49 protein-coding genes, 1 pseudogene and 2 riboswitches (1 of these 52 running past the window's edge) are annotated in these 57,671 nt (G+C 48.9%); of the genes and pseudogenes, 33 read left to right on the top strand and 17 right to left on the bottom strand.

The features are described 5' to 3' along the window. From pstA to CS562_RS26155, 8 genes are all read left to right on the top strand, one after another. Nucleotides 1-712, top strand: the 3' portion of a protein-coding gene (gene pstA, locus CS562_RS26190; RefSeq protein WP_063566305.1) for a phosphate ABC transporter permease PstA. The gene continues 176 nt to the left of window position 1, outside the view; the window shows 712 of its 888 coding nt (coding positions 177-888); the start codon falls outside the window, past its left edge; it ends in the stop codon at nt 710-712. A gap of 12 nt (nt 713-724) precedes the next feature. Then, a complete protein-coding gene (gene pstB, locus CS562_RS26185) occupies nt 725-1,480 on the top strand; it encodes a phosphate ABC transporter ATP-binding protein PstB (RefSeq protein WP_063566217.1) in 756 nt (251 codons plus the stop codon). A gap of 188 nt (nt 1,481-1,668) precedes the next feature. Next, the gene (locus tag CS562_RS26180) at nt 1,669-2,805 is read left to right on the top strand and encodes a phosphotransferase enzyme family protein (RefSeq protein WP_099858633.1); all 1,137 of its coding nucleotides are present in this window, start codon (nt 1,669-1,671) and stop codon (nt 2,803-2,805) included. Nucleotides 2,806-2,833: 28 nt separating this feature from the next. Beyond that, nucleotides 2,834-4,111, top strand: a complete 1,278-nt coding sequence (locus CS562_RS26175) for an MFS transporter (protein ID WP_099858632.1) — start codon at nt 2,834-2,836, stop codon at nt 4,109-4,111. Between the two features lie 337 nt (nt 4,112-4,448). Next, nucleotides 4,449-4,572: riboswitch (glycine riboswitch) on the top strand. 4 nt (nt 4,573-4,576) lie between these two features. Continuing rightward, nucleotides 4,577-4,718, top strand: a riboswitch (glycine riboswitch). Nucleotides 4,719-4,829: 111 nt separating this feature from the next. Further along, nucleotides 4,830-5,519, top strand: coding sequence for an L-serine ammonia-lyase, iron-sulfur-dependent subunit beta (gene sdaAB / locus CS562_RS26170; RefSeq protein ID WP_076290630.1), 690 nt, complete (start codon nt 4,830-4,832; stop codon nt 5,517-5,519). After that, nucleotides 5,509-6,453 (top strand): L-serine ammonia-lyase, iron-sulfur-dependent, subunit alpha, encoded by a 945-nt coding sequence (gene sdaAA / locus CS562_RS26165; RefSeq protein ID WP_076290629.1) that lies wholly within the window; start codon nt 5,509-5,511, stop codon nt 6,451-6,453. Before sdaAB ends, sdaAA begins: the two co-directional genes overlap by 11 nt. Before the next feature lie 251 nt (nt 6,454-6,704). Continuing rightward, complete coding sequence (locus CS562_RS26160; protein ID WP_175382107.1) at nt 6,705-7,922, top strand: YhgE/Pip domain-containing protein; 1,218 nt, start codon at nt 6,705-6,707, stop codon at nt 7,920-7,922. A gap of 118 nt (nt 7,923-8,040) precedes the next feature. Next, nucleotides 8,041-8,553, top strand: coding sequence for a PadR family transcriptional regulator (locus CS562_RS26155; protein WP_099858630.1), 513 nt, complete (start codon nt 8,041-8,043; stop codon nt 8,551-8,553). Between the two features lie 148 nt (nt 8,554-8,701). Here the strand turns inward: CS562_RS26155 and CS562_RS26150 are convergent, their stop codons facing one another. Next, the gene (locus CS562_RS26150; protein WP_099858629.1) at nt 8,702-10,456 is read right to left on the bottom strand and encodes an alpha-glycosidase; all 1,755 of its coding nucleotides are present in this window, start codon (nt 10,454-10,456) and stop codon (nt 8,702-8,704) included. Between the two features lie 217 nt (nt 10,457-10,673). Between CS562_RS26150 and CS562_RS26145 the strand changes: the two genes are divergently transcribed. The 6 genes from CS562_RS26145 (at nt 10,674) to CS562_RS26120 (ending at nt 18,324) form a co-directional block, all read left to right on the top strand. Further along, a complete protein-coding gene (locus CS562_RS26145; protein WP_099858628.1) occupies nt 10,674-11,357 on the top strand; it encodes a response regulator transcription factor in 684 nt (227 codons plus the stop codon). Next, a complete protein-coding gene (locus tag CS562_RS26140; protein ID WP_180287223.1) occupies nt 11,354-12,898 on the top strand; it encodes a HAMP domain-containing sensor histidine kinase in 1,545 nt (514 codons plus the stop codon). The genes CS562_RS26145 and CS562_RS26140 overlap by 4 nt, the downstream gene beginning before the upstream one ends. Before the next feature lie 83 nt (nt 12,899-12,981). Continuing rightward, nucleotides 12,982-13,896: an ABC transporter ATP-binding protein gene (locus tag CS562_RS26135; protein WP_099858627.1), complete on the top strand. Its 915-nt coding sequence runs from the start codon at nt 12,982-12,984 to the stop codon at nt 13,894-13,896. Then, nucleotides 13,893-14,609: an ABC transporter permease gene (locus CS562_RS26130; protein ID WP_076290621.1), complete on the top strand. Its 717-nt coding sequence runs from the start codon at nt 13,893-13,895 to the stop codon at nt 14,607-14,609. The genes CS562_RS26135 and CS562_RS26130 overlap by 4 nt, the downstream gene beginning before the upstream one ends. Nucleotide 14,610: 1 nt before the next feature. Continuing rightward, the gene (locus CS562_RS26125; RefSeq protein ID WP_099858626.1) at nt 14,611-15,345 is read left to right on the top strand and encodes an ABC transporter permease; all 735 of its coding nucleotides are present in this window, start codon (nt 14,611-14,613) and stop codon (nt 15,343-15,345) included. Between the two features lie 270 nt (nt 15,346-15,615). Continuing rightward, nucleotides 15,616-18,324 (top strand): PAS domain-containing hybrid sensor histidine kinase/response regulator, encoded by a 2,709-nt coding sequence (locus tag CS562_RS26120; RefSeq protein ID WP_076290619.1) that lies wholly within the window; start codon nt 15,616-15,618, stop codon nt 18,322-18,324. A 124-nt stretch (nt 18,325-18,448) separates the two neighbouring features. On the opposite strand, the gene CS562_RS26115 is transcribed toward CS562_RS26120, so the two are convergent. Then, nucleotides 18,449-19,402 (bottom strand): L-lactate dehydrogenase, encoded by a 954-nt coding sequence (locus CS562_RS26115; protein WP_064642616.1) that lies wholly within the window; start codon nt 19,400-19,402, stop codon nt 18,449-18,451. 500 nt (nt 19,403-19,902) lie between these two features. Between CS562_RS26115 and CS562_RS26110 the strand changes: the two genes are divergently transcribed. The 4 genes from CS562_RS26110 to CS562_RS26090 all read left to right on the top strand — a co-directional run bounded on the left by CS562_RS26110 (nt 19,903) and on the right by CS562_RS26090 (nt 23,950). Next, the gene (locus CS562_RS26110; protein ID WP_099858625.1) at nt 19,903-20,556 is read left to right on the top strand and encodes a MerR family transcriptional regulator; all 654 of its coding nucleotides are present in this window, start codon (nt 19,903-19,905) and stop codon (nt 20,554-20,556) included. A 113-nt stretch (nt 20,557-20,669) separates the two neighbouring features. After that, the gene (locus CS562_RS26105; RefSeq protein ID WP_099858624.1) at nt 20,670-21,509 is read left to right on the top strand and encodes a serine/threonine protein kinase; all 840 of its coding nucleotides are present in this window, start codon (nt 20,670-20,672) and stop codon (nt 21,507-21,509) included. Between the two features lie 506 nt (nt 21,510-22,015). Then, nucleotides 22,016-22,762, top strand: a complete 747-nt coding sequence (map, locus tag CS562_RS26095; protein WP_099858622.1) for a type I methionyl aminopeptidase — start codon at nt 22,016-22,018, stop codon at nt 22,760-22,762. A 174-nt stretch (nt 22,763-22,936) separates the two neighbouring features. Continuing rightward, nucleotides 22,937-23,950, top strand: coding sequence for an NADP-dependent oxidoreductase (locus tag CS562_RS26090; protein ID WP_099858621.1), 1,014 nt, complete (start codon nt 22,937-22,939; stop codon nt 23,948-23,950). A 102-nt stretch (nt 23,951-24,052) separates the two neighbouring features. Here the strand turns inward: CS562_RS26090 and CS562_RS26085 are convergent, their stop codons facing one another. Beyond that, on the bottom strand, nt 24,053-24,538 hold the full coding sequence (locus CS562_RS26085; protein WP_175382111.1) for a CcdC family protein: 486 nt from the start codon (nt 24,536-24,538) through the stop codon (nt 24,053-24,055). A gap of 461 nt (nt 24,539-24,999) precedes the next feature. On the opposite strand from CS562_RS26085, the gene CS562_RS26075 reads away from it, so the two are divergent. Then, the gene (locus CS562_RS26075) at nt 25,000-26,130 is read left to right on the top strand and encodes a hypothetical protein (RefSeq protein ID WP_099858619.1); all 1,131 of its coding nucleotides are present in this window, start codon (nt 25,000-25,002) and stop codon (nt 26,128-26,130) included. A 97-nt stretch (nt 26,131-26,227) separates the two neighbouring features. Here CS562_RS26075 and CS562_RS26070 read toward each other — a convergent pair whose 3' ends face one another. The 3 genes and pseudogenes from CS562_RS26070 to CS562_RS26065 form a co-directional block, all read right to left on the bottom strand. After that, nucleotides 26,228-26,617, bottom strand: a complete 390-nt coding sequence (locus tag CS562_RS26070; RefSeq protein WP_246318088.1) for a TetR-like C-terminal domain-containing protein — start codon at nt 26,615-26,617, stop codon at nt 26,228-26,230. A gap of 51 nt (nt 26,618-26,668) precedes the next feature. Further along, nucleotides 26,669-26,797, bottom strand: a pseudogene (locus CS562_RS33745) (TetR family transcriptional regulator); the annotation flags it as partial. Continuing rightward, nucleotides 26,794-27,519: an MBL fold metallo-hydrolase gene (locus CS562_RS26065; RefSeq protein ID WP_180287227.1), complete on the bottom strand. Its 726-nt coding sequence runs from the start codon at nt 27,517-27,519 to the stop codon at nt 26,794-26,796. The pseudogene CS562_RS33745 and the gene CS562_RS26065, both read right to left, overlap by 4 nt. 435 nt (nt 27,520-27,954) lie before the next feature. Between CS562_RS26065 and CS562_RS26060 the strand changes: the two genes are divergently transcribed. Together CS562_RS26060 and CS562_RS26055 are read left to right on the top strand one after the other, a co-directional pair. After that, nucleotides 27,955-28,419, top strand: a complete 465-nt coding sequence (locus CS562_RS26060) for an Rrf2 family transcriptional regulator (protein WP_076290611.1) — start codon at nt 27,955-27,957, stop codon at nt 28,417-28,419. Between the two features lie 248 nt (nt 28,420-28,667). After that, a complete protein-coding gene (locus CS562_RS26055; protein WP_076290610.1) occupies nt 28,668-29,294 on the top strand; it encodes a nitroreductase family protein in 627 nt (208 codons plus the stop codon). 115 nt (nt 29,295-29,409) lie between these two features. Here the strand turns inward: CS562_RS26055 and CS562_RS26050 are convergent, their stop codons facing one another. After that, nucleotides 29,410-30,093 carry an S-layer homology domain-containing protein gene (locus CS562_RS26050; protein ID WP_076290609.1) on the bottom strand — a complete coding sequence of 228 codons (684 nt, stop codon included), beginning with the start codon at nt 30,091-30,093 and terminating at the stop codon, nt 29,410-29,412. A 324-nt stretch (nt 30,094-30,417) separates the two neighbouring features. Here CS562_RS26050 and CS562_RS26045 point away from each other — a divergent pair, with 324 nt between their 5' ends. From CS562_RS26045 to CS562_RS26020, 6 genes are all read left to right on the top strand, one after another. Further along, entirely contained in the window at nt 30,418-31,473 is a 1,056-nt protein-coding gene (locus tag CS562_RS26045) for a lactonase family protein (RefSeq protein ID WP_099858616.1), read from the top strand. Nucleotides 31,474-31,721: 248 nt separating this feature from the next. Next, a complete protein-coding gene (locus CS562_RS26040) occupies nt 31,722-33,596 on the top strand; it encodes a rhamnogalacturonan lyase (protein WP_099858615.1) in 1,875 nt (624 codons plus the stop codon). A gap of 480 nt (nt 33,597-34,076) precedes the next feature. Next, nucleotides 34,077-35,156, top strand: a complete 1,080-nt coding sequence (locus CS562_RS26035) for a sulfate ABC transporter substrate-binding protein (RefSeq protein WP_099858614.1) — start codon at nt 34,077-34,079, stop codon at nt 35,154-35,156. A gap of 82 nt (nt 35,157-35,238) precedes the next feature. After that, a complete protein-coding gene (gene cysT, locus CS562_RS26030; protein ID WP_063566191.1) occupies nt 35,239-36,075 on the top strand; it encodes a sulfate ABC transporter permease subunit CysT in 837 nt (278 codons plus the stop codon). A 40-nt stretch (nt 36,076-36,115) separates the two neighbouring features. Then, a complete protein-coding gene (gene cysW, locus CS562_RS26025) occupies nt 36,116-36,991 on the top strand; it encodes a sulfate ABC transporter permease subunit CysW (RefSeq protein WP_063566190.1) in 876 nt (291 codons plus the stop codon). A gap of 226 nt (nt 36,992-37,217) precedes the next feature. After that, nucleotides 37,218-37,457: a YezD family protein gene (locus CS562_RS26020; protein WP_062322628.1), complete on the top strand. Its 240-nt coding sequence runs from the start codon at nt 37,218-37,220 to the stop codon at nt 37,455-37,457. Between the two features lie 144 nt (nt 37,458-37,601). On the opposite strand, the gene CS562_RS26015 is transcribed toward CS562_RS26020, so the two are convergent. Continuing rightward, nucleotides 37,602-38,522, bottom strand: a complete 921-nt coding sequence (locus CS562_RS26015) for a hypothetical protein (protein WP_099858613.1) — start codon at nt 38,520-38,522, stop codon at nt 37,602-37,604. Nucleotides 38,523-38,738: 216 nt separating this feature from the next. On the opposite strand from CS562_RS26015, the gene CS562_RS26010 reads away from it, so the two are divergent. The 3 genes from CS562_RS26010 (at nt 38,739) to CS562_RS26000 (ending at nt 41,783) form a co-directional block, all read left to right on the top strand. Further along, nucleotides 38,739-39,152: a GNAT family N-acetyltransferase gene (locus tag CS562_RS26010; RefSeq protein WP_099858612.1), complete on the top strand. Its 414-nt coding sequence runs from the start codon at nt 38,739-38,741 to the stop codon at nt 39,150-39,152. 265 nt (nt 39,153-39,417) lie between these two features. Continuing rightward, a complete protein-coding gene (locus CS562_RS26005; RefSeq protein WP_076290604.1) occupies nt 39,418-40,050 on the top strand; it encodes an NAD(P)-dependent oxidoreductase in 633 nt (210 codons plus the stop codon). 65 nt (nt 40,051-40,115) lie between these two features. After that, a complete protein-coding gene (locus CS562_RS26000) occupies nt 40,116-41,783 on the top strand; it encodes an NAD(P)H-hydrate dehydratase (RefSeq protein WP_099858611.1) in 1,668 nt (555 codons plus the stop codon). Nucleotides 41,784-42,026: 243 nt separating this feature from the next. Here the strand turns inward: CS562_RS26000 and CS562_RS33105 are convergent, their stop codons facing one another. The 5 genes from CS562_RS33105 to CS562_RS25980 all read right to left on the bottom strand — a co-directional run bounded on the left by CS562_RS33105 (nt 42,027) and on the right by CS562_RS25980 (nt 48,115). Continuing rightward, nucleotides 42,027-42,164 (bottom strand): hypothetical protein, encoded by a 138-nt coding sequence (locus CS562_RS33105; RefSeq protein WP_180287222.1) that lies wholly within the window; start codon nt 42,162-42,164, stop codon nt 42,027-42,029. A gap of 123 nt (nt 42,165-42,287) precedes the next feature. After that, nucleotides 42,288-43,940, bottom strand: coding sequence for a methyl-accepting chemotaxis protein (locus tag CS562_RS25995; RefSeq protein WP_099858610.1), 1,653 nt, complete (start codon nt 43,938-43,940; stop codon nt 42,288-42,290). A 27-nt stretch (nt 43,941-43,967) separates the two neighbouring features. Beyond that, nucleotides 43,968-44,975 carry a BMP family lipoprotein gene (locus CS562_RS25990; protein ID WP_257219609.1) on the bottom strand — a complete coding sequence of 336 codons (1,008 nt, stop codon included), beginning with the start codon at nt 44,973-44,975 and terminating at the stop codon, nt 43,968-43,970. A gap of 425 nt (nt 44,976-45,400) precedes the next feature. After that, nucleotides 45,401-47,011 (bottom strand): gamma-glutamyltransferase family protein, encoded by a 1,611-nt coding sequence (locus CS562_RS25985; RefSeq protein WP_099858609.1) that lies wholly within the window; start codon nt 47,009-47,011, stop codon nt 45,401-45,403. A gap of 204 nt (nt 47,012-47,215) precedes the next feature. Next, entirely contained in the window at nt 47,216-48,115 is a 900-nt protein-coding gene (locus tag CS562_RS25980; protein WP_099858608.1) for a glucose 1-dehydrogenase, read from the bottom strand. A 168-nt stretch (nt 48,116-48,283) separates the two neighbouring features. Here CS562_RS25980 and fosB point away from each other — a divergent pair, with 168 nt between their 5' ends. Both fosB and CS562_RS25970 read left to right on the top strand, forming a co-directional pair. Next, on the top strand, nt 48,284-48,703 hold the full coding sequence (gene fosB, locus CS562_RS25975; protein WP_099858607.1) for a metallothiol transferase FosB: 420 nt from the start codon (nt 48,284-48,286) through the stop codon (nt 48,701-48,703). A gap of 129 nt (nt 48,704-48,832) precedes the next feature. Next, nucleotides 48,833-50,644, top strand: coding sequence for a S9 family peptidase (locus CS562_RS25970; RefSeq protein ID WP_099858606.1), 1,812 nt, complete (start codon nt 48,833-48,835; stop codon nt 50,642-50,644). A gap of 92 nt (nt 50,645-50,736) precedes the next feature. Here CS562_RS25970 and CS562_RS25965 read toward each other — a convergent pair whose 3' ends face one another. From CS562_RS25965 to CS562_RS25950, 4 genes are all read right to left on the bottom strand, one after another. After that, the gene (locus CS562_RS25965) at nt 50,737-51,774 is read right to left on the bottom strand and encodes a phosphotransferase family protein (protein ID WP_099858605.1); all 1,038 of its coding nucleotides are present in this window, start codon (nt 51,772-51,774) and stop codon (nt 50,737-50,739) included. 17 nt (nt 51,775-51,791) lie between these two features. After that, complete coding sequence (locus CS562_RS25960) at nt 51,792-52,766, bottom strand: SMI1/KNR4 family protein (protein ID WP_099858604.1); 975 nt, start codon at nt 52,764-52,766, stop codon at nt 51,792-51,794. Nucleotides 52,767-52,973: 207 nt separating this feature from the next. Next, on the bottom strand, nt 52,974-54,005 hold the full coding sequence (locus tag CS562_RS25955; RefSeq protein WP_024632189.1) for a ribonucleotide-diphosphate reductase subunit beta: 1,032 nt from the start codon (nt 54,003-54,005) through the stop codon (nt 52,974-52,976). A 389-nt stretch (nt 54,006-54,394) separates the two neighbouring features. Next, the gene (locus CS562_RS25950) at nt 54,395-56,728 is read right to left on the bottom strand and encodes a ribonucleoside-diphosphate reductase subunit alpha (RefSeq protein WP_099858603.1); all 2,334 of its coding nucleotides are present in this window, start codon (nt 56,726-56,728) and stop codon (nt 54,395-54,397) included. A 761-nt stretch (nt 56,729-57,489) separates the two neighbouring features. Between CS562_RS25950 and CS562_RS25945 the strand changes: the two genes are divergently transcribed. Beyond that, a partial coding sequence (locus CS562_RS25945; protein ID WP_125477331.1) for an MTH1187 family thiamine-binding protein occupies nt 57,490-57,671 on the top strand: 182 nt, incomplete at its 3' end.

Raw genomic sequence — 57,671 nt, 5'->3', positions numbered from 1 at the left:
ACCGCAATTATTCAACTCAATATTCCTGCTTGTTCTGACCTTGATTATTACAATTCCGCTCGGATGGGGCGGCGGTATTTATATGGCTGAGTACGCCAAGCCGGGCCGGATCACAAGTTTTATTCGACTCGTTGTCGAAGTGTTATCCTCGTTCCCATCTATCGTTATTGGTTTGTTCGGACTCTTGTTAATTGTTAATACATTTGGTCTTGGATTCTCCTTATTATCGGGTGCCATGGCCTTGGCTATATTCAATCTTCCACTTATGGTGCGGACAACAGAGCAAGCGTTCCGGGCCGTTCCGAAAGAGCAGAAGGAAGCGGGTCTTGCACTCGGATTGTCAAAATGGAAAATTATTACCTCCATTCTGCTGCCTGTGGCATTGCCAAGCTTGATCACGGGTACGATCCTGGCATCGGGCCGGATCTTCGGTGAAGCAGCAGCCCTGATGTTCACAGCGGGTATGAGTAGTCCACCGCTGGACTTCACGGACTGGAATCCAACGAGTCCTAGGTCGCCGATCAATCCATTGCGTCCGGCAGAGACACTGGCTGTGCACATCTGGAAAGTAAACAGTGAAGGCATTGGCCCGGATTCCAAAGAAGTAGCAGCTGGCGCTTCAGCCGTGCTTGTACTTCTTGTACTGGCGTTCAATCTAAGTGCACGCTGGATCGGTCGGGTGGTTTACCGCCGCATGACAGCTTCGAAATAAGGAGGAACCAACATGGCCATACCTTTTGGTACGGAACAGTTAAGCATATATTATGGGCATTTTCAGGCAGTTAAGCAGATCAGCCTGACTTTTCCCGAAGCCAGTGTAACGGCACTCATTGGACCATCCGGCTGTGGTAAATCCACGTTCCTACGATCGCTCAACCGAATGAACGACGAGATTGCCGGTTCTCGCACGGAGGGACATATCTGGATGGATGGCAATGATCTGAATGAGCCGGGCACAGATGTAATCAAGCTTCGCCAGAAGATCGGCATGGTTTGGCAGAAGCCGAATCCTTTCCACAAGTCTATCTACAACAATATCGCGTTTGGCCCCCGCTACCGCGGTATCAAGAACAAGAAGGCACTAGATGAAATTGTGGAAAAAAGCTTGCGCCGCGCTGCGCTCTGGGACGAAGTGAAGGACAGACTGAATGAATCTGCCCTGGCCCTTTCGGGTGGACAACAGCAACGGCTCTGTATCGCCCGCGCGTTGTCGGTTGATCCGCAGATTTTGCTGCTCGATGAGCCGGCATCTGCGCTTGACCCGGTATCTACGGGTAAGGTGGAGGAGTTGATCTCGGAGCTCAAGAAGGAGTTGCGGATCGTGATTGTTACCCATAATATGCAGCAGGCGGCACGCATCTCGGATTATACGGCTTATTTTTATCTGGGAAGCATGATTGAGCACGGAGATACGGAACATATTTTCACCAACCCGGACAATCGTCTGACACAAGAATATATTATGGGACGTTTCGGTTAATTGTTACATTGGATGGAGTATGAGATCGAGATAGATTTATAGAGATAGAAGGAAGCATAACACTCGGGCGAGGTCGTTCGGGGGTTATGCTTTTTTACATCATTCTACATATGGAATAGTTTGCCAAAATAAAAACAATCATGCTACGATATTTGTAAACACTGCCTTTAATTTGATAAGAGAAGGAGATGTGGATCATAACTACCCATAAGATTTCCCATGACACCATGGCAACTGAAATTATCTCGCATTATTCCATAGAAAAGCCTGCAATTTCCTTTATCCGACATAATGAAAATCTAACGTATCAGGTGGTTGATGAATCAACCGGACAGAAGTATCTATTGCGAATACATAAAGCCGCTTTTGCAAGCATGACGGGAATCCAGCATACACGACCTGCACTTGAAGCGGAGATGAATCTACTTCATGAATTACGGGCTACCAGCCCATTGCGAGTGCAGATACCTGTACGCAATACATTGGATGATTGGGTCACTGTCTGTTTGGACGAAACAGGAGAAGAGATCTGTTGTACCGTTCTGGAATGGATTGAGGGCAGGGATATCAAGCAGGGAGAACATCTGACGACAGCGCAGATTCATGATTTGGGTGTACAGTTGCAGATATTGCACCAATATGGACGACGACCAACGGGAGCTCCTGAGCCACAGGTGGGTTCACTGAAGTCTGAAAGCGGGCAGCAGATGAATGACCGTGAACAGCATGCTGATAAGGCGATCATCTCAGAGATGTATACCGATAGCGATAACCCTACCTTGAAGCAAACGGAAGTACGACCAGCCTATGGTTCGATCAAAGAGAATCTGGTCATGCTGGAGCAATTGGAGGAAGGCGTTAGACGTGGCATCTTTACTCCTGAGGATTTCGATCTGATTCGTGAGACGTTTGAGAACATTAACAGACAACTCGAAACGTATCCGCACAATGCCGAGACATGGGGAGTAATTCACGGAGATATTACCCGCGGCAATCTGTTAGTTACGGATCAGGGCATTTCCATGATTGATTTTTGTTTATACGGTTATGGCTACTATCTCTTTGATGCCGGAGGTGCGGCTACGATTTTCAATCGGGAGGAACGGGGTGTCTTCCTATCGGGTTATACGGAGCAGACAGGACCACTAACGAAGCGTGATATTCGATTAATAGAAGGATTCATGCTGATTTTTACGTTTGGCTATTTTGCATTCCAGATGGAGAATGAGTCCAGGTACGAATGGATGAAAGAGCGAATGCCTCTTATATGCAGCAAATTTTGCAAACCATATGTACAGAACGAGAGTATTTTCTATGAGTTATAATTGTGATTTCTAGTGGGTGGGTAGCGCTATGAAGAACATTCGTGCAAAGAGAGTTGCATCGAAAGGGCAGTGTGGTGGCTGGAAGCATGCCGGATTGCTACTTAGCGGAGTGGGCATATCCAATCTGGGTGATTTCATATATATTGTGGCGATTAACCTGATGGTATTGAATATGACACAGTCTCCAGCGGCAGTCGCAGGGTTGTGGATTATCTCGCCGATTGCTTCGGTGTGCACTAAGTTTTGGTCAGGCAGCCTGATTGATCGTTATGATCAGCGGCAGTTGATGATTGGTGCCGATATGCTACGGGCGATGCTGGTGGCGATGCTGCCACTGATGTCCAGTCTATGGATGATGTACGCAGTGATGTTTCTGATCAGCATGTCCTCATCTATATTTGTCCCTTCCTCTCAGGTATACATTACCCGGCTGGTACCTGCTGAACGGCGCAAGCGCTTTAATTCCCTACAAGCTTTGATCAGCTCAGGGGCATTTATTACCGGCCCGGCAGTTGCAGGAGTGATGCTGATATATTTATCTCCGGCAGCAGCCATTTATGCCAATGCGGTTTCCTTTGCTGCTTCTGCGTTGATTCTAATGTTTCTTCCCAAACTGGGCTTTGGAGAACAGAATATAGGGACGGGAAGCAGACTGACACCTCGGATGATTGCCCAGGATTGGAGAGCTGTACTGAGCTTCAGCCGAAAGTCGGGCTACGTTGTCGGTATATATGCCCTGTTCCAGATTATTCTGGTGGTCGGCATGTCGCTGGATGCTCAGGAAGTGGTGTTTATCCGTCAGGTGATGAACCTGCCTGAATCACAGTACGGAGCATTAATGAGTATCACCGGAATCGGTTATTTGGCAGGTTCCATGCTGGTTTGGATGTTCGCCAAACATTTGCCGGTCCGTCACATGATGGGTGGCGGTGTACTTCTGGTTGCGCTTGGTTATTTCCTGTTCGCCCGTTCATTCTCGTTTGAACTGGCGGCTGTTGCCTTTATTCTGCTCGGTCTGTGCTCCGCACTGGCGAATACCGGCCTGGTTACCTTTTATCAAAATAATATCCCTGTCGATCTGATGGGGCGAATGAGTAGTGTACTTGGACTTGTGTTAAGTGTGTTGCAGGTGGCTTCCATTTTGATTGCAGGGGTAATAGCAGAGCAGTTGTCGCTTCGTATGGTATATACAGTTGTATCTGGGGTCATGCTGTTAGCTGCGTTGGGATTGTGGGTGACGAGCATGTTTCCTTCCCGAAGCAGGTATTACGATGAACCGGCGAAGCCCAAGGCGATGGTGGGGTGACAGGCAGAAATACGGCAATTCTAGTACAGAATAAAGGTTGCCTGAATACCCGAACCGTTCAGTGGAACATAACATAAATAGTATTAAACACAGATATTGGCTAATAGAAAATGAACAATGTATGCGCTTTCGAGATGAAACGCATTAACACATTCATGTGATGAAAGTTTACAGTTTGTTCGTTTATCTTGTGTATAAAATGGAAAAAAGCAATTATTCGCAAAGAAATCGTTAAGTTTGTTGACACTGATCTTCCGGTCGATTAATCTTAATGAGAAAGTATTAAAAACTTCAATTATCGTTCTGGTACAAGATCAGAATGGTTCCATACAGCGAATGATAGCGAGCGGGAGAGACCTGAGCATGTCGAGTAAAATGGCAGCTGTCGGGCACCGAAGGAGCAAGCTGCTACGCACCCGGCGCAGCGGTTAATCTCTCAGGTAAATGTACCATCGTTGGACGCAACTCTGGAGAGTGCGCGAACTGCGCCACCCAAGGGGTATATGGTCAAGCAGCACGGTGTGCAGGGTGACATCACCTGTGAATACAGGAATGCATCGATTCGCCGCGCTGCTTATCATGAAACTCTCAGGTATCGAGGACAGAGAGAGGGCCTAGGGCCTCTCTCTGTCCTTTTCTCATGTCATCATTCAGTAATAAAGGAACATTATGGGTGTACGTCTGGATGAAAATGACGATTATAAATGGAGGGTTTGCGATGCGTTTTAAAGACGTTTTTTCAATTATTGGTCCGTCCATGACAGGTCCATCAAGTTCACATACGGCTGGAGCGGCAAGATTGGGGCGAATTGCCCGTCAGTGGCTGGGATGCACGCCTGAACGCGCTCGATTAACTCTATACGGCTCGTTTGCTGATACGTATCAGGGGCATGGTACGGATCTTGCGTTGATCGGTGGCCTGCTTGATTATGTGACTGATGATCCACGTATACCGGATGCAGAACAATATGCAGAGGAAGCGGGTATGGAGGTAGAGTTTTTCACAAGCGGCCTGCCTGCTCCTCATCCGAATACGGTCAAGATTGAACTCTGGCATGGAGACCGTCAATGCTCACTAATCGGTGCTTCCATTGGCGGAGGTAGTGTATCGGTGCATGCATTGAATGATTTTCGTGTACAGATCAGCGGAGAGTTCCCCACACTTGTACTGCGCCATTCGGACAAAGCAGGGGTGCTCGCTTCGGTAACCTCCACCATCAGTTCGTCCGGGGTGAACATCGGGTACATGCAAGTGGATCGGAAAGCCCGGGATGGTGAAGCACTGACAGCGATGGAGATGGATGGTGTGCCGAATCCTGAGATGTTGAACCGTCTGCGGTCGCTGGATCATATGCTGGACATTCGCGTGATTGATTTGAAGAGAGGGGTCGAGCCGGATGCGGTTTAAACATCTACATGAACTGAATACCATCTGTACAGCAGAGTCCAAGACCATTGCCGAGCTGATGATCGAAGAGCAGGTTCAGGAGACGAATATCCCGGAAGTGGATGTTGTGCGGCAGATGTCGGATTACTATCAGGTGATGAAGGAAGCTGTACACAAAGGGCTAACAGAAGATACAACATCACGCAGCGGCTTGACTGGCGGAGACGGCAAAAAAATGGCTGAGTACATTCGTAAAGGCGAGACTTGTTCTGGAGATGCCTCTGCACTGGCCATGGCGTATGCCCTTTGTGTATCGGAAGTGAATGCCTCGATGGGCCGGATTGTAGCCACACCGACAGCTGGCTCCTGCGGCATCATTCCGGGTGTATTTATCAGCTCCCAGGAGCGTTTTGGCTGGAGTGACGAGCATCTGGTGAACGGTCTGTTCTGTGCGGGAGCGATCGGTTATGTCATTGCCAACAACTCATTTATCTCAGGTGCCGAGGGTGGCTGTCAGGCTGAAGTGGGTTCTGCCATCGGTATGGCCGCTGGAGCCATGGTGGAGCTGCGTGGAGGGACGCCGGAGCAAGTGGTTCATGCAGTTGGCCTCGCGTTAAAAAATACACTAGGGCTCATCTGCGATCCTGTCGCAGGCCTCGTGGAAATCCCTTGCATCGTCCGTAACGGACTGGGTGCCGTAACTGCGCTGGCTGCCGCCGACATGGCGCTGGCTGGGGTACGAAGTGCCATTCCTTCTGACGAAGTCATTGATGTCATGCTGGAAGTGGGCAGTGCGATGCCGAGCAGGCACCGTGAAACGGCCCAAGGTGGGCTTGCCCAAACACCGACAGGACGGAAAATGATGGAGAAGCTTGCTAAACCGAAGGCGAAGCGTGCGGAGCCTGAGACTGAAGCTGAGTCTCCTGCTGAAAATGAACCAGAAGCCAAGGCATAACGCCTTTGGCCTGAAATCAATTTTAACTTGGTGTGCCTTTAAAAATAAAAAAAGGTGATGAGCTCCCATCTTGATACGAAAAGCCGATACGAATTCTTCCTGGTGAAGAAGCGTATCGGCTTTTTTGCTTTTGCCCACAAAGAAAATAGGTATTGACGTTTATATATCGATTAGATATATTATTAACTGTCATATATCAATACGATATATAGGACGGAGAAAAAGTTATAGAACTTAAGGAGATGGATAACATGAAAAGTGTTTTTAAAACGAGTCTTCTGTTTTTGAAAAATGGAGCTACAGTAGTCGGGTTAATTACAGCCGTATTGTTCCAGGTTTTTTTTAATACCATTTGGCTTAGTGGATATGATCAGGTAAATGCACGGATGAATCAGCTTGCAGTAACTATCGTAAATGAAGATGGCGCTGCGGCGGAGCCAGTGGCAAAGTCTCTTGCAACGGGTCTTCATTTCGAGATTAAACCTTCGTCAACTATGGAAGAAGCCAGACAGATGTTAACGGATCGGGATGTATACATGATTATCGAGATTCCATCCGGTTTCATGCAGCAGGCGGGAGACTTGTCGGGTCCAGTAGCGGTGAAGTATGTGATGAATGAATCCAACGTGGCTACCGTAAAAAGTGTGATGCAAACCGTATCCGCACAAGTCACAGCGACGTTGAACCGTGAAGTACAGCAAAACAGCATTCGGGGAGTGCTGAATCAATCAGGTATGGCTGCCGATCAGGCGAATACGATGGCAGTGGGGTTATCTTCCCGGGTGGAGGCAGAAGTGGAACGGCTGAATCCAGTTAACAATTTTGCTTTTTCCATGGTACCAATGTTGATTGTGACAGCTACGTTTACAGGTGCAATGCTGCTTGGCATGAATCTGCAAAAGGTTTCTGGTGAACTCAGTAGCAGGGTAGGAAAATGGGAACGCTTTTGGGCGCGCAATATCATCAATGTTGGTGCTGCATTTATCGTATCGCTCGTTGGAGCAGGGATGATGCATGTTATGGGTGTATCTTCAGCAGATGGCTGGTGGATATTATGGCTATTTCAGTTGTTGATTACTTTATCTTTTCTATTCGTGGCGCAATTGAGCTTGCTGCTGCTTGGAAATGCTGGAGCATGGTTAAACAGTGCCTTGTTGCCTCTGCTGATGTTGTCATCAGGGGCAACCATTCCGCGCGATGTCATGCCTGACTTCTATCAACAGATCGGTCATTATCTGCCGGCAACCTACGCGGTGGAGGGCATGATGAACCTGGTGCTTGGCGGAGATGGGATTAGTCATGATGTTCTGCTTCTCGTAGTGATTGGAGCGGCGACGTTGGTTCTGGGAGCGGTGTGCACGTGGATCAAACGCTCAGGTCCTGCACAATCCGGCATACCTTTGGAGTCCAAGTCTGCTGCGACACCTGTCCCTCTGACTGGAAACCTGCCTTCACCTGATCGTGGATAACATGGATAAAGATAAGCATCCTTTTGCCGGATTAGCCAATCCGTGAACGTCTGATGATGTTGAACGTATAAGGGAGGATGTGATACGTTAAGAGCAATTGGAAAGGAGCGGTACACCGATGAACACGCAGCATGTCATCCTCGGAATACTGCACAATCAGCCATGTTCCGGATATGAGATCAAGCAGTACTTTGAACAATATTTTTCATTTTTCTTCGATGCCAGCTTTGGCACCATTTATCCCACACTTGCGAAGATGGAAAAGTCGGGGTTATTGACCAAAGAATCCGTTAGACAGGAAGGGAAACCTGACAAAAATGTGTATACCTTAACCCCGGAAGGGTCTGCGGAGTTCAATACCTATTTGATGAGTCCCTTGGAAGCAGAGGTGTTCCGTTCTGATTTTCTGATGCGTCTGTATTTCGGAGAGCTGGCGGATGAAGATACTGTCGCAGGGTGGGTCCGGTCGGAGCTGAATCGTAAAGAATTGCTGTATGCCGAGCTGCAGCGCCAGATGAGGCAATTTGGTGAACAGATCTCACCTGCACAGCGTTTGTGTATGCAAGTGGGGCTTGTGCAATATGAGGCTACCATCCGATTGCTCAAGGAACAGCTGGCCGCCCCTCAGTAGCTTTCTATAGTATCCGTGTCATTAAATCAATTGACGATCCATCCATAACACAGAAAAGCGCTCTACAGATCAGTAACAGGTCTGTGAGCGCTTATTCGGCGTTGCTTGCAATGCGTTGGAATTGTAAGGAAACAATAAAATTAAGAAGCTACGTGATATCTGTACTTAGTACAACATATCCATATGCGGGCAGCTCAACGGCGAGGATTCCCTCTTCCTTGGCTGTACGATAATTCTCGCCAAATAACTCCGTCCATTCCCCGGCACCCGCTTCGAGCTCGACGATAGCTGTTTCTTCCGAACGATTGAAGAGGATCAGAATACGCTCCTCCTCATCCTGTCGTTCCATCACAAGCTGGCTTCCGCCTTCACGGGCCTGCAGGAATCGAATGCTGCCTTCTGCACGCAGGGCAGGATGGGCATGGCGAAGTGCAATTAGCTTTTGATAAAAGGTGAACAGCTCGCGATCCTGCTTCGTCTCATCCCACTCCATACATTTCCGACAACCGGGATCATGCTCTCCGTCCAGCCCAATCTCGTCTCCGTAATAGATGCACGGAGTACCCATATAAGTGAATTGGAACAGCGCAGCCAGTTTCATCTTCCGCTGGTCGCCCTCACATAAGGTGAGTAGCCGTGGTGTATCGTGGCTGTCCAGCAGATTGAACGCCACTTCGCTGGCTTGCAGCGGATAGCGGGACAGTTGTCGACCGATCGAGTTCGCAAACTGTTCGGCGTGCATGGCATCTTTTATAAAGAAACGATTTACGGCTTCCGTAAATGGATAGTTCATCGAGGCATCGAACTGATCACCTTGCAGCCAGGAGGAGGACTCATTCCATACCTCACCCAAGATATAGGCATCCGGATTCGCAGCCTTCACTACACGGCGGAAGTCGCGCCAGAACGCATTATCCACTTCATCCGCGACATCCAGCCGCCAGCCGTCGGTACCCACTTCCTTGATCCAGTATTCGGCCACCTCTAGCAAATACGCCTTCACCTCCGGATTTTCCGTGTTCAGCTTCGGCATATGAGCTTCGAATCCAAAAGTTTCATACGTAGGAATGCCATCCTTCACGTCCAGCGGGAATTCATGCACATGGAACCAGTCCTTATATTTGGACTTCTCCCCGTTCTTCTGCACATCGACAAACGGCGCAAAGGTCTTACCAGAATGATTGAACACCGCATCCAATAGCACCCGGATTCCGCGTGCATGGCACAGCTCAACAAGCCGTTTAACCGTATCTGCATCACCAAAATGACGATCTACTCGCAGATAATCTTCGGTATCGTATTTGTGATTGGTAGTTGCCTCGAAGATCGGTGTGAAATAAATGGCATTAATGCCTAACTCTTCAAGGTAATCCAGATGGTCGATGACGCCCTGCAGATCACCTCCGAAGAAGTTAAACGGGGTTGGCTCACCACCCCAGGGTTCCACATGTTCTGGATTGAGGTCAGGGTTGCCATTTGCGAATCGTTCAGGGAAGATCTGATAGAAGATCGCATCCTTCACCCATGCAGGCGGTGTAAATACAGCTCCGGGGTGGATATATGGAAACTGGAACATGTGACCAGGATCGTCGGGTTCATGCGTTTGGAAATCCGTCTCGGTCATCCAGATCTGTTCTGTACCGCTTTTCAGCAGGAAGGAATACTTCAGCCGATGATACGGAGGTTTTACTTGCCCCTCATAATAATCGAACATGGAATCGGATGTATATTTGGTTAAAGGAACCAGCTCTTTGGTGCGATCCCAGGCGTATTTGTCGCCAGTCAGGGCATATACCTCGGTGAGATCATTCTTTTTGGCACGCAAACGCAGACGAATGGTATCCTTATCGTAGGCGTAGGCCCAGTTCCGTTTCGGTTGATGAAAGATGGCTTCCAGCAGCATAATGAATTTCCTCCCGTCGTATACACATGTATTATGTGAGCAAGTCGCAGCATTCGATGCAGAATTATGCGAAGCGGATGATTAAGGTATAATTTAAAATAAAAGGATATCAATGGCCGTGTGATTATCATTCGTACATTTTATATAAACAAGATACTTCATTATGTTTCAAATATATAATTAACCCAAAGGGTGCAGAAAGGAAACGAATGCGCGCATGAAAACGAAACTGTTATACATTGAAGACGATACGGAAATTGCTACATGGGTTAGGGCCGACTTGGAGGAGCGCGGATATGAAGTGGTATGGCTCGGAAGTGGTGAAGGTGCGGCTGAGGCTGCCGGGGGTTGTTCGTTGGTTATTCTGGATGTCATGCTGCCGGGGCTGGATGGATTTACGGTAGGACAGCGACTCAAAAAGGAACATCCCGAAGTACCCATTGTCATGCTTTCGGCCAGAACGTCCATTGACGATAAGCTGCATGGGCTTGATTTTGCCGATGATTATGTAACCAAGCCATTCCATCCCGATGAACTCGCCGCACGGATTGAAGTCCAGCTTCGAAAGGCAGGAACTGCAATCTCGGCCGATACTGTGGTAAAACTGGACCACTTGTCCATCTACGAGAAGGATCACCGGATCGTGAATGAGGAGACGGGGGAAGAAATTATTTTATCAGGCAAACAGTTTCATATCTTCGCCTACCTGCTCAGGCATATGGGCATGATTCGAACCAAGGAACAGATCTACGAAGCCGTTTGGAACGAGCCTTATCTGGATGGGGACAAGACATTAATGGTACATATTCGGCATCTGCGCGAGAAGCTGGAGCGTGATCCGGCGAACCCAACTATCATTCAAACCGTTCGCGGTGTTGGGTATCGTGTGAAGAAGCCATGAGCAAAAAAGCGACGATGCGCGATCCATCCGATAGGAATAGGGTAGTGAAACGTAGCCTTACAGGCAAACGGAAAATGCGTTTTGGACGGACCCTGATGTCCCGGTATATCCTCTTGATCTTGGCAGCGGTTTTGTTTGTACCGGTCGTTCTCCCCATTACATCCATCATCTATGTGGTGGTGGTGAACAATACAAATAAAGAAAATACGGCACCTTATGGCGATAGCACGAAAATTAGCAACCTGTGGACCCGGGAATCCGAGAAGCTGGATGGGGCGACATCTGAAAAAATCAAACAACGTATGGAACAGCTGCACCGTAAATATCCCAAATCTTCGATGTACCGTGTGGACCAAAACGGTGAAACGGCATTTATTCTCGCTGGAGAGGATGTTGATGTGTCTGAAACCACCGTGGATGGAACAACAATGACAACATTGAAGTGGACGTTGAATCATCAGAGAACAGAGACCCAGATTCCAGCGATATGGAATTCAAACACTACCCTGGAATTTATGAAGGAAGCGTCCTATCGTGATCCGCTAACGGTGGTTTCTTTTGTAGGGGGAGATAGCGAAAACAAGGGACAAGGCTTTATGGTGATTGAGGTTCCGAGGTATCTTTTGCAAAAACCGCAGAACAACTGGCCTATGGAACTTTTGTATTTGGGTGGATTAATGATGATCATTTTCCTCTTATTTATTATCATGTCGATCCTGTTCTTTGCGCGAATTCGCAAGCGGCTCATCCGTCTCCAGACGGCGATGATCACGCCGGGCAAGGAAGGCATTCCACTTCCTGTGGAGATTCGCAGATCGGACGAGATTGGACATCTGGAGGAATCGTTCAACGAAATGGTGCATCAGTTGACAGATAGTCGTCATCGGGAGCGGGAGGAAGAGCAGCTTCGCAAACGCCTTGTCGCAGGCTTATCGCATGATTTGCGTACGCCGTTGACTGTCATTCGTGGACATATGCATTCCCTTCACAAAGAACCCCTAAGCACGGCTGCGGATACTTCATTGCGTCGTATGGAAGCCAAGATGGATGACTTGAGCGGACTGATCGATAACATGTTGTCGTACAACCTGCTCACCAGCGGAAAATATACATTGAAGCTGGAACAGAAGGACGTCCTGCGAATTGTCAGAGAAACGGCAGCGGCCTGGTATCCTGTGTGGGAGAAAGAGCAGTTTGAGATTGATATTGATCTGCCGGATGAACCATTGATTTGGCAGGTGGATGAACAGGGATTGCGTCGTGTTCTCGATAACCTGTTCCAGAATGTCATCCGTCATGCAGCGAGTGGGAAATATATTGGCATATCGACAGAACAGATTCATGGGGAGATATCTCTTGTTATTCAGGATAGGGGACCAGGATTGCAGGCAGATTCGGATACCAAGGGAACAGGTCTGGGGTTATCTATCGTGGATCTACTGATTCGTGAGATGGGTCTGCGGAAGAGGATGGACAGTTCCGAGAACGGACTGCGGGTGTGCCTCTATAGTGGTGTGGGTATTGGAAAACCAAGGCCCTAACCTTTTTTTAAACTAAACTTAAACTTCAGCCGACTTCAGCTTTAACCTTGGAAGGTTACGATGATATCCGAGGTGATTAAACAGTGACAGACAACATTATTCAAACCGCTAACTTATGGAAAACATACCGGGACCGTGCGGCGGTCCGTGAACTTGATCTGCATATTAAAAAGGGAGATATTTATGGCTTCCTTGGTCCCAACGGCGCTGGCAAAACAACAACTATTCGTATGCTTCTTGGCTTAATCAAGCCAACCAAAGGTGTCATCCGTGTATTCGACAAGGATATCCGCAAGGATCGCATGGACATTCTGCGACGTGTAGGTTCGTTGGTTGAATATCCATCATACTATGGACATCTGAACGCGGTGGAGAATCTGGAAACCTTGCGCCGGATATTAAATGTACCCAAATCGAGGATTGCCGAAGTGCTTTCCATCGTGGATCTGACCCGGGATGCCAAACGTTCCGTAAAAGGTTACTCGCTTGGGATGAAACAGCGTCTGGGGATTGCAAGTGCCTTGTTGGGTCAGCCGGAGCTGCTGATTTTGGACGAGCCGACGAACGGTCTTGATCCAGCAGGCATCCAGGAGATCCGGGAATTAATCAAACGCATGCCGCTGGAACACGGTATCACCGTACTGGTGTCGAGCCATTTGCTGAGTGAAGTGGAACAGATGGCAAGCCGGGTTGGCATTATTCGTGAGGGGAAAATGGTCCTTCAGGATACGATCGCCAATCTGCATAGCCAGACGGGCAGCTCCATTCGACTGACGGTTTCCGAGCCGGAAGAGGCGATGAAGCTGGCAAGAGAGCAGGGACAGTTCGGTCAACGTGAAGGAGCCGCGCTCACGTTCCCGTATATGGATAATAGCGCGATTGCATTGCTGGTTCGCCGATTGGTTGAGCAGGATCACGCGGTCTATCGTGTGGAAGAGCACCGTCAATCTCTAGAAGACTTGTTCATGCGAGTCATCGGTGAGGGGGCAACGGTATGACGGGCCGTGCGTTATCGTCCGATTGGCTCAAAATTCGTGGCAAAGGTATCTGGTTTCTCGTTTTCCTGGCACCCATTGGACTAACAGCGATGCAAGCTTTGAATTTCGGGCTTCGTTTGGACTATCTGAAAGAACAGTATGGGGGTCATCTGTGGGAGAGTTTGCTGGATAATGTGGTTGTTTTTGTACCGCTTGCCTTGATGCTGGGGGCGACGATTCTCAGCTCAATGATCGCAAATGTGGAGCATGAACAGGGTTCGTGGAAGCAGCTGCTGGCGATGCCAATCACAAGACCTGCGGTCTACCTGGCCAAGTTCCTGCTCGCTTGTATGCTGCTCATCATCTCCTGTTTGTTATTAACAGCGGGAATTATTGGTCTGGGACTGGTACTTGGATTCGACGCTGGTGAGATCCCTTGGATACATGCAATCAAGTTGGGTTTATTGCCGCTGGCTGGCGCACTTCCGGTGTTATCGCTGGAGCTATGGCTGACAATGGTAAACAAAAATCAGGCTCTTCCCGTCACGCTTGGAATTGTACTCGCAGTAATGGGGATGTTCGCACTCAGTATCTCACCGTACTTTCCGCTTGCTTGGGCACAGATGGCTTGGGCCAGCCCAACACCATTCGTGTATGTCGGTTTGGGCGTAGGTTCGGGTCTCTTGATCATGCTGCTGGGGATGGTGCACTTTAGCCGGAAGGATGTGGCCTAAGATGAGTTTTGCAACTACTTATTTTCGAATCCTATCCTCTGAGCGATTAAAAATGGGCAAATCACCTGTCTGGCTTCTGATTCTGCTTAGTCCATTGATCGCACTGCTTATCGGGCTGCTATCCACACCATCAGGTCAATGGAATGTGCTTATGGGCTCAATGGTCTTTCTGCACGGTTTGTTATTGCTGCCCATCCTGACCGGCGTATTTACGTCATTCGTCTGTCGGTTCGAGCATGCGGGTGGAGGATGGAAACAAATGCTGGTGCTGCCGCTCACCCGTACGGGCGTATATGCAGGTAAACTGACCATCGTGATCTTGCTTCTGGCAGGCACGCAATTATTGTTGCTCGGGTCCATCCTGTTGGCGGGTATGATCCAGGGCATGACGGATCCCATCCCATGGGGATTGCTTACAGGTAAGCTGCTGCTGGGGCTATTCGCTTGTGTGCCGCTCGCTGCACTACAAATGTTCGTTTCCTTGGTATGGAGCAGCTTTGCCGCACCGCTGGCATTGAATTTTGCGTTGACCGTACCGAACATTCTGATCGTGAACTCGGCTACATTTGGCCCGTATTATCCTTGGGCCCAACCGATGATTCTAATGACACCGTTTGAAGGTGGAGGTTTCGGAGCTTACAATGTTCCGCTTGGGACTATGCTGGCAGTGGTCGGGGGCAGTGCAGTTCTTTTCATTTTAATCGGAGTGTTATACTTTAGAAAAAAAGAAATTTAATTTTCTCACAAATTGGTTGTGAATAAATTCCTTTTAAGCAAACATAGACCTCAGTTATTGACGGGCTATGTCGCTTAAAGGGGATTTTTTGTCGTTTATACATGGTTTTGGTGAAGAGATTGTAAGCAAATTCGAACTGGAATCTGGTAAAATAAAAAAAGCTGTTTCTAGGAAGGCTTACATGGTTATTCGAGGGTAGGCCCATTTCGCCGGAAATTATATTTTTTGGTTGTTAGATGAAGATATAGGCTGAGAAAAGAGGGGTAAGCCTTGGATATTAATAAAACGGAAACCCTGAAGCGCATTATTTCTGAAGGAAGTTCTTACCAATCATTGTTTTTTAATCACCCAGATGCCATATATGTGATGGACATCCATGGAAATTATATTGATGCCAATCCCTCGATTGAGAGGATTTCAGGGTATACATTTGAAGAACTCCGCAACTTGAATCGAGATAGGATTTGCCCTCCCGAGAGTGAGGAGTCACGTAAAGAATACATTCGTGAAGTACTGGCTGGACATTCAGTCAGTAAGTCGATCACGTTTTATCATAGAGACGGTTCTCTGAAACAGGCCGAGATTACGTATGTACCCATAACGGAACAAGAAGTTATCGTGGGGATATACGGTATTGCCAGAGACGTAACCGAAATCGTAGAAGTCGAACGTAAATTGCACGAAACGCAAGAGAAATATCAGATGTTGGCTGATCATGCCCAGGATCTAATCACCACAAGTTCGATGGACGGCAAGCTGCTTTATGTTTCTCCTTCCGTCTATTCATTGCTGGGCTATCGTCCGGAAGAGGTAACGGGAAAGTTCCTGAAGGATTACTGTTATCCTGAGGATTACCCTGAACTTCTAGAGATGTCGTCGAGTGGGAATGGCTGCAAGATGCGAGTGCTTCATAAGAAGGGGCACTACATCTGGATGGAAACGTTGGCAAAGCCGGTGGCCGGAGAAGAGGGCAAGAATACTCAGATCGTCAGCGTCAGCCGGGATATTACCCAGCATAAAAATGCAGAAAGACGTCTTAGAGAGAGTCGACAACGTTACAAATCTCTCTTCGAACATAATCCGGCAGCGGTGTACTCGCTGAATCTCGAAGGCAAATATACGGCAGTGAACCGCAATCTGGTCAAAATGCTGGATGTACCTCGAAGCAAATTGATCGGGCAGTCCTTTCTTTCGCATTTGGATAAATGTGAAGTGCACGGTGGGCAAGCATATTTCGAACTGGTGAAGCAGGGGAAACCCCAACATTATGAAACGCGGATCGTGAATTCCAGTGGCCGGAAGGTTGATGTGTCTATCATTAATGTTCCCATCATTGTGGACCAGGAACTCGTGGGTGTGTATGGGATCTTGTCTGATATTACGGAGCGTAAGGATTATACAGAGCAGATCCAGGAGCTTAGCAAACAGCATGCCCTGATTCTTAACTCGGTTACAGAGGGCATCTATGGACTGGACGCAGATGGCATCACCAGGTTTATGAATCCGGCTGCTGCTTCCATGTTCGGCTACGAAGCGGAAGAGTTTGTCGGCAAAAACTCGCATCCTATCATTCATCATTCACGTGCAGACGGCAGCTATTTTCCAAAAAGTGAATGCCCTATTCATATGACGGTGATGGATGGGCAGCGCCGTACAGTGAAGGAGGATGTGTTCTGGCGCAAAGATGGAACCAGCTTTCTGGTGGAATATCAGGTTACACCGATTATCGATGAAGGTCAGATTCGTGGTGCCGTTATCGTGTTCAATGATGTGACTGGTGATCGCGAAATTGTGCGCGCAAAGGAAACTGCTGAACTTGCGGCGCAGGCTAAGTCAGAATTCCTGTCCATGGTCAGTCATGAAATTCGCACACCAATGAATGGCATCGTAGGCATGACTGAATTACTCATTGGAACGGATTTATCAGAGGAACAGCGAGAATACGCCGAGATTATCCGTGAGAGCGGCGATGCACTCTTGAATATCCTGAATGACATCCTTGATTTCAGTAAATTGGAGTCCGGGAAAATGGCTCTGGCCTACGAACCGTTCTCGCTGCGCATCATGTTGGAACAGGTTGCAGAACTTTTCTCGTCTAAGGCGGAGGAGAAGCAGTTGAAGATCCGATATCGTCTCAATCCCGACATTCCTGAGTTTATGGTGGGCGATGCGATGCGTATTCGGCAAATTCTCGTCAATCTGGTGAGCAATGCCTTGAAGTTTACGGATCAGGGGAGCATTGATGTTACCGTGGATATTATTCGCGGCAGCAGACCGGAAGCGAGTGTGCTGGACTTTGCTGTGAAGGATACGGGGATCGGTATTCCAGAAGATAAGCTGGATCAGTTGTTCCAGTCCTTCTCTCAACTGCATCCTGTCATTAACCGCAAATATGGCGGGACAGGTCTTGGATTGGTCATCTCGAAGCGGCTCGTGGAGATTATGGGTGGCAGTATCAGTGTAGAGAGTGAAGATGGAAAAGGATCAACCTTCCGCTTCGCTGTGCCTGCCACAAGTGTGGATGCGACTGCAGAGCAATCTGCACGTCAATTCAGCCATGATCGAACACGCCAGGGGGACAAGGTGGCGATGCGTATTCTCGTTGCCGAGGACCACCCGGTAAACCGAAAGATTTTGACAGAATATCTGGAGAAGCTTGGTTACCAAGCAGATGTATGTACCAATGGCGTTGAAGCGATTGAAGCCATTTCGCAAAATGCCTATGATATTGTCCTTATGGATCTTCAGATGCCTGTTATGGATGGACTCAAAGCGACAGACCTTGTACATCGATTAATTCCACAGGAGCGTATTCCAGCTATTATAGCGGTAACCGGAAATGCCAAACGTGAAGACAAGGAAGCTTGTTTGGAAATTGGGATGCGTGACTTCATCAGCAAACCAATCATGCTAAGTGAATTAAAGCGGGTATTGCAGCAATGGGGGCCAGCAGATGAACCTCAGCTTGCACCAAGCTGAAACCCGTACTCCCAAGGTGGATAAAAACAAACACAAAAATGCCAATGACACTTCTGAATCAGGAGGTTATTGGCGTTTTTGTGTTTTTAATTATTTTGTTATGGACCGTCTTTGAATGGATAGATCAAACCAGGGTAAGACGATTGATGTTGCCTGACAAAACTTCACAGGAACGCTCGAATTTCTCACGTTCAGATGCATCCAGATTCAATTCGATAATCTCCTGGATCCCATCGCCGCCAATAATGGCTGGAACACCTGCACAGACGTTGCTCTGTCCATACTCGCCATCGAGAATCGCGGAGACAGCAATGATCTTGTGTTCATCGTTGAGAATCGAACGGGTAATATGTGCGAGTGCGTTACCGATTCCGAATTGAGTGGAACCTTTACGGGTGAAAATTTCCCAACCGGCATCTTTTGTTTTGCGAGCGATATCTTCCAGGTCCAGATGTTTGAAGCGTTCCTTATGCTGCTCCATAATGTGCATAATCGGTTTACCTCCGATGGTGACATGGGACCATGCCACGAACTGGGATTCCCCATGTTCCCCTAGAGCATATCCGTGCACGCTGCGTGGATCGATGGAGAAGACTTCGGACAACAGCGTTTTGAGCCGGGAGGAATCAATAGACGTACCTGTACCGATGACTCGTTCACGCGGAAGACCGGACAGCTTCCATACCATATAAGTTACTATGTCAACCGGATTGGCCGCGACGACAAAAATCCCCCGGAATCCGCTATTCATGATGGGAACAACGATATCTTTGGCAATAGACTCCGCTTCTTCCAGAATATCCAGACGAGTCTGCCCTGGCTTCGGATTCGCTCCGGCAGTTAGGACAATGACGTCCATGCTGCCGCAATCTGCATAAGTGCCAGCATATACCTTCGTGCGGTTATGTGTGAAATCCATGCAATGGGAAAAATCCAGCGCCTGTGCAACCGCGCGATCATACGTCCGGTCAACCATCATAATTTCTCTGCATATCGATTGATTAATCATGGAATACGCACAACTTGAACCGACAAGTCCCGCCCCGATCACCGCTACTTTACCTGATTTACCTAACACTGCCGTTCAGCCCCCATTTACATTTGATTTATCCGTTCATAATGATACATATGTTAAGTATAGTCCTTTATTTTATGCTAATAACTGCTTCTACGTTACATAAGATAACACATGGAAAAGCTGTGCAGCAATGATTTCCTCTGTCGCGGGAGCGTATTGGAGCAATGGAGTTAACAAAATTGACATGAATAATTCATCCTCATAAAAAGTGACGGCATTTGCACCAACGAATTTCGACATGACAGCATTCATGCTCATTGTCGGATGAAGGGTTATTTTTACGAATGAGGCAACTGACAAAAGTTCTTATGAATCCGCAGAAACAGAAGAAAAGCGTCAAAGGGATCTGCCAAGAGACTGACGAATACATACCGACAAGCAAATGAAATATGCGTACTTGATCTATGAGACAGGTTGACCCGATCCGATGACAGTTCCAGAAGGGAACGCTGAAGCCACTACCTTGTATCAAAAAGACTTCATTCCGGGAGGGAATAATAATGATTGAAGAAGTGGGAGCAACGACGGAAACGGCCAAGAGCCTGGGCATTGGTGCCAGTACTCTTCGTAAATATGCGGCAGCGCTTGAGGAACAAGGGTATCGATTCGAGCGTTCCGCCAACAAATCCAGATTGTTCAAGTCGGACGATATCGAGTGCATCGAGCGACTGATGACAGAACTTAGGGAACATAACCTGCCACTTGCAGATGCTGTGGTGACCGTACTGAATCCAGACGTGCCTGTGATGGTAATGGAGGAGGCCTCAGAGACTGAATGTGCGGCAACAGTTATGCCTGCAATATTTCCTGAGGGACCTGAACCAACTGGAGCATTGAGATCTTATGAAGGTCTGGGACAACTGGTGAGTGAAGTGACTTACGGTGCTGTCGGACAGCAGGATGATCAGGTCCAGCTGTTGCAGCATCGGGTGGACGAACTGGAGTTAACGCTGCAACATCTGGCGGATACCCATCTTGCTCTCCAGGAGCAGATGGAGAAGCAGCGCCTATGGATGAATGAGAAGCTGGAAGAAGAGCGGGACCGTGAACTGGTCACCAATCTGCGCAGCTTTCAGGGAAGAAAACGCAAACCCAAAGGAACATCGCTCCGGATGTTGTTTGGGCTACTGCCCAAAAAGCACAAAGAAGCCTGAGAACTCGGCCCATGCTCGTCGTGATTTTACACAGATAGCTTGATATAATGAGCCCATACAACAACAAGACTGGCTGCTGATCTGCTCTGCTTAAACGGGGAACAGGAGATCAGATGGCTGGCGTGGGAGGATCTGTGGAGCTGCGACGAAGCTGGCAAAGACTGCTCGGCCTATGGACTGATCGTCCCCGGCGGAAAGGTACGAAGATCGCCGGACGTTATACGATATATGACTTGCTCGGCATGGGGAGTTATGGACTGACATACCTGTGTACCGATGAACAGACCGGCAAGGATGTGGCGTTAAAAGAATCCAAACCCAGCAAAGGTAGACTCGCTGTACAGTTGCTGAACAGGGAGGCAGATGTGGTGAATCGGATGGATCATCCGGCTATCCCTAAGTTGCTGGACGTGTTCACATACCGGGCGCGCAGTTACATTGTCACCGAGTATATCCTTGGGGAGACACTGGAACAGTGCATATTCGAGCAAGGCTACAAATATACGGAACAGGATTGTCTGGAGCTGGTAAAACAACTGCTGGCTCCCATTATGCATGTTCATGAGCAGGGATATATTCATGGGGATGTCCGTATTCCAAATGTCATTTTACGTGACGGGCAGGTGCACCTGATTGATTTTGGCCTGGCAAGGCGCATGGGGGAGCCGTTGTTGCCTGAGCTGAAACGCCGGATGCGTGAATTACCTGAGCCTGAAGATGAACTGGCTGCACCTGACCAGGATTTGCAGGATCTCGGTCATTTTCTTTTGTTCATGCTGTATTCCGCTTACGAGCCAGAGAAGGGCCGCAAACCGGCCAGTTGGCAGGAAGAACTCAAGCTCACGCCGGAAGTTCGCAATATGCTGGAACGACTACTTGGACTTCGTCCAGGCTATGAAGGTGGGGCGGTGGAATTACAGGCGGATATTGACCGTGTGCTGATGAAATTGTGATGAAGAAATAAATAAGGGTTGTTTTGCTAACCGTGAAGACGGCTGGCAGAACAACCCTTTTAATACATATACGATGACTTAGCGCCAGTCTAGCTGGAGCTGTATTTCCTGCTTTTATAATAACCGGAGCCGTGGCGGCTATCCCGACGCTTCGCATCCGAAGATGAATAGCGTTGATAGGCACGCTTGCCTGAGGAACTGCTGTGACGTTTATATGAGTGTCTATCCGATGAGCTGTTACGCCTATGATGAGATGAAGATTTAGAATCGAGGAGTTTGCCGATAATCTTTTTGAACATGAAAGTTCATCCTTTCGTCTTCAACCGTTTTAAGCATATACGGGGCTCTGTTGGAGTGGGTTTCGGTTTTTTTTAGGGGATTATATTCATTGGACGGGGGCTAGGCGTATAATAGGATGCTCGAGGATTACACGGAATTTTTTATTTTGAGCATTTCGCGTTACAATAGAAGACAGGATGAGATTTTAACGGACAGGAGTAGTTGTAATGATTACGTTGAAGACCAAAGAACAAATCGAACTTATGAAGAAGGCCGGAGAAATTCTTGCCGCATGCCATAGAGAAATCGCTGGAATGATCCGTCCAGGGATCACGACACAGGAAATTGATCAGTTTGCAGAAGCTTTTATGAAGAAAAATGGCGCTACGCCGGAACAAAAGGGATACAACGGGTATCAATATGCGACATGTGCGTCGGTTAATGATGTGATCTGTCATGGATTTCCGGGGAAATATGTACTGCAGGATGGAGACATCGTTACGATTGATATGGTCGTGAATCTGAACGGCTGGCTGGCCGATTCCGCGTGGTCGTATGCGGTGGGTCAGGTGACTCCGAAAGCACAACATCTATTGGACGTTACCAAAACATCTCTCTACAAAGGGATTGAACTGGCTGTGATCGGCAACCGGATCGGTGATATCTCCAATGCGATTCAGACGTATGCGGAAGGTGAAGGTCTATCGGTTGTCCGTGAATTTATCGGTCACGGAATTGGAGAGAAAATGCATGAGGAACCACAGGTGCCTCACTACGGCCCACCACATCGTGGTCCACGTCTCAAGGAAGGCATGGTTATTACGATTGAGCCGATGCTGAACATTGGTACGTACCGTAGCAAGCTGGACTCGGATGGTTGGACAGCGCGTACTCAGGATGGGAGTCTGTCAGCCCAATATGAGCATACGATTGCCATTACAGCAGATGGTCCTGTCATTCTGACTGCTCAATAATGGCTCCAAATGTCTCCGATGTGATGATATTTGCATATTTCAAGGCGGCCCACGTTTGTGATCCGCCTGTTTCGGTTTAAACTATTTAGAGGCGATACACATAGAGCCGGTGGTGAATGATATCAGCTGACAGAGGGTTAACCCCTGTCCACTGGCAAGAAGGAGGTCATTTTGGTGTCTGAAAATAAACAGATCGTACTTGCGTCTCGTCCCGAAGGTGCCCCATCCAGAGAAGACTTTAAATTCATTGATGCACCGCTTCCTGAACCGGATGCAGGACAAGTCCTGGTACGTACGCTATATTTGTCTGTAGATCCATACATGCGGGGCCGCATGAAAGATACAAAATCCTATGCTCCCCCCTATGCGTTGAATGAAGTGATCAAGGGCGGAACGATTGGGCAGGTGGTGGAGTCTTCGGAACCCAATCTGCGCAAAGGGGATTTGGTATCCGGCATGTGGGGCTGGCAGCAGTATGCAGCCGTAAATACAGGGGATATTTCACTGATTGATACAGAAGAGGCTCCAATTACGGCTTACCTGGGCGCGCTTGGCATGACCGGTTTGACCGCTTATTTTGGCATGGAAGACATCGGTAAGCCAAAGGACGGCGAAACGGTAGTTGTATCGGGAGCAGCCGGAGCGGTAGGTATGATTGCGGGCCAGATCGCCAAGATTGTAGGTGCGCGTGTAATCGGGATTGCAGGTTCTGACGAAAAATGTGCTTATCTGAAAGAAAAACTAGGATTCGATGTGGTGTTAAACTATAAGCACGAAGAGGATATGTCTGCTGCCATTGAACGGGCTTGCCCGGCTGGGGTAGACGTTTATTTCGACAATGTTGGCGGTGAAATCTCCGATGCAGTATTGCGCCATATTAATCGGAATGCACGTATTCCACTCTGTGGACAGATTTCGTCATATAATCTGGAGAAACCTGACATAGGCATGCGCCCGCAGACGTTACTGTTAACGAATACAGCGTTAATGAAAGGCTTTCTGGTGGGTGACTATGCCAAGTCCTTTAAGGAAGGCCGAGCCAAACTAGCAAAATGGATCAAGGAAGGCCACATTCAGTTTGAAGAAAACATTGTGGAAGGTTTTGACCAAACGCCTGAAGCATTTATGGGCCTCTTTTCTGGAGATAACCTGGGCAAACAGCTTGTAAAGGTTGCGGACCCCGAATAGATATAGAATTCCTTGAATATATGCCAGAACAGGAAAAGACACGTTCCGCACGGTGAAGTGCAAAGAACGTGTCTTTTTAGTTGTTAGGATGTTGCGATGAAGCTAAGATTCGGCAGCAACAACTTCCTTATAGTGCTTGTACATATATACCCGCCAGCGTACGATCATACCGAAGGCCAGAAGGAAGAACAATCCACCCGTTTGAGGAATGCTCACATAACGCTGAATGACTTCATGCAGGATTAGACGTATTGCAAGCAATCCAAGCAGAATGAACGCGAAGCTTCGTGAACGGGTGGCAAAAATTTCTTCATTAACTCGTTCAAAGCGAGTACTGCGAATGAGGGGATACGAGAATATAAACCAGCCCACCAACAGCGCGATAAGTGCCCATAGAAGCGGAACATGTGTCTCAGGTACAACAAACATGAGAAAACCCGTACTCATTCCCAACGGAGGAATAAGTATTTTGCGAATGGTTACCGGACGGTGGCTGGCTTTCATTCGAATAAAAATGGCAAGTAGGGCCATGACGAGCATACCCAGAGTTGCACCGATCTGAAGGTAAGACGGACTGATTTGAGCCACGTAAAACTCCCTCTTTCTGGAATAATATGTTATCCGGACATCCGGAATATGATGCGAATTACCGGAATTTTCTGTTTCTATTATATCACAAACGAAGAAAGCCGATAGAATGCTTAGTGTATCATTTACCCGGTTTGTATATAGAGGGTTCATTTGAAAAATTTGTATTATTGTACCCAGTGTGGGGCGGTTTATTCGAGTAAGGGGAATTCAGGAAATGAACGAACATGTAGGGTCATAAAAATCGACGGTTACAAGACAGATAACCACGTGGGTCATATAGAGCTTGTCATGCGACTGCACAAACATATGAAACAGATGAAAGGGCGTGGACGTATTATATACATTCCCGATCCGATCTATGGGTGGATGGGCTACAGAAGGAACGACAGTAATAAGGGAAAGGAGTATTATGCCGATCATAGTAATACCTTGGAACAGAGCAAGGAGGAATACGCTTCATGAATAGAAGTCACAGGCCGCTCACGGGATGGACATTGGCTTGTCTGACCGTGGTATCAGTGGTCCTGGTTATCCCCTGGATTTTGTGGCAATCACAGGCACCGACACCGCTTAACATCATGATTGTTGACAAAAGTAAACCGGACTTGTCCTATGTAGGGCATAAGGGACTAGTCTGGATTCTGAATCAGCAGAAGATTGTCCAACAGACAGGGGAACATTATACGTATGAAGAGGACTACTACGGATATGATATACAGAACGGAATCTCCCGGATTGAACGGAAATTGCCGGATGAGGTGACCGACACGGACCTGATCTATCTGACGGCGAATCAACATATTTCATCTACAGATACGAATGAACGTATACAAGGCAAAGCTTATGAAGGTCTTACGATATATGATGCGCACAAAATTCGTGAAGCTGCAACCAAAGGCGTAACGATTGTCGCTGAGTTTAGCGCCTTGTCGAATTCTGTTTCGAACATGACAAGAGAGCAATTGTATCCGATTCTGGGCATGAAAAGCAGCGGATGGCAGGGGAGATCGGTATCGGATCTGCAGAGCTTGGATGAAGTGCCCCAGAAGGTACGAATGAACTATGAGCTTAGGGAGAAAAAGGAGTGGCCCTATCATGGAGCAGGTATTGTACTGATTCATGAGGATGGACGTGTGATTGTACTGAAGCAAGGCCGTGATGTAAAGACCGGTGACATAAAGCTCTCCTTTACACAGGAAGGTGGGAAATGGAGTGGAATTACCCGGGATATCCATTACAGCGAATGGTTTGACATCATTGTGCCTGAGCAACAGGCTACTGTACTGGCCTGGTATAAGACGGATCTAACGGAGAATGGTCAGCAGAAACTGATGGACGCAGGTATTCCGGTGGAATTCGCTGCTCTTATCCGGCATGAGGGATATAATCGGACATATTATATGGCAGGGTCCTTCGGTGAGCTGGAGCATTATTCGTTCTGGCGCCGTATTAAGGGGTGGGATGTGGTGAAAACGAGGCTCACACCGGATCAAAAGGGCGTCCCGGATCGGTTTTACTGGAAAGTATATGTACCCGTGATGAAGAAGATTTTGCAGGAAGTCCAGACAGGGCAAGCACCCTGGCAATAGAAAAACCGTTCCTTTGGTAGCGGGACGGTAGGATACATAAGGAGGGCTACAGATCATCTGCAGCCCTCTTCCATTTGGCATCAAGATATATCAGGTTTTAAGAATGAAGATGTCGCAGCCCATTCAGGAAAGCGGCCACGGACAGTTGCAGGCTCTCATCCGGGTCAAAGTTCATACCGAAGCCACCTTTTTCACCCATGGAGGCGAAGCCGTGGCAAAGACTGCGTAAACCGCGAACGGCATGGAGCGTTTCCGCTTCACTTAGCGTATAGGGCTGCAACAGGCGGAGCAGCAGATCTAGGGCAGCTGTACTCTCCACAACGAGCTGCGGTTCCTGACGGTCCGGGGCATGGAAAAAGGCTTCGTATAGCCCTGGATGCTTGCGGACGAAGCCGATATATGCGGCAGCGACCTCCTGAATGGCTTCGTCACCCGAACGGCCGACAGAAGCCTCAGTTAATGCAAGCCTGAGCTGCTGTGCGGACATCAACGCCAATTCCTGGCGAAGCCCGGGAAGACCGTTGATGTGGTTATAAAGCGACGGGGAGCGCACGTCCAGCCGCTGGGCCAGAGCGGCCAGTGTTAGCGAATGGAATCCGTCGCTGTCGGCAAGCTGGGCGGCGGCACTTAACAGAGCGCCGCGATCCAGCCCTTGGCGGGGGCTCACAGATGCCCCCCGGCAGGGCGCAGCCGCTGCTCTGCGTCTGCTGTAGCTGCGCGCATGGCCGCGGCGGGCTGTCGCAGCATTCGTCCGTGCCCTACAGCGAGCACGGACGGCTCCAGCTCAGCCAGGCGCTTGGCGCTGGCAAGAGCAAGTTCACGGTTCCACGTCGCCAGCGCGGGGAACGGAAAGAGCGGGCGCAGGCGGCCGGATACGGCGAGGCCACCGTGCAGCTGATACGCGTCGCCAGCGATGAGCACGCGGCTGCGCGTATCCATGAAGGCCATATGGCCCGGCGTATGGCCTGGGGTAGCAATGGCGACCAGGGATCCGATCCGGTCGCCGTCATCGAGCAAGCGATCCGGCCGGGTGCGGATCGCTTTGGGTACACTGCCGCGTACCGGAGTCTGCTGCTCGCCGGGAAGCAGGGAGGCGTCTCCGGCCAGCAGCGGGGCATCTCTTCTGGAGATGCAGACCTCGGCTTTAGGCAGCGCATCCTTAAGGCCATCCAGTGCACCAACATGGTCGCCATGGGCGTGAGTCAGAATGATTCTGGTAATCGGTTTACCCAGGGATTGTGCAGTAGACAGAATCCCCTTCAGACTGAATGGCATTCCAGCATCAATAAGGGTAAACCCATCTTTTTCTTCAACAAGATATACGTTCACAGGAAAGAGGCGCGGAAGGAATGAAACTTGGACAACATCATGCTCACGTGTAATTCGCATCATTAAATCCTCCTTAAAACTAATGTTGTTAGTAATATAACTAATATCATTAGTTTTTGCAATACCCCATGTAGATTTGCTTAAAAAATAGGATATTTTAAAATCCCAAAACACTTTACAAAAAAAGCGTTTTCAAAATAGGAATAACCGATTATAATAATCTCGTAAGCCCTTTCATATGTCTATCTTATTGGAGCCTTTCGCGAAGCGATAGGCTCACTTTTTTTGTTCTGTTCCCTCAAAACACGGAGGAACTCAACCTTTTTACTAAGCCTGTGAAGGGCCTGTATATACTGGTATGACAGGGGATATTGGGTTTACTAACCCCTAAGTTGAGAGTGTTGACAAACATAACTGTTATTCCTATAATAACAGTTATACTTACCTTGGATTGAATTTTCATCGGTGAACGATATGCCGGGAAGGGAGTAAGTAATGAACAGTGAATTTACCATTGCTGTGCACTGTCTGGTCTTTCTGTCCATGAAGGATGAGTGTATGGCCAATAGTGAAGACTTGTCTCAAAGTGTGGGTACGCATCCAGCCAGAGTACGCAAGGTGCTTAGTGTGCTGCGGAAGCATGGATACCTAACAACCAAGGAAGGTGCTCACGGTGGATATCTGCTCAGCCGTCCGAGTGATGAAATCAAGCTTGGAGAACTGTACAGACTGGTAGCGGGTGGATCACTTGGTCCCAGCTGGTGTTCGGGAGAATCCGGTTCAACATGCGTTGTTTCTTCCAATATGCAGGGTGTGATGGGAAGCATCTACGATGGAGGCGAAGAGGCACTGAGTGCTTATTTTGACCGTATATCCATTGAGGATGTGAAGCATCGTATCGGTAATGGGGAAGAATGTTCTTTGTCTATGGAACCCTTGTCCATGAAGGATAGGTCGTGACAGAACTGATCGTTAACAGCTCTTCATGACCTGGCCTTGGACTGCTGCTGTCAGGCATGGTGGACAGGCTATACAAGGACGTTTGCTCCGGTTGTAAGATCCGTTGATGTTTCAGGCGATTCCGGGCATAACGTGAACACAGATGGAAGCGATCGTCTGCGCTGATGTTATTTTCGGAAGGTGAGTACTCGGTAGAGTTTGGCCTTGCGAACGTAAAAAAATAAAAAAGAACTTGGGGAGTGGAACGCATGTCCAGCATTGAAAACAATGAAACACTTCGCGTGATTAACGAACGTCACGCTGTCAAAAAGTACGAAAGTGGTTTTGTTATGCCCGAAGCGGATCTGAACGCTATTCTGACTGCCGCTTCCGAAGCCCCGTCTTCATGGAACCTGCAACACTGGAAATTCCTCGTGATCGAATCCGAAGCAGACAAAGCCAAGTTGCTGCCAATCGCTTACGGCCAAAGTCAAATCACAGACAGCTCCGTTACGATCGCTGTACTCGGGGATCTGGAAGCGAACCGCAACGCCGTGATTTATGATCAGGCTGTTGAAGCAGGTGCAATCCCGGCTGAAGTTCGTGACGCATTGGTTGGACAGATCAATGGTGCTTACAAAAATCCGCAAATCGCCCGCGATGAAGCGATCCGCAATGCATCGTTTGCTTCACAGAACATTATGCTTGCTGCACGTTCCCTGGGATATGATACTTGCCCAATGGGTGGTTACAACCCGCAACAATTGATCGAAACGTTCAACATCCCTGCGCGTTATTTGCCAACGTTGTTGATCACTGTAGGTAAAGCTGCAGTTCCAGCTCGTCCGTCAGGTCGTTTCCCACTGTCTGAGGTTGTTGTTAAAGGTTCTTTCTAAGACTGATTTTGGATCAGTTATTGTTATAGGTATCAATAGATATAACATAAATAGCCGCATGTCCCCTCTAAAGGGAACATGCGGCTATTTGGTTTTTAAATGATGAAGAAGGTCATTATTTCTCTGGTGTTTCCGGGATTTTCGGTGCATTGAAATCTTCCAGATACTCAATTGCGTTATACATCATAACCGCAGCTTCGGCGCGGGTAATTGTTTCCTTCGGATTGAAGTTGCCCTCTCCATCGAGCGTGTTAATCTTCAAGACAAGGGAGCGTTGAACAGCACCTTGAAATTCTGGAGTCAGCTCTTTATCGTCCGTGATATCTACAGGTTTGATGTTAATCATTGGCAAGCCACCTTTGGCTTCAATGCCCTGCATCAAGAAAAGGGTAAACTGTTCACGGGTCAACGCCTTGGAAGGGTCGATATCGTTGGTCATCTTAATACCATTGAACTGGGCACGGACAAAAGCATCACTGTACCATACGCCATCTTTTACGTTGGAAAAGTAGTCACTTGGCAGCGGCTGCTTGATAAAACGAATCGTGTCCAAATTCAGATTCAGACCATCTGCAATGAGCTGTATACCCTGAGCCGTGTTTAGCTCCTGTTCCGGTTTGAACAAGCTATCACTTACGCCTTTGATTAAACCATCCTGATGTAGGGATTCAATCTTATCTGCCCCTGCAATATCTTGAATATCAGTGAATTCCGCTTGAGCGGCATGAATCGGACCAGCGCTCAGAGATAAGGTAAGTAAAGCTCCGGCTGTTAATGTAGCCAATATATTTTTTTTCATATCAGATTCGCCTCACTTTTCCAGGGAGTATCCCTTTGTATAAAAGTTATTTGTCCCTATAGACGACCCTATTCCTCAAAAGGTTGCTGTAATTTTCATTGTTTCTCCACGACATATTCCGTTGGAATATGTACAAAGGGAATGGACTATTGTAAGGCCTTACACTTTGTATTATCTTGAGGGTAGATAACCACTGAAGCAAAAGTCTATGAATTGGGTAAGTACATAACAGTGGAATCAACTATTCGGGTTACAACTTCTTATAATTGCATGTAATTAGAGTGTGAGATCAATCATTTGAATCAATAAGGAGAGAATGAAACGATGGAACCAACAGCAACGAATGAAGTTTTTTTCTATACAGGTACTTATGCATCAGCAGATCAACCGGGGATTTTTCTTTGTGCGTTGAACAAGGAAACAGGCGAGTTACGGATTGTAAATCATATGGATGGGGTGGATAATCCGTCTTATCTGGCTTTATCTCCGGATGGGAATGGTCTGTACGTGGTAAGTGAGACGGATGAGGGAGAGGTGCTGGTCTATCGCAGGGATGCCGCAACGGGTGAGCTGCACTTGATGGATCGCAAATTGACGAAGGGCGCATCGCCTTGTTATGTATCTGTCACGGAGGATGGCGAGTGGGTGCTGACTTCAAACTACAGCAGCGGTAGTGTGAACGTATTTCCGGTAGGAGATCAAGGCACGCTTGAAGAGATGAGTGCGTTGATTGAGCATACCGGAAGAGGGCAGAATGATGACCGTCAGGAAGGGCCGCACGCCCACTCGATCCAACCAGACCCTTCCGGTCAGTATGCCGTTGTCTGTGATCTGGGTCTGGATCAGATTATTGTGTATCGTCAGGAAGAAGGTCGCCTGGTAACGCATCGTGAGATGAATCAGCCTCCAGGCTCTGGACCGAGACATCTCGTCTTCCACCCAAGCTCGAAATGGGCCTATGTGATTAATGAATTGAGTAACACCGTTACGGCATTCATGTATGATCAACGCAGAGGTGAGTTCACTACGTTGCAGCATATCACCACACTGCCTGAAGGACATTCTGGTGAAGGTACGGGAGCGGATATCCGTGTGTCCCCATGTGGCCGTTTCCTGTATGCTTCCAATCGTGGGGACGACAGCATTGTGCTGTATCACATTGACCAGGAATCCGGTGAGCTGGAGGCTATAGAGTGGACTTCCACTATCGGTCAGACTCCGCGTAACTTCAACCTGCTTCCCGGTGGTATTCTGCTGGTGGCCAATCAGGACAGCAACAACCTGGTTGCTTTCCAGATCAATGGTGAAGATGGACGTCTAACACACAACGGATTCAAGCTGGAGATACCCCGCCCAGTGTGTATTGCTCCGGTAGTATAAGGTGGGATGACACAACATTCTTTGTTACGTTCAAATTCCGATCGAGCTTGTGAGAAAGAAGCATCCAAGTCGAAAGATTCATCTTTCGGCTTTTTTCCTTTTTTTCATACATAAAATTACTAAGTTAGACCTATAGATGGAATTATATGTTTAATTTAAAATGAATATATTAAAGCGCTTACATGGATGCGAGATGGCGCTACCAAGGGCATCGGGCTTACCAATTCGATTGGGGAGGCAATGGCTTTATGGGAAAACGATCGTTATGGAAGCGTACATTGCGGACCGCAGGTGTGTCACTGCTGAGTTCTGCGCTACTGGTTACTTCGCTGGGTCTTGGAGACACGTCGGTCACTCATGCTGCGGGTGCCCGTCAGATGGAGTTTCTGGACCGAGGTGTAGTTGCAGTGAAGACAGGCACAGGTGTGTTCGTTAGCTGGCGGCTTCTGGGTACGGAAGGGTCGAATGTATCGTTTAATGTCTATCGGGATGGAACCAAGGTAAACGCATCGCCCATAACGAACAGCACCAACCTTCAGGATACAAGCGGGACAAGCAGTTCCAAATATACGGTTCGAGCCGTAGTCAGTGGAACCGAACAGGCTGCTTCGACGGCAGCGAGCGTATGGGGCAATAATTATTTGTCTGTACCTCTCAGTGTACCCGCAGGAGGCACAACACCGGATGGTGTAGCCTACACGTACAGTGCCAATGATGCGAGTGCAGGCGATGTGGACGGGGACGGCGAGTATGAACTGATTGTAAAGTGGGACCCGTCCAACTCCAAGGATAATTCCCAAAGCGGCTACACGGGTGAAGTATTTATCGATGCCTACAAATTGAATGGAACGCGCTTATGGCGTATCAGTCTGGGTAAAAATATCCGTGCGGGTGCCCATTACACCCAGTTCATGGTGTACGATCTGGACGGAGACGGCAAGGCGGAAGTCGCGATGAAAACGGCTGATGGTACCAAGGATGGTACGGGCGTTGTCATCGGGGATGCCAGCAAGGATTATCGTAATTCCAGCGGATACGTTCTGTCCGGGCCGGAGTTCCTTACGATTTTCAATGGACAGACCGGCAAAGCACTTTCCACGGTGAACTACGAACCGGCGCGCGGTAATGTGTCCGATTGGGGAGACAACTATGGCAACCGGGTCGATCGGTTCCTTGCTGCGATTGCGTATTTGGATGGGGAGCGGCCAAGTCTGGTCATGGCGCGTGGATACTACACCCGAACCGTTCTGGTGGCGTACAACTGGCGGGATGGACAACTAGCCAAGCAGTGGACGTTTGACTCCAACACGTCAGGTAATTCAGGTTATGCAGGACAGGGCAACCATAATCTGAGCGTTGCGGACGTAGATGGCGATGGCAAAGACGAAATCGTTTACGGAGCGATGGCGGTGGATGATAACGGCAAAGGACTTTACACGACAGGGCTTCATCATGGGGATGCGATGCATCTAAGTGATCTGGACCCCGATCGTGCGGGACTTGAAGTATTCCAGGTGCATGAAACAGCGTCCAATGCCGGAGTGGAATTCCGTGATGCGCGTACAGGTCAGTTGATCTGGGGCATACCTACGACAAAAGATATTGGACGCGGCATGGCAGCCGATATCGATCCACGTTATAAGGGTGCCGAAGTGTGGGCAGATGGTGGTTTGTATACAGCCAAAGGGCAGAAAATTGGGACAACCCTGCCTTCCTCCACGAATTTTTGCATCTGGTGGGACGGTGACCTTCTCCGCGAGTTGCTGGACAGCAACAGGATTGATAAATGGGACTACGCCAATAGCAAAACGGTTAATCTGTTGACCGCATCCGGTGTTTCTTCCAATAATGGAACGAAATCCACACCGAATCTGCAGGCTGACCTGTTTGGCGACTGGAGAGAAGAAGTGGTATGGCGGACCAATGATAGCTCTGCACTGCGCATCTACACAACAACAGCCATTACGGACAAACTGATCTACACCCTGATGCATGATCCGGTATACCGTCTTGGCGTAGCTTGGCAAAATGTAGCCTATAACCAACCGCCACACACGGGCTTTTATTTGGGAGATGGCATGAGCACACCTCCCGTACCGAATATCCGGTACGCAGGCAAATAAGAGGGAAAGGGCATGGACTCATGCCAACCCCAGGAATGATGTTACAGCGAATAAAACTTACCGCTGATAAGGGAACAACGGACTTTGATTCGTTGTTCTTCTTTTTCTGCCATTTACACAGATATTCGGTAGAAATCGGAAAAAAACGTTTGACAGTCATATGTACTGCCCTTATGATACGTATATAACTCACTAAACAGGTAGGAATAATAAAAATGACCTTGCTCTATTTGCGGGAGCAGTCATTTACAGTCACATGAGAGATCGTAACGTGAACAGAATAACGTTCTCACCGTATAGACGGAGGAACACCGCAGCGCATCATTTCTGGATGAAGCATACACGGCCTTTGGGTCGGCATGACTTTATGAGGGAGAAGTGCGCGGGGGTTCCTCCGTTTTTTGTTTTTTTTCGGTGCGTTCCATGCTGTTCAGCCTGCCTGGGGTAATCTTGCAGATCCATTCGGGGGGAGTGTTATCTATGAAAAAGAGAATTCATAAGGGTATTCTGGTTGGTCTGGCATTGGTGTTAACAGGGGTACTGGCGGCATGCGGATCGGATAGCGGTGGCACGAATGCGACAGGAACATCGGGGGGAACGGAAGGTGGCAAAGAAGGGGCAAAAGCGATCGAGCTGCTGAATGTATCCTATGATCCGACACGTGAACTCTATGAGCAATATAACAAGGCGTTTGCGGCGTATTGGCTGAAAGAGAAAGGTCAGGAAGTAACGGTTAAGCAGTCTCATGGTGGGTCAGGTAAACAAAGTCGTTCTGTTATCGATGGGCTGGACGCGGATGTGGTTACTCTGGCATTGGGATACGATATCGATGCTATTGAAGATAAAGGTCTGATCAATGCGGGTTGGCAGGACAAATACGAGCACAACAGCTCCCCGTATACTTCAACGATCGTATTTTTGGTACGCAAAGGCAATCCGAAAGGCATTAAGGACTGGGATGATCTCATCAAGGGAGATACCCAAGTCATTACCCCGAATCCAAAAACGTCCGGCGGGGCACGTTGGAACTATCTGGCGGCGTGGGGATATGCGCTCAAACATAACAACAATGATGAGGAGAAAGCCAAAGCGTTTGTTGCAGAGCTGTTCAAACATGCGCCTGTCCTTGACTCTGGAGCACGTGGGGCGACGACTACGTTTGTAGAGCGCGGTATTGGTGATGTACTGCTTGCATGGGAGAATGAGGCTTTCTTGTCAGTTAAAGAGTTGGGACCGGACAAATTCGATATTGTTGTGCCTTCGGTCAGTATTTTGGCTGAACCACCTGTAGCGATTGTAGATAAAAATGCAGACAAAAAAGGCAGCCGCGAAGTGGCTGATGCCTATCTGAAATATTTGTACAGCGAAGAGGGGCAAACCATTGCTGCCGAGAACTATTACCGTCCAACCCTGGACAGCGTAAAGGAAAAGTTCAAGGATCAGTTCCCGCAGCTTGAGCTGTTTACATTGAACGATGTATTTGGCACATGGCGCGATACCCAGGCCAAGCACTTTAATGACGGCGGTATCTTTGACCAGATTTATGTTCCGGGCAGCTAATGCATCTGACGTCGATGATGTTGCATGACCGTGTAAGCGGCCAACCAGTCCGACCGACTGAAGGCAGAGAGGATGAACGTGCATGAGCAAGGTGATGGTGGCCCGGAGTCGCACACTACCGGGATTCGGATTAACGATGGGTTACAGTGTGCTTTACCTGAGCCTGGTTGTACTTATTCCACTCGCAGCGCTCTTGTTTAACTCGACGGGGCTGACCTGGTCCACACTGATTGAGGTGGCGACCAATCCCCGGGTACTGGCTTCTTTCCAGGTGAGTTTTCTGACTGCAGGTGCAGCCGCCCTGATCGATCTGGTCCTTGGGCTGCTCCTGGCTTGGGTACTTGTCCGGTATGAGTTCCCTGGAAAACGGCTGTTTGATGCCGTCATTGATCTGCCTTTTGCCTTGCCGACAGCAGTGGCGGGGGTTGCCTTAACGGCGCTGTATGCCGGGAATGGCTGGATTGGGCAGTTTGTGGAACCTCTGGGCATCAAGCTGGCCTATTCACAGGCGGGCATTACGCTCGCGCTGATGTTTATTGGGATTCCGTTTGTGGTGCGTACGGTGCAGCCGGTATTGCAGGAATTGGAGACCGAGGTGGAGGAAGCTGCGGCTACGCTCGGAGCGGGAAGATGGCGGATATTCCGAAAGATCCTGCTTCCGGATCTGATCCCGCCGCTGCTGACCGGTTTTGCGTTAGCCTTTGCCCGAGGTATTGGCGAATATGGTTCAGTGGTGTTTATCTCAGGCAATATGCCGATGAAAACGGAGATTGCGCCCCTGCTGATCATGGCGAAGCTGGAGCAGTTCGATTATGCGGGAGCTACGGCGGTAGCCTTGCTGCTGCTGCTGGTCTCTTTTGTCCTGCTCTTGATCATTAATTCACTTCAACGCTGGAGCCGTAAGGCAGGCAGAGCTTAGTGAGCAGTGAACCAACCTAAACCAAAAGGAGGTACAGAATATGGCGGGTTCCGTTCCATTAACGCCTGCTTCCCGTGTAAGAACCGGGCCGGGGCCAAACCGAGCAACGACGGAAGCACCGTGGGTTAAATGGTTGTTGATCGGGTTGGCAAGTCTGGTGCTGCTCTGGCTGCTCATCTTGCCGCTGGTGATCGTGCTGATGGAGGCGTTAAAACAAGGCTGGGGTGTCTACATCGCCGCGCTTACCGAGCCGGACGCGATGTCGGCATTGAAACTTACGCTGCTGGTTGCCGGAATCACCGTACCGCTCAATACGATATTTGGTGTGGCGGCTGCGTGGGTCATTACTAAGTTCCAATTCAGGGGCAAAGGACTCATGATCACCCTGATCGATCTTCCTTTTTCGATTTCGCCTGTGGTAGGCGGGTTGATCTTTGTCCTCGTCTTTGGGTCGAATGGATGGTTTGGACCTTGGCTGGCCGAGCATGATATCAAAATTATTTTTGCCCTGCCCGGCATTGTCATCGCAACGTTGTTCATTACGTTTCCCTTCGTTGCCAGAGAACTGATTCCGCTAATGGAAGATCAGGGCACGAGGGAGGAAGAAGCGGCGGTTACGCTTGGGGCCTCGGGGTGGCGGATTTTCTGGAATGTGACACTTCCCAACATCAAGTGGGGACTGCTGTATGGCATTATTCTGTGTAATGCGCGGGCGATGGGCGAGTTTGGGGCCGTGTCTGTTGTATCGGGACATATTCGCGGGGAGACTAACACCTTGCCGCTGCATGTCGAGATCCTGTATAACGAATATCAATTCTCCGCTTCGTTTGCCGTCGCCTCCTTGTTGCTGATTTTGGCTCTGGCAACGTTGCTGCTCAAGAGCTGGTTGGGTCATAAAACGATTCCCGAAAAGTGATGTAACACTCCTGTATCCATGCCGATCATCTTGGTTTTGAAGAGGGTTCCGAATGAAAATGGATTTTGTTTAAACTTCATGAAAATTCGGATTGACAGCTACTGGAAGCCCTGCTAATGTATAAACCAAGTATATAGGTTGGATAAGAATGAATTATAAGTCGGGTTGGATGACAGCGCACTTGAGGAATATAGCGGGCAGTAGCCCGAGAAGAGGAGGCGGCTCTATGGCTAAGCCGTTAAAAGTGGATGAGGTATGGATGGATCGAATTGCCGGACAACTGAATGACATGGAGTTTGGCTCATTACACATCGTTGTACACGAAGGCCAGATTGTGCAGATGGAGCGCACCGAACGCAAGCGTTTTGAAAATACGCCCTCCGGCAGCGCCTCCAAATCCGGCAGCACTGCACGAAGCAGCTCACCCCGTTCATTGCGCTCATCGAATGCAAGCGCGAAGGGATAGGCATCATGTAATCCAGGATTGAATTAGGCATAATGCAAAAAATAGTAGAAACCAAAAAGAGAAGCCGCCGATTTTGCGGGCTTCTCTTTTTGGTGTTGAATGAACTGAGTCTGATGATGCAGGCAAACCAAGTTAAAAGAAGGTTTATTTTTCGGAAATGGCTCCGGATGTGCGTGGTTTATAGAGGTTTAGCTCCATATCCAGGTTCTCATCCTCATGTGCTTCTGCACTGCTATTCAATTCCTTATCCGAATCGGTGTGTCCCGCATAGGGGCGATCACTGCGAGAAGGCGTTCCTGTCAGGCTGAAGCCAGAGATGAACAGAATGAGTTGCAATCCCAATGCGTAGGGAGCAGCAGCCAGTCCAATCAGATGAAGTAGGGAGCACATGGCAATTAGCGTAACAAGTGCTCTGGTTACTGTGCCCGATGAACCCTGTCTTGGGCTGGACCAGAGCAAATAACCATAGAACACCGTGATGATCAAAGAAACGAAGCGTATCCATGGCAAAGCATCGAACCAGGAATGCCAGAAAGGATACAACAGACCTTGTTGACGAAACACAAAATCAGCGATCAGGTACAGTACAGCCGCGACAGCGGCAGGTTCAGCAGCTGGACGAATGACATTCCAGATTGATTTTCCCCAATGGTCAGGATGTGCGTATCGATTCAATTCATCAGACAATGCTGCACTCTCTCGTTCCAGAGCCCTGTGCATCAATGCGAGACGAGCGGGATCAACATCGATGATACAGCTGCGGATCTGATCCTGAAGCTGTGGAGACAGATGCACTGCGGCTCTGCAGGATAGCATGGCCGTTAATAATTCATGATGTTCATGTTCCGTAAGGGCAATATTCCGATGTTCTTTGGCTGTGAGTTGTCCCAATAGGGTGGTACTTATGTATAATGTATCTCGTATCGCGTGCATTCGTCTGTCACGGCTTCGTCTGACCTCAGTTGCTGACCATATGTAGAGTCCAAGCAGCACAGCGATCATTCCGAGTAGTACCGCCACGAAGCCCGGATATGAGAATAGAGCAAGCATCCAGCGTTGAAGCACAATGGTTCCTCCTTTGCAAAAACTGTAGTGTAGCATGAAACACGGTTCACATAAGCTTTCTCTCACTATTACACAGGAATTGCGTGAATTCAAGCAGGAACAGTAGGAATTTACTGTTATAAGAAGGACCTGAGCACCCAAGCAAAGAAGATGTAATTTCCATGAATTTTAAATTCTGCACATAATCATTGGTTTAATAGGAAAGGAGCATGATCTATGGACCAGATCCACATTGAACATACACCGCCCTCAGCAGCAGAATACCTAGCGTTACGGAAAAGCGCAGGTCTTAGTGCGATGAGCAAGGAGGGGGCGGAGATTGGGCTGCCCAATAGTCTTTTTGCCGTATGTCTGCGTGAAGAGAATGAAATCGTAGGCATGGGCCGGGTCATCGGGGACGGAGGTTGCTTCTTTCAGGTGGTGGATATCGCCGTGCGCCCGGACCAGCAGGGAAGAGGATATGGCAAATTGATCATGAGCGAGATCATGAATTATTTGCGTGCACATGTGCCTGCTCGTGGCTTGGTAAGCCTGTTGGCTGATGTCCCTGCCGATCGTCTGTACGCTCAATTTGGCTTCACCTACACCAGTCCGAAATCGGAAGGTATGTGGTGGAGGCAAGGGGAATAGGGCAGGAATAAATCGCAGTTCGTTGTAAAGTGAAATGAGGGAAGTATGTATAACCTCAAACTAATATGAAGTAATTGATGCTGAGCCGCATATGCGGCTTTTTTAGTATGGAGTAAGAGCTGGAAGAGATTTTTTCACAATGGTTTACAAGTAGGTGAAGACGGTTTAAGATGGCGTGAGCCGTTTAAGGTATATAACAATGGGATTAAGTATTAAAATAACGGTAAGTTGACAAGATGATATCTACTGAAAAGAGGGATTTGATATGAAAGTTGCCATTTTTGGAGCAACCGGAGCGATTGGAAAGACGATACTATGGGAGTTAATGGACCGTGGACATGAGGTAACGGCGATTGTTCGTGATCCTTCGAAGGTGGAGATGGAGCATGAGCGTTTGCGTGTGGTACAGGGGGATTTGCTTAACCCAGACCAGGTTGCCGATTTTACAGCAGGACAGGAAGCTGTTGTGAGTGCCTATGGACCGAAGTTTGGTGCGGAGGAAGAGATGCTGGAAGTTACACGTTCATTAATTGAGGGTGTTCGCCGTGCAAAAGCAGGACGTTTGGTTGTTGTTGGCGGAGCAGGAAGCTTACTTACGGATTCTGGAGAAATGCTGATGGACACACCAGGATTCCCTGAAGAAGTTAAACCACTAGCGAAGGCTCATGTCGATGCGTATAACCTGATCGAGGCATCGGATATTAACTGGACTTACATGAGTCCTGCGGCTACGATCACAACAGGAAGACGGACAGGCCTATTCCGGGTTGGTATGAATCGTGTGATTACAGATGATCTTGGAGAGAGTTCGATTTCCGTTGGTGATTTTGCAGCGGCATTGGTGGATGAGCTGGACGATCCGCAATTTATTCAATCCCGCTTTACAGTAGGTTATTAAGAGTTGTAGGTAAGCTAGCAATATTTCTGTGAATTTCCGAAGAGACCCCCGGGGAGGGATGCGCGTTGTTTATCGTAACCGCTGAACAGATGAGAGCTGTGGATGAGCATACGATTCACAAGCTTGGCATTCCTGCTGCTAGTTTGATGGAAAATGCAGGAAGATCCATCGCCGAGGAAGTTATCCGGCTGTGCCGGGAAGACGATGCTAACCGCCGTTCGGAGCAGCATGGCTGCTGGAACAAAAACGGAAAGCGGGCGCACACCGGGCCCGGGGATCGGCCTGCTCATGGTGGTGACATCATCGCCGATCCGGCGCTCGTGATGGAGCAGCCCGGCGATCAGCAGTGGTACATGCTGATCGGCAAGGGTAATAATGGCGGCGACGGGCTGGTTGCGGCGCGCCATTTGGTTGAAGCGGGGCTCGGCGTGACTTTGGTTTACGCCGATGCGCCTGATGCGTTGCGGGGCGAAGCCGCAGTGCAGCGGGATGCCGCCGCGCAGCTCGGCATCCCTGCTCTGGTCCATGGGCGCGAAGCCGTGGACTTCAGCCGGTGCACAGGCATCGTAGATGCGCTACTGGGCACCGGCTCGCGTGGGGCGCCGCGTGGATCATACGCGGCGCTGATTGCGGCGGCGAACGACAGCGGCAAGCCGGTCGTGTCCGCCGATGTGCCAAGTGGGCTGAATGCCGACACCGGAGAGGTATATGAGCCCTGTATTCAAGCCCGGGTGACCGTATGTCTCGCGCTGCTTAAGCGCGGGTTGGTGCAGTACCCGGGCGCATCTGCGGCGGGGCGCATCGTGGTGCGCTCCATCGGCATTCCCGCGCGGCTTGCGCCGGAGCATGGCCCCTCGGTCCGTCTGCTGACGGAAGAGGTGCTGCGCAGTGCGCTGCGCGTGGACACGGGCCGTCTCCGGGCACCGGACGGCCACAAGGGCACCTACGGCCACGTGCTGCTGGCCGCAGGCAGTCTGCCGATGAGCGGCGCAGGCTTGCTCTCGGCCAAAGCCGCGCTGCGCGCTGGCTGCGGGCTCGCCACATGGGCGCTGCCCGCGGCACTGCTGCCGCATGTCATCGGCACCGTGCCCGAGCTCATGCTTGCTGCCGCCGCAGATGGCGACAGCGGCGAGTGGAACGCGGCTTCCGCAGACGCTGTGCTGCGTCTCGCGGAAAGCCGCGACGTGCTCGCGACCGGCCCGGGCCTCGGCCGCTTCAAAGGCGACACAGACTGGCTGCGCCGTCTGTGGCAACATTCGGATCGCCCGCTCGTCATCGACGCGGACGCCCTCAACATGCTGGCAGACGCTGGCCCAACAGGGCCTCGCGACTGGGGCAAACGAAGTGCGGCGACTATCCTGACGCCGCACCCCGGGGAGATGGGCCGACTGCTGGGCATGTCGACCCCCGAAGTGCAGCGTGACCGAATCGAACACGCTGCACGGTACGCCCGCGAGCAGGGCGTGACCCTGGTGCTCAAGGGAGCACGAACGGTCATCGCAACGCCATCCGGCGAGGCGTATATCAACACCACGGGGCACGCCGGCATGGCAACCGGCGGTGCAGGAGACGTATTGACCGGCATCATCGCCGGTCTTCTCGCCCAAGGGCTCAGCGCGGAGCAGGCTGCAGCCTTTGGCGTGTTCCTCCACGGCCAGGCAGGGGAGAGAGCCGCGCTGCTGCGCGGTGATCCGGCATCCCTGCTCGCCGGGGATATCGTGGATGCCCTATAAATCTCTGGCATGATTGGTGCAGCACTCTTGGTAAATCGTTACTTCATAAGCTGCATGTACACTGCTTTGAGCTCGTGTGATAGGTGCAGTTAGAGAGTACATATCCTTCATGTGCTGCATGCCTCTGCACACAGCACAAAGATATAAACTACTCATAACATAAAGCAAGGGATGTCCCATAGTCATAAACATGACGAGGACATCCCTTTTAGTGGTATTAACTTTTAACGAATCAAACACAAGCTATGAGCTGCATTTTCCATTAATCTGCGCTTTAACGAATCCCAGCGACGTGATTTCACTGATCGGCAGGTTCTGGCCTAAGTTTGTACCATTATAACGAGAATAACGTGACTGAAGTTTGTTAATCTGTACATTCAACCCAAATCCTCCAATTCAGGTGTGGTCGATTCGTTAGAATGGATTAGCGCTTCGACCCGAGAAAGGAAGTCCCTTCCAACCTCCGGTACAGCCGCTTCCCTTCATTCTTTTATCATGGTTCAACTACAACCGGAACCGTAAAAGTTCCTGATGCATCTCTGCACTGATATCCCGCAGGGTTTTCACCTTAGTGCTTGCTTCGGCGAACGAACGTTGCTGTTCGGCCGTTGAAGCTGTAATTTCCTCACTGCTTGCGGCAGATTGTTCCGTAATGGCACTTATACTTTCAATCGCCTGCTGAACCTGTGCGCTAAGTTCACTGGACTGCTGCATGTCTTCCGTAAGTTGGTTAATGCTTGTGCTAATTCGCTCTACACTGTGACGAATGCCGGAGAAGGATTCGCCGGTTTTTCCGGTGGCCTGCTCCTGTTCTGCAAAGAGCTGAATGCTCTGGGTCACAGAGTTTTTCACTTTGCCCATAGCTGCTGTGATTTCGCCGACAGCCCCAAAGATATGCTGTACCGATTGCTCTGATTGCTCGGCCAGTTTCTTCACTTCCCCTGCGACGACAGCAAAGCCGCGTCCGGCTTCACCCGCACGTGCCGCTTCGATGGAGGCGTTCAGAGACAGAAGGGTTGTCTGTGTAGCGATGCTTGATACATAAGCAGTCATCGTTGCGATCCGGGAGGCACTCTCCTCCAATTCCTGGACAGTCTTTTCTACCTCAGACATGGCAATCCGGTTTACTTCAGCCAGTCGAAGCTGTTCCTGTACGGCAATGTGTCCCTCCTGCACGGAAGTCAAAACTTCGTTACCATAGATAGCCGATTGTGAAGTTGCCTGAAGGTTACTTTCAAACATATGCTGCATCTTGTCCACGACCATTACCGTGTCACTTAGATCCTCAGCAATTTTCTGACTGCCGATCGATAGCTCTTCGGTTGTTCTGGATACTTGCTGCACAATGGCCTGCACGGTATCATTACCGCGGTCAATGTCCTGCGCCATCCCATCAACACGGTTTCCTGCGGCACCAATGGATTGAATGATACTGCGTATGTTCCCAGTCATAAGACGGAAGGAGCGGTTTAAGTCATCCAGTTCATCCTTGCCTCGTGTCTCCGGAAGCTGCTGCGTAAGATCGCCGTTCGCAATTTGTCCTGCGGCTTCCTTTAAGGTGCGGATGCGTCTCGCCAATTTGCGTGAAGTGTACATATTGAACAGCAGAACAGCGACAAGCAGGATGATGGCTCCGGCGAGAGCAATCTGCCAGGTCCCCTGAATATCTTGTTCAAGATCTACTGTATATTGGTCATATCTATCCCGGGTCACCTCATCCAGCATATAAATATCATTTTGTATGCCTTTGACCCGTGAGCTGAAACGTTTGGCGTCCGAACTGTTCATGGCTGTGATGGCTTCGGTGGCGCCCGTGTCCAGAGCCGTTAATTTGGTTTGGATCGATTGAATCAGGCGAAGCTGTTCATCCGTTTCCAGCAAGCCTTCTGTGAGCTGCTTTACCATGGTTTTACCTTCATTCAGCAAGCGTGCTACATTATCCTGATTGCCAGCTGTCATGGAGAACGAGTACACATCGAGCGCCTGCTCGGTCTGTATCTGGTTAGCGTTCAGCTCCGTGACCTTCAGCATGGCAGGCACCAGATTTTGATTTTTGGCATTCATGTTTAGCAATTGAATAATGATATAGGCTACAAGCAAAAGGCATAACAGCAACGATACTATAGCATTCAATATCAGCTTTCCCTGCAATTTCATAAGCGTGCCTCCATATTAGCAATTGGTTTATTGATCTAGGGTAATTTTGGTTTTGCCGGAAGCGATCTGTGCTTTCAAATCTTCGAATGTTTGCTCTTGTTCGTCCGTGAGTGTGATGTTATGTAGGGCGGTTAAACCTACGCCGTTTTCTGCCAGACCATAGAACATTTCTTTTTCGGGAAATGAATGTTGGTTCTGAATGAACGTATTAATGGCGTTATGAAGAGAGACATCTACATTTTTGAGCATGGAAGTGAGTATTGCTTTTTCTGCTAAAAAGAACTGATCCTGGTCCACGCCAATAGCGTATTTACCCAATCGCTGAATCTCCGAAATTGAGCCTATGCCTGTCAGTCCAGCAGCAACGTAAATGACATCAACACGCTGTTCCTGAATCATCTGCGCCGCGAGCTTTCCTCCAAGATCAGGATTGCCGAAATCCCCGGCGTATACGACATGGACTGTGGCATCCGGATTGGCTGCCTTTACACCTTGCTCAAAACCTTGCTGGAAATCGTGAAGCACCGGAATATCCATTCCACCCAAGAAGCCTACATGGTCATCGTTTGTTGCAAAGCCAGCAATGATACCTGCAAGATAGCTGCCTTCTTCTGCTTTGAAGGACATGGAGGTCACATTGGGGAGATCGGAATGCCCGTCAATGATGAGAAAGTGCTGATCGGGATACTTCTGAGCAACCTTCTCCAGATCGGTTTTTATCGTGTCGCTTAGACCAATAATCAGATCAACCTTATCCTTCGCAAATTGCTCAAAAGCTGCCTCGGATGTCAAATTCTTTCCCGGTTCCTTGTAATCAAAAACAATACTGTTCTCGTTTCTTGCCTGTACCAATCCCTCAAAAGATGCGTCACTGAAAGAATGATCACCTAGCCCGACATCCGTAAGAACGATTCCGACTTTGGTTCGCTGATCTGCGGGGGACACCTTATCGGTTGCCGAACATGCTCCCAGCATCAGAACAACCAGAACCATCATCATGGTGAACCCGAATTTGATTTTCCATTGTGTTTTCATGTGCGTATGCCCTCTTTTCTATAAGATGGAGATGACGTGTGAGGTGAGCAATTCCTCTATATGTATATCGGATGAGAGCAGAGTCTCCATAATGGGTAAGGATGAAAATTTACGAAAACTCAATGAAATTCCAATGAAACCCATAAATTATACATAGAATTTACATCTGAAGAGGCATGAATTCTATACAGAACCTGTACTACGTCTTGCTGGTCAACGGAAAAAAGAAAGACAAAAAAAGGGTAAAGAAGAGACCGATTAGATCTCTTCGTTACCCTTTCCTTGAAACCAAACGAATGATGAATGACTACATATCATGAATCAATACATTCATATATATGAACAGTTTTCCCGATTCCCGCAGCATATGCAATACTCCTGAGCGTTGGGTTCCCGCTCTCATTTAGCTGCACTTGCAGCGCGTATTACCACGCTGCTACTGAGCCATCTGCCCGGCTTTCCGTGCCGCCGCACAATACGCCGTTGTCCGGGTTGCGCCAGATGATCTGGCCTCGTCCAAACATCGATGGATCGAGGGCGTTCTGTATATCATGCCCTTTGCGGGCAAGTGCTTGTGCAATATGCTGAGGGAATCCGGGCTCAACCAGAATCGTTTTGCCTTTGGTCCACTGCCAGCGCGGAGAATCGAGCGCAGCCTGTGGATTGAGGTGGAAGTCCACCGTATTCATGACGACCTGCACATGACCCTGGGGCTGCATGAAACCGCCCATGACCCCGAATGGTCCGACCGCTTCATCACCGCGAGTGAGGAAACCCGGAATGATTGTATGAAATGTCCGTTTGCCCGGCTCCAGTGCGTTGGCGTGATTGGGATCAAGCGAGAAATTATGTCCCCGGTTTTGCAGGGCAATGCCTGTGCCTGGCACAACCAGCCCTGAGCCGAAGCCCATATAGTTGCTCTGAATGAAGGAAACCATGTTGCCCTCACCATCTGCCGTTGCAAGATACACCGTTCCGCTTGCCCTTGGGTCGCCTGCTTCAGGCGGAAGTGCCATATCACCAATGAGCTTGCGCCGTTCGTCTGCATACGCTTCGGATAATAATTCTTGCACCGTTACGCCCATCTTGCGTTCCTCGGTAATGTATTTCTCCCCATCGGCAAACGCAAGCTTCATGGCTTCCAGCTGCCTGTGGTATGCCAGGACGGATTCCTTTTCTTCAAAATCAAAGCCCTTCAGCAGATTGAGCGCAGCCAGAGCAATCAGCCCCTGACCGTTCGGTGGGATCTCCCACACGTCATATCCGCGATAGGAGACCGAGATCGGATCAACCCATTCAGGCTGGAATGCAGCCAGATCTTCTTTGGTCAGGTAACCTCCGTGTTCTGCCATAAAAGAGTGAATACGCTCCGCGAGTTCGCCTTCATAGAAGTCTCGCGCGTCGCTCTCGCCAATCAGGCGCAGTGTAGACGCATGATCCGGCGAACGCCACATCTCGCCCACGGCCGGAACACGCCCGCCTGGGGCAAACGTCTCAAACCACGCACGCCCTGCTTCCGCATCGCCCTGGCGTGCATAGATATCGGCTGCCCGTGCCCAATGGCGGGCCAGCCCCGGCGCAAGCGGGTAACCTTCTTCCGCGTAGCGGACAGCCGGTTCCAGCGCTTCCGCCAGCGTGAGCCGTCCGAATCGGCGGCTCAGCTCAGCCCAACCCGCCGGTGCGCCAGGCACCGTCACCGGGATGACCCCCAGCTTCGGCATCTCCGAATGGCCTGCCGCTTTGATCGCCTCAATCGATATACCTTGAGGCGCAGGCCCACTGGCATTCAGGCCATGCAGCTTGCCCTCGGTCCAGACGAGGGCAAAGGCATCGCCCCCAATGCCATTAGACGTTGGCTCCAGCACGGTGAGCGCAGCAGCGGTGGCGATAGCGGCATCAATGGCGTTGCCGCCCTTTTTTAACACGTCCAGACCCGCTTGTGCAGCCAAAGGCTGTGAAGTGGCGACCATGCCTTGTTTGGCATAAACGGGCACGCGATAAGACGGATACGGTTGGTAGAGTGGATCGTAGTTCATCAGGTTGTTCAGCTCCTTGTCGCAAGATGTCAGGTTCCGGCTCGCCGGATCAATTACTCCTAACCCTCTTCGGAACAGGTAACGTGATCTCCTGCTGCCAACGCGAAATCAAACCTAACATAGCCCGTGAACGGGGATGATACAGTTGCATTCATTTCAGTGCCATTATATCTTTCTCAAAGATTTAAGGTGTTCTCCAGATGACTAGGTCGTTACCATGTCGCCGCCATTGACATGAATGCACTCACCAGTGACATAGGAGGAGTCGCGGGAAGCGAGATAGACGTAGGCAGCCGCAAGTTCATAAGGTTGGCCTGCCCGGCCCATCGGCGTCTCGGTTCCGAATACCTGCACGTCTTCAGCGGAGAAGCTGGATGGAATGAGTGGTGTCCATATGGGTCCCGGAGCCACGCAATTCACCCGGATTCCTTCGGATGCGAGCGATTTGGCGAGTACCCGTGTCAGAGAAACCACAGCCCCTTTGGTGGAGGAGTAATCAATCAGCTGCACGTTACCTTTATAGGCCGTAATGGAAGCTGTATTAATAATGGAAGCACCCTTACACAGATGTGGGAGAGCCGCCTGAATAAGAAAGAAATAGGCAAACACATTTGTCTGGAATGTATGGTACAACTGTTCTTCCGTAATATCGATAATGCTTGGCTGTACATACTGCACGCCATGATTGTTAACAAGGACATCGATCTTTCCAAAGGTTTCCATTGTCGTACGGATGACAGCCTCGCAGTTTTTCTTCAACCGCAGATCAATCTCGATTAACAGACACCGTTGTCCCAGCTCTTCAATGCGTTCACGTGTCCTTTCGGCGTCGGTCCGTTCATATAGATAAGCGATGGTGATATCTGCACCTTCCTTGGCAAAAGCAATAGCTGCCGCTCTGCCGATTCCACTGTCACCACCGGTAATAATCGCAACCTTGCCTTTCAGCTTGCAGCTGCCAATATAAGCAGGATCTTCGCTGATCGGTTCAGGCACCATCAGGGTTTCCAGACCAGGCTGCTGGTCCTGATGCTGGGGTGGGAAAGCCAGCTTTTGTGGCTTGCACACCGTTTTCTCACCGTAAAAAGGATAGACAGGATTCATTCGATTTACATCCTCCTCGCACATTCATTCATACGCCTAAACTATGCATTCGCCCAGAAGAAGGTGCGCAAGGAGGAAGAAGGGCATTTGTTTTTGGTGCAAAATATACCATAATAAGGATGTAGCTATTACAACAGTTCATTAAAATGTGGAGGTGTCAGGAGCCCAATGAATATTCAGGGGATTAATCATCTGTGCTTTTCCGTATCCAATCTGGAACGGTCCATTACCTTTTATGAGCAGGCTCTCGGTGCCCGTATTCAGGTGAAAGGCCGGAAGCTGGCATATTTCGAACTTGCCGGACTATGGATCGCTTTGAATCAGGAAGATGTCATTCGCAACTATACGGAACGAACGTATACACATATTGCATTTACCGTAAAAGAAGATGAATTCGACGAGTCTGTACAGCAGCTGCGAGCAGCCGGGGCTCACATTCTTCCCGGAAGACCACGCGATCCGAAGGATGCATTATCCATTTATTTTACCGATCCCGATGGTCATCTGTTCGAGCTACATACCGGAAATATGAAGCAGAGACTTGACTATTACCGTGAGGATAAACCCCATATGACCTTTTATACGTAATCGAATGAGCTGAAATGGAAAAAATATGACATATCTATTGTGCAAACAATGGATGTACATATAATATGGACAAATACACCCTTAATTTACCACTGTTTGATACTTCGTTCATACTCAAGGAGGTTTGTCATGATTCAGTTTCCCAAACCGGATGTGGAACAATATTTCCAGACGTATCGGATTTCCCATTTTGCCGTATCAGCCGACGAGAAACGTTTGTTTTTTGACAGCAATCTGAATGGACAGCCCAATATCTGGGCGATGGATCTGCCGGGTGGCTACCCGTATCCTTTGACGTATTTGAATCAGAGCAGCCAGTTTATCAAACCAGACCCGGAAGGACGTCATATTCTCACGGCGTTTGATCGGGATGGCGATGAGAATTATCATCTGTATGCCCTTCAACCGGAAGGTGGGGTCCCATTTCCTGTTGTGCCGGCAGAGCCCGATGATCGTTGTTATTTCTCCTATCTGTCCGAGGATGGACAGCGTCTTTATTATATGACAAGCAGGGATAACCCGAGCTATCTCAATTCACGCCGAATTAACCTTGAAACGGGAGAGGATGAGCTTCTGCATCAGGGGGAAGAGGTGACAAGCAATCTGGCTGCTGTGAGCCCGGATGAACAAGCCTACGTAATCCTGAATGTATATTCCAATACCTACCAGACAGCATACGTGTACCGGAACGGTGAGTCAGAATCCATTATTCCGGTCTCTGAGCGGCAGACTCAGGTCTCATATGTTCTGTTTGCAGACCATAATCGGCTGCTGATGATCACCAATGATAACGAGCCGTACACCTATGTGGCTGAATATCGGTTGGATACTCATGAATTTCGTCCGCTGTGCAAAGTGGAGGGAGAAGACGTGGATATCATCCGCTGGCACAAGGATTCCGAGACGTTATACTTCTGGACGTTTACAGGTCCCGAGAATCGGATGTACGCGCTGGACAAAGGCTCCGAGCAGCCTCGACGTGTAGACATGCCGCTCGATACGGTGGAGGATGTGACAGTCACCAAAGCTGGAAATGTGTATATCTTGGGGCGTGGAGCTATCCAGCCGCATAATATCTATCGGTTGATGGCAGGTAATGAGTCCTGGGAACCACTGACTGCGAATCGGGTAACAGGGCTTGATCAGAGCGATCTTGTCTACCCGGATGTCATTCGATATAACTCCTACGATGGACTGGAGATCGAGGCGCTTTTTTTCAAAGCAAAACCGGAACAGGCTAATGGTTACACGGTATTTTGGCCGCATGGCGGGCCACAGGCATCGGAAGCAAAATTCTTTCGTCCGATGTTCCAAATGATGCTGGCTCAGGGCTATCATATTTTTGCTCCGAACTTCCGGGGAAGCACTGGATATGGCGCCGAGTTTGGCAAAATGGTTGAGAGGGATTGGGGTGAGGGCCCAAGGCTAGATTGTGTTGCCGGTATAAACTGGCTGTTTGACGAGGGCATCTCATCACCGGATCGGCTGTTCGTGGTGGGGGGCAGTTACGGCGGGTATATGACCTTGCTGCTGGCAGGACGTCATCCGGAATTATTCCGCGCTGCGGTTGATATTTTTGGACCAAGCAACCTGTTTACCTTCCTAGAATCCGTACCGGAAGACTGGAAACCGATGATGGACAACTGGCTGGGTGATCCTGTCCGTGACCGCGAACGCTTAACGAAGGATTCTCCGATTACGTATCTTGACCAGATGGTGAACCCGATGCTGGTCATTCAAGGTGCCAATGATCCAAGGGTCGTGAAGGCGGAATCCGATCAGATCGTGGCCGCGTTGCAGGGGAAAGGGGTAGACGTGGAATACATCGTTCTGGATGATGAGGGTCATGGCTTCTCCAGAAAAACGAATGAGATTCTCGTTTATCGGCGGATGCTGGAGTTTTTGCAGAAACATCAAGAAGTGCCGATTGCACAACCTTAATTCATAGGATCGTATCCGATTTAAATATATGATAGTTTGAGAAAACCGCCAGGAGTGAGTACATCTCATCCTTCTGGCGGTTTTTTGTTGTGCTAATCCAGCAAAGCAATTACCGAATCCATGTACTGCTCCGCCCAATCTGCAAAAGGCATATCCGCTGCCCAGGTCACTCGGCCTGTTGCTTTGCATTCACCCCATAACAAAATACGCTGATAGAGCAGATGCACCCTAAGACGTGTGGCAAAGTGCTGGTATCGCTCCGTATCCGCTGCGCATACAACCTCCCGGTAACCGTGAAGGAATCGTTTGGCAAGTTCGGGTTGACCTTCGCGTACATACATGGCTGTCATTTTGGTTAGGTCAGCTGTGCCATCTCCAAAATAGGCCGTTGTAAAATCAAACAGACCACTAATCTCCCAGTCCGAAGTAAGGCTATCATCATTCCTCTGAATCACAAAGTTCTCGACCTTAAAATCACCCATCACAAATCCAGGAACAGGCATGGATTGAAATGCAGATTCAGCGTTTTTTAATTGCTCGTCCACCCACTGTGTATCCTCGTCTGTTATCATGGAGTACTTTGCAGCATCTTGCAGCCAGTGATGGATTGTCCCATAGAGCCAGTCCAGATATTTGCCTGCAAAGGGAACGATCTGCTTTGCTACAGGATCATACTCTCCCGCATCAGGGACCTTCCAGCGGTGAAGTTCTGCTAACGACTGGGCAAGCATCGTAGCGATCTTTTCCTGATCCTCCTGTGAAAGTGAAGCCTGTAATGACGGATCATGCAGGTGCATTCCAGGTAATCGGGGCATGATGGCATAGCTCCAGCCCAATATATCGGTATCTTCATGTAATAAATATGGATCAGGTACAGGAATGTTGGTGTGAGTTCTCAGCTGTTCTACAAAGAATTGCTCTTCCTGAAGTTGTCCCGCATATAATGGGTTGCCTTTCAGAATATATTCTCCCTCTGAAGAGCGAATAAGAAGTGTCTGACCCATCACACCCTCATTGGTTCGCTTATAATCCATAAGCGTTCCCAAATTAAAGTCATGAAGCGCCTTTTGCAAGGATACTCGCTCAATCTCACCAAGTTTATTGGAGCCAAAATAAATACGGGTTGTCATAAGCCCCTCCTGCGCTCTCAGTCTTCATCCTCTTCGTCAGATAGATCAAACGTATCAGCATCAACCAATCCGCGAATAAAAGCTTCAAAATTAGGCGCCAGATATGTAATCTCATAATCGTCTTCCTGATCCACATGTACCACAGCAGGTTCGCCTTCAGGGCCACAGAATCGATAATCCAGCATCACCACATCATGTCCGGCAGATGGACAATCACAGATCACAATACCGAGCTCAGGATATCCCCAATCTTCAATCATGAAACGACTTCCAAATTCTCCGCCCAGTGTATTGGACTTGTCCCGTGCAATGCCCATAATCCCCGTAATGGCGATATGGTCTTCGGCCCATGAAGTGGCTTCTTTGGTTGGGAAAACGGTGTGTGCGGGGATTCCGCCGTTCTGTGTGTTCATTAACTGGATATAGGAGGCAGGTAATTTGTAGCCTAGCTCCTGTTCCATGGTTTGGATCATCTCCTCGTCAAACGGTGGAGATACATAACTTTCCAACGCATATTCACTCTGTTCCCAGAATGAAACTGGATCGTAGGACCCGGAAGCGGCTCTAAGGTTGTTCAGCCTGCCACTGTGCTCTAACTCCAACAATATCTCTTGATGGCGCTGTCGATCCTGTTGCATTTTTTCTGCTTTGGGCCGTGTCCATTCGAGAAATTCGATAGTCGATTCGTCATGGGGCAAGAGCTCGTTTGCCATCTCAAAAGCTTTGAGTGCTTGCTCATACATTGCCATATGATAATAAGCGTAACCCAACCGGTACTGCCAGAGAGGGTCTCTTGCCCCCTGTTCATGGACGGATAGTAACTGTTGGACAGCCTCACGGTAACGTCCTTCATTGTTATACGCTCTGGAAAGTTGTCCAATTAACTCATAATCCCGCTCGGATTCGGGGATTTGTTGAATACGTTCAATAATGAGACGGAACTGGTCCTGTTCATGCCATTTGTTTAGTTGCTCCAGCAGTTCTCTTTCCATCACTATGCCTCATTTCAATAGGGGAATGTGAACCTTTTTCCATTATATCTTACAAACTTGCAGGATGGATGGGTACAGTATCCTATCCAGTCGTATAGAAAAAACACTCCCACAAGCAGAAAGCCATCAAGACATTTCAATAAGGGGAGTGTTGTGCATTTTTTATTAGATTGCGTTCATTAAATTAAGCTTACTGTATCAATCAACTTACAGATCGTCAAATCCGTTATCGTCGCCGACTTTGCCGTAGTTACGGGATTTGGCTTCGAAGAAGTCTGTTTTCGTAGCATTCAGTGCTTCGTCGGAGAAAGGTTTGATCCAAGGCATGCAGTTTACATCCACGCCTTCGTATGCTTTTTCCATTCCCATCAGACGCAAGCGTTTGTTAGCAATGTACTTGATGTAGTCTTCCAACTCGTTCAGGTCAATCCCGCGTACGTTGCTGAGAGTGTAGTGCGCCCAGTTGGTTTCGAGTTCAACGGCACGGTTGATTGTTTTGTACACATAGTCCATGTTCTCTGGTGTGTTCAGTTCAGGGAAGTCTACCAGCAGCTGTTTGTACACTTCAGCGAAGAAGTAGCAGTGTTGGTTCTCGTCGCGCTGAATATAAGAGATCATTTGGCTGGTTGCCATCATCTTCTGGTCACGGGCCAGGTTGTAGAAGAAGGCAAATGTACTATAGAAGAAGATACCTTCAAGTACCAGATCGGCTACCATGGCCTGGAAGAACGTCTGTGGAGACGGGTTATCCCGGAAAGTTTGGTAGATGTCGGCGATGAACCGGTTACGGTCAAGCAACACCGGATCATGTTTCCAGTATTCAAAGATTTCCTTTTGCTCCCGATCGGATACGATGGAGGACAGGACGTAAGAGTACGATTGGTTGTGTACAACTTCCTGTTGTCCGATGATTGCCGAGATCGCTTCCAGTGAAGAATCCGTGAAATAACGTTTCACGTCACCTACAAACATCGTTTGCATGGAGTCTAACACAGCGAGCAGGGAGATGTTGACTTTGAATGTACGCTGTTCTTCCGGGTCCAATTGGGCAAATTGGGAAGCATCCTTGGACATAGGAATTTCATCCGCGATCCAGTGGTTGAGCAGCAGTACTTTGTACAGTTTGTACATATGAGGCATACGAATATCGTTCCAGTTCAGAATGCCTGAGCATTCCCCTTCAATGATACGGGTAGACTGGTTAGGCGCTTCGGTATTAAAAATTTTCTGCAATTGCATAATCCGTTCACTCCTTGAATGAATTTACACTGTATAACTACGATGACAGAACAACCTTCCGATCGCTGTTATCCCCTGATTTTTTTGATTCCCTCTTTTATAAGGGAAAATCCGGTGATAAAGGCGAAGTGTATGCTTCCGAAGTAGCTTTCTTACAGAAAGCTTTTAGCTCCGCTTCTTCAGCTTTGTTCTGTCCTCTTCTATCGTGTAATCATTAATTCTTTTATATATTAGGGTTGTTTGTATAATGTGGCATCTATATCAACATCTCATGATGTTGTGATCGTGTTTTGGGCAAAAAAGTACCAGGGCAACGCCATTTTGCATTCAAAACAGGATGCCCTGGTAGTCATCGTAGATCTAGTGAGCTTTCAGCATCACGATAAAACTTAGCTTGCGCAAGAATCGCATTCTTCAATAGTCAATGCCCGACTGCGGACATAATAAGTTGATTTAATGCCGGCTCTCCAGGCGTGCAGATGCAGTTTCAGGAACTCCGTTGCTTTGATATCTGGACGAACATACAAGTTGAAGCTTTGTCCCTGATCGACGTGGCGTTGACGGGCAGCGGCCATATTGATGGAAGCATGTTGGTCCACCATGAACGCTGTTTTGTAATACCAGATCGTTTTTTCGGACAGGTCAGGTGCCGGGTTGGCAATCTTGTATGTCGTTTTCTCTTCATAGGACAACAGTTCATAAAGCGGATCAATGCTGGCTGTTGAACCTGCAATGATGGACGTTGAACCATTTGGTGCAATAGCGAACAACCAAGCGTTACGTACACCGTTTTGCTGTACTTGGGCTTGCAGTTCTTTCCATTGTTCAGTTGTAACGAATTCGCCTACGCGCTCACCTGTAGTGTAATCCCGTTGGTCGAAGTATTTGCCTGTTTGCCAATCGGAGCCTTGGAATTTCGGATAATGTCCTTTTTCCTTGGACAGTTCCATGCTGGCTTTCACGAGCAGATAGTTAATTTTTTCATACAGATTATCGTTATATGTGACTGCTTCTTCCGATTCCCAACGAATGCCTTCGAGGGCAAGCAGGTGATGAAGTCCGAATGTTCCCAGACCAACCGCACGGTATTGACTGTTGGTGTATTGGGCTTGCAGCACTTCAATGTTGTTGATATCGATAACGTTGTCCAGCATACGAACCTGAATCGGTACCAGACGCTCCAATACATCATGAGGCACAGCACGTGCCAAGTGAATGGAGTTCAGGTTGCAGACTACGAAATCGCCCGGCACTTTGGAAATCACGATGCGGGTTTGTCCATCTTTGGTTACGAGCTCTTCCTTTTCAACTACAGTTGCAGATTGGTTCTGCATGATTTCGGTACAAAGGTTGGAAGAGTATACCATGCCGTGTGCACTGTTCGGGTTCGAACGGTTAACCGTATCCCGGTAGAACATGTAAGGCGTACCGGTTTCCAGTTGGGATTTCATAACACGTTTCATGATGTCAATCGCCTGAACCGTGATACGGGACAACAGCGGGTGGTTGACCGCTTCTTCATATTTCTCACGGAACGCGCCTTCGCCTACGGACTCATCATAGAAATCTTCCAGTCCGAGTGGACGACCGTTCTCATCTTTCCAGCCCATCACTTTTTTCGTTTCATGCGGGCAGAACAGGCTCCATTCGCCGCGGCTCGCTACTCGCTCCATGAACAGGTCAGGCAGGCAGATGCCGTGGAATACGTCATGCGCACGCATCCGCTCGTCACCATTGTTCAGCTTCAGGTCGAGGAATGCCAGAATGTCTTTGTGGAAAACGTCCAGATAAACAGCGATCGCACCTTTACGTGTTCCGAGTTGGTCTACGCTGACCGCAGTGTTATTTAGTTGGCGAATCCAAGGGATTACACCAGAACTTGTATTTTTGTGACCCCGGATGTCCGAACCACGAGCTCTGACTTTACCGAGATAAACGCCGATGCCGCCACCCATTTTGCTGAGACGTGCTACATCTGTGTTGGAGTCAAAGATGCCCTCAAGGGAATCATCCACGGTATCGATGAAGCAGCTGGAGAGTTGTCCAGCCACTTTTTTACCCGCATTGGACATTGTAGGTGTAGCTGCTGTCATGTACATGTTGCTCATTGCCCAGTAAGCTTCCTTAACGAGATCCATACGTCTCTCAGCAGGCTCCTGATGCATCAGGTACATCGCGATAACCATGTAACGCTCTTGAGGCAATTCCATGACTTTTCCGTCAAAGTCGTGAGCGAGGTAACGTTCTGCCAGTGTGAGCAAACCGATGTAGTCGAACAACAGATCGTTTCGGTAATCGATGCATTCAGCAAGTTCGTCGATCTGCTCTTTGGTGTAACATTCCAGCAGTTCTTCGCGGTAGATACCTTTCTTCACAAGATCCACTAGAAGGGGGTGGAAAGCACCGTAAGGCTCTTCCGGGTATGATTTGTATCTGCGGTTGGTTGCCGCTTTCTTGTAAAGGGAAGTAAGCAGGGAGCGTGCCGCTGCGAATTTCCAGTTAGGCTCTTCCTTCGTTACCAGTTCCAGAGCGCTCATCATAAAAGCGTTGCTGATCTCGTCTCCGGTAACTTCGTCACGACGGAGCTTGCTGTTTACCCCGCGTACCAGACGTTCCTTGTCGAGCATGTCCAGTCCTTCCAGAATACGATCTGCATATACCGAGATGCGCATATCATCAAAGGCAAGCTGGCGGTTGTTCGGCTTGGTCACAACTTGTGGCATGAATATTCCTCGCTTTCGCATGTTTAAGAGATAAATTGGAGAAATTCTTTATATAAAGAATTGAGTGTCTTCTTACGGTGAGATAAAGATATAAGCTGCATATTATGGACTGAACGGCGGTAGTAGCGAGTCTTGCATCATATTGCACATAGGAGCAGCACTCAGAACATGGTCACATAAAAAGCATTCCCCTTGCCTCGCGGCTGAAAATGCCCATGGATGCCCTGAGTTCCTTGCTGTCTATAATGATTCAAAAAAAGACAGAAAAGGGTGCTTATGTAATCTTTTGTCTATAGCAGACACGCCTGTAATTAGAGGATACCGGTGCAGTCCAAATAGCCCCGTTAACCTCCGAGTCAAGTCTGTTTCGAGAAAGCGATTTACACCTACAGGGACGTGCCTTTGGAGGTGATTTCATCCTGTTTTTCGCGAGATTTCAGAAGATGACTAATAGAAGTGGGGTGATTTAATTTTACTACATTTTGTTGCTGTTCTCTTACTGTAACCCAACATATAGTGTTTGTAAACAGGGTCAACACAGTAAAACGTAATTCCGAGTATACCATTTAAGCCAGGATTCCGCAAAGGAAAAGGACTGGAAGATTTGAAGATTTATCAAAAAAAATTTTTGTTCAAATCAGATGACGTTATCACGTCAGTTTGAATTGTGGCTCCTTCAACTGGTAGAATAAAAGCAGGCAAAAATCGACTAAAAATGAGCGGCACCGGTATCTTGCGGGGCCCAAGGGAGGCCGAGCGAAATGGCAATAGCAGAAGTGACCGTAATTCCAATTGGCACTGGGACGACCAGCTTGAGCAGTTATGTGGCAGACATGCAGAAAGTATTGGAAAAACAGCGGGGCATTACATATCAGTTGACCTCCATGAGTACCATTATCGAAGGCCCGCTCAATGAAGTATTTACAGCAATTGCGGCCTTGCA

This window comes from Paenibacillus sp. LK1, from assembly GCF_002750415.1.
Lineage (GTDB): Bacteria > Bacillota > Bacilli > Paenibacillales > Paenibacillaceae > Paenibacillus > Paenibacillus taichungensis.
Note: the sequence above shows the minus strand (reverse complement) of the source record. Positions and strands in the feature narration are given on the sequence as shown.

What these genes read in the sequence shown, in the direction of transcription:
- CS562_RS25955 (WP_024632189.1), bottom strand. Translation starts at nt 54,005, where the DNA reads ATGCAATTGCAGAAAATTTTTAATACCGAAGCGCCTAACCAGTCTACC.
- CS562_RS25995 (WP_099858610.1), bottom strand. Translation starts at nt 43,940, where the DNA reads ATGAAATTGCAGGGAAAGCTGATATTGAATGCTATAGTATCGTTGCTG.
- CS562_RS26175 (WP_099858632.1), top strand. Translation starts at nt 2,834, where the DNA reads ATGAAGAACATTCGTGCAAAGAGAGTTGCATCGAAAGGGCAGTGTGGT.
- CS562_RS26130 (WP_076290621.1), top strand. Translation starts at nt 13,893, where the DNA reads ATGACGGGCCGTGCGTTATCGTCCGATTGGCTCAAAATTCGTGGCAAA.
- CS562_RS25985 (WP_099858609.1), bottom strand. Translation starts at nt 47,011, where the DNA reads ATGAACTACGATCCACTCTACCAACCGTATCCGTCTTATCGCGTGCCC.
- CS562_RS26010 (WP_099858612.1), top strand. Translation starts at nt 38,739, where the DNA reads ATGGACCAGATCCACATTGAACATACACCGCCCTCAGCAGCAGAATAC.
- CS562_RS26035 (WP_099858614.1), top strand. Translation starts at nt 34,077, where the DNA reads ATGAAAAAGAGAATTCATAAGGGTATTCTGGTTGGTCTGGCATTGGTG.
- pstB (WP_063566217.1), top strand. Translation starts at nt 725, where the DNA reads ATGGCCATACCTTTTGGTACGGAACAGTTAAGCATATATTATGGGCAT.
- CS562_RS26005 (WP_076290604.1), top strand. Translation starts at nt 39,418, where the DNA reads ATGAAAGTTGCCATTTTTGGAGCAACCGGAGCGATTGGAAAGACGATA.
- CS562_RS25980 (WP_099858608.1), bottom strand. Translation starts at nt 48,115, where the DNA reads ATGAATCCTGTCTATCCTTTTTACGGTGAGAAAACGGTGTGCAAGCCA.
- CS562_RS26110 (WP_099858625.1), top strand. Translation starts at nt 19,903, where the DNA reads ATGATTGAAGAAGTGGGAGCAACGACGGAAACGGCCAAGAGCCTGGGC.
- CS562_RS26065 (WP_180287227.1), bottom strand. Translation starts at nt 27,519, where the DNA reads ATGCGAATTACACGTGAGCATGATGTTGTCCAAGTTTCATTCCTTCCG.
- CS562_RS26075 (WP_099858619.1), top strand. Translation starts at nt 25,000, where the DNA reads ATGAATAGAAGTCACAGGCCGCTCACGGGATGGACATTGGCTTGTCTG.
- CS562_RS26140 (WP_180287223.1), top strand. Translation starts at nt 11,354, where the DNA reads ATGAGCAAAAAAGCGACGATGCGCGATCCATCCGATAGGAATAGGGTA.
- cysW (WP_063566190.1), top strand. Translation starts at nt 36,116, where the DNA reads ATGGCGGGTTCCGTTCCATTAACGCCTGCTTCCCGTGTAAGAACCGGG.
- map (WP_099858622.1), top strand. Translation starts at nt 22,016, where the DNA reads ATGATTACGTTGAAGACCAAAGAACAAATCGAACTTATGAAGAAGGCC.
- CS562_RS25965 (WP_099858605.1), bottom strand. Translation starts at nt 51,774, where the DNA reads ATGACAACCCGTATTTATTTTGGCTCCAATAAACTTGGTGAGATTGAG.
- CS562_RS26145 (WP_099858628.1), top strand. Translation starts at nt 10,674, where the DNA reads ATGAAAACGAAACTGTTATACATTGAAGACGATACGGAAATTGCTACA.
- CS562_RS25950 (WP_099858603.1), bottom strand. Translation starts at nt 56,728, where the DNA reads ATGCCACAAGTTGTGACCAAGCCGAACAACCGCCAGCTTGCCTTTGAT.
- CS562_RS26150 (WP_099858629.1), bottom strand. Translation starts at nt 10,456, where the DNA reads ATGCTGCTGGAAGCCATCTTTCATCAACCGAAACGGAACTGGGCCTAC.
- CS562_RS26125 (WP_099858626.1), top strand. Translation starts at nt 14,611, where the DNA reads ATGAGTTTTGCAACTACTTATTTTCGAATCCTATCCTCTGAGCGATTA.
- sdaAB (WP_076290630.1), top strand. Translation starts at nt 4,830, where the DNA reads ATGCGTTTTAAAGACGTTTTTTCAATTATTGGTCCGTCCATGACAGGT.
- CS562_RS26160 (WP_175382107.1), top strand. Translation starts at nt 6,705, where the DNA reads ATGAAAAGTGTTTTTAAAACGAGTCTTCTGTTTTTGAAAAATGGAGCT.
- CS562_RS26155 (WP_099858630.1), top strand. Translation starts at nt 8,041, where the DNA reads ATGAACACGCAGCATGTCATCCTCGGAATACTGCACAATCAGCCATGT.
- CS562_RS26070 (WP_246318088.1), bottom strand. Translation starts at nt 26,617, where the DNA reads ATGTCCGCACAGCAGCTCAGGCTTGCATTAACTGAGGCTTCTGTCGGC.
- CS562_RS26040 (WP_099858615.1), top strand. Translation starts at nt 31,722, where the DNA reads ATGGGAAAACGATCGTTATGGAAGCGTACATTGCGGACCGCAGGTGTG.
- CS562_RS26045 (WP_099858616.1), top strand. Translation starts at nt 30,418, where the DNA reads ATGGAACCAACAGCAACGAATGAAGTTTTTTTCTATACAGGTACTTAT.
- fosB (WP_099858607.1), top strand. Translation starts at nt 48,284, where the DNA reads ATGAATATTCAGGGGATTAATCATCTGTGCTTTTCCGTATCCAATCTG.
- CS562_RS26020 (WP_062322628.1), top strand. Translation starts at nt 37,218, where the DNA reads ATGGCTAAGCCGTTAAAAGTGGATGAGGTATGGATGGATCGAATTGCC.
- sdaAA (WP_076290629.1), top strand. Translation starts at nt 5,509, where the DNA reads ATGCGGTTTAAACATCTACATGAACTGAATACCATCTGTACAGCAGAG.
- CS562_RS25990 (WP_257219609.1), bottom strand. Translation starts at nt 44,975, where the DNA reads ATGAAAACACAATGGAAAATCAAATTCGGGTTCACCATGATGATGGTT.
- CS562_RS26105 (WP_099858624.1), top strand. Translation starts at nt 20,670, where the DNA reads ATGGCTGGCGTGGGAGGATCTGTGGAGCTGCGACGAAGCTGGCAAAGA.
- CS562_RS26180 (WP_099858633.1), top strand. Translation starts at nt 1,669, where the DNA reads ATGTGGATCATAACTACCCATAAGATTTCCCATGACACCATGGCAACT.
- CS562_RS26055 (WP_076290610.1), top strand. Translation starts at nt 28,668, where the DNA reads ATGTCCAGCATTGAAAACAATGAAACACTTCGCGTGATTAACGAACGT.
- CS562_RS25970 (WP_099858606.1), top strand. Translation starts at nt 48,833, where the DNA reads ATGATTCAGTTTCCCAAACCGGATGTGGAACAATATTTCCAGACGTAT.
- CS562_RS26060 (WP_076290611.1), top strand. Translation starts at nt 27,955, where the DNA reads ATGAACAGTGAATTTACCATTGCTGTGCACTGTCTGGTCTTTCTGTCC.
- CS562_RS25960 (WP_099858604.1), bottom strand. Translation starts at nt 52,766, where the DNA reads ATGGAAAGAGAACTGCTGGAGCAACTAAACAAATGGCATGAACAGGAC.
- CS562_RS26050 (WP_076290609.1), bottom strand. Translation starts at nt 30,093, where the DNA reads ATGAAAAAAAATATATTGGCTACATTAACAGCCGGAGCTTTACTTACC.
- cysT (WP_063566191.1), top strand. Translation starts at nt 35,239, where the DNA reads ATGAGCAAGGTGATGGTGGCCCGGAGTCGCACACTACCGGGATTCGGA.